At 72.7% G+C, this 57,038-nt stretch carries 54 protein-coding genes and 1 rRNA gene (1 of these 55 running past the window's edge); 13 read left to right on the forward strand and 42 right to left on the reverse strand.

The window, feature by feature from the left end; translation table 11 throughout:
- The 15 genes from E1285_RS05580 to E1285_RS05650 all read right to left on the reverse strand — a co-directional run.
- Positions 1-125, reverse strand: a 16S ribosomal RNA gene (locus E1285_RS05580); the annotation flags it as partial.
- A 630-nt stretch (positions 126-755) separates the two neighbouring features.
- A complete protein-coding gene (gene tyrS / locus E1285_RS05585; protein WP_132148749.1) occupies positions 756-2,033 on the reverse strand; it encodes a tyrosine--tRNA ligase in 1,278 nt (425 codons plus the stop codon).
- Positions 2,034-2,108: 75 nt separating this feature from the next.
- Positions 2,109-2,576, reverse strand: coding sequence for a hypothetical protein (locus E1285_RS05590; RefSeq protein WP_132148751.1), 468 nt, complete (start codon positions 2,574-2,576; stop codon positions 2,109-2,111).
- Entirely contained in the window at positions 2,569-3,204 is a 636-nt protein-coding gene (locus E1285_RS05595; RefSeq protein WP_132148753.1) for a DNA-3-methyladenine glycosylase, read from the reverse strand. The genes E1285_RS05590 and E1285_RS05595 overlap by 8 nt, the downstream gene beginning before the upstream one ends.
- Positions 3,205-3,273: 69 nt before the next feature.
- Positions 3,274-4,692: an argininosuccinate lyase gene (gene argH / locus E1285_RS05600; RefSeq protein WP_132148755.1), complete on the reverse strand. Its 1,419-nt coding sequence runs from the start codon at positions 4,690-4,692 to the stop codon at positions 3,274-3,276.
- Between the two features lie 150 nt (positions 4,693-4,842).
- Positions 4,843-6,039, reverse strand: coding sequence for an argininosuccinate synthase (locus tag E1285_RS05605; protein ID WP_132148757.1), 1,197 nt, complete (start codon positions 6,037-6,039; stop codon positions 4,843-4,845).
- Positions 6,040-6,114: 75 nt separating this feature from the next.
- The gene (locus E1285_RS05610) at positions 6,115-6,618 is read right to left on the reverse strand and encodes an arginine repressor (RefSeq protein WP_132148845.1); all 504 of its coding nucleotides are present in this window, start codon (positions 6,616-6,618) and stop codon (positions 6,115-6,117) included.
- 8 nt (positions 6,619-6,626) lie between these two features.
- Positions 6,627-7,544 (reverse strand): ornithine carbamoyltransferase, encoded by a 918-nt coding sequence (gene argF / locus E1285_RS05615; protein WP_132148847.1) that lies wholly within the window; start codon positions 7,542-7,544, stop codon positions 6,627-6,629.
- 26 nt (positions 7,545-7,570) lie between these two features.
- Positions 7,571-8,770: an acetylornithine transaminase gene (locus E1285_RS05620; RefSeq protein ID WP_132148759.1), complete on the reverse strand. Its 1,200-nt coding sequence runs from the start codon at positions 8,768-8,770 to the stop codon at positions 7,571-7,573.
- Positions 8,767-9,669 carry an acetylglutamate kinase gene (gene argB / locus E1285_RS05625; RefSeq protein ID WP_132148849.1) on the reverse strand — a complete coding sequence of 301 codons (903 nt, stop codon included), beginning with the start codon at positions 9,667-9,669 and terminating at the stop codon, positions 8,767-8,769. The genes E1285_RS05620 and argB overlap by 4 nt, the downstream gene beginning before the upstream one ends.
- Positions 9,670-9,692: 23 nt before the next feature.
- On the reverse strand, positions 9,693-10,850 hold the full coding sequence (gene argJ / locus E1285_RS05630; protein ID WP_132148761.1) for a bifunctional glutamate N-acetyltransferase/amino-acid acetyltransferase ArgJ: 1,158 nt from the start codon (positions 10,848-10,850) through the stop codon (positions 9,693-9,695).
- Entirely contained in the window at positions 10,847-11,875 is a 1,029-nt protein-coding gene (argC, locus tag E1285_RS05635; RefSeq protein WP_132148763.1) for an N-acetyl-gamma-glutamyl-phosphate reductase, read from the reverse strand. Before argC ends, argJ begins: the two co-directional genes overlap by 4 nt.
- A gap of 130 nt (positions 11,876-12,005) precedes the next feature.
- A complete protein-coding gene (locus E1285_RS48085) occupies positions 12,006-12,920 on the reverse strand; it encodes a lytic transglycosylase domain-containing protein (RefSeq protein WP_165966473.1) in 915 nt (304 codons plus the stop codon).
- 481 nt (positions 12,921-13,401) lie between these two features.
- Positions 13,402-14,145, reverse strand: a complete 744-nt coding sequence (locus tag E1285_RS05645) for a hypothetical protein (protein WP_132148767.1) — start codon at positions 14,143-14,145, stop codon at positions 13,402-13,404.
- Between the two features lie 59 nt (positions 14,146-14,204).
- Positions 14,205-15,821, reverse strand: a complete 1,617-nt coding sequence (locus E1285_RS05650) for an ABC-F family ATP-binding cassette domain-containing protein (protein ID WP_132148770.1) — start codon at positions 15,819-15,821, stop codon at positions 14,205-14,207.
- A 293-nt stretch (positions 15,822-16,114) separates the two neighbouring features.
- Here E1285_RS05650 and E1285_RS48090 point away from each other — a divergent pair, with 293 nt between their 5' ends.
- Positions 16,115-18,853, forward strand: a complete 2,739-nt coding sequence (locus E1285_RS48090) for an AAA family ATPase (RefSeq protein ID WP_132148772.1) — start codon at positions 16,115-16,117, stop codon at positions 18,851-18,853.
- 52 nt (positions 18,854-18,905) lie between these two features.
- On the opposite strand, the gene pheT is transcribed toward E1285_RS48090, so the two are convergent.
- The 8 genes from pheT to infC form a co-directional block, all read right to left on the reverse strand.
- On the reverse strand, positions 18,906-21,383 hold the full coding sequence (gene pheT / locus E1285_RS05660) for a phenylalanine--tRNA ligase subunit beta (RefSeq protein WP_132148774.1): 2,478 nt from the start codon (positions 21,381-21,383) through the stop codon (positions 18,906-18,908).
- On the reverse strand, positions 21,383-22,492 hold the full coding sequence (gene pheS / locus E1285_RS05665; RefSeq protein WP_132148776.1) for a phenylalanine--tRNA ligase subunit alpha: 1,110 nt from the start codon (positions 22,490-22,492) through the stop codon (positions 21,383-21,385). The genes pheT and pheS overlap by 1 nt, the downstream gene beginning before the upstream one ends.
- 158 nt (positions 22,493-22,650) lie before the next feature.
- Complete coding sequence (locus E1285_RS05670; protein ID WP_279509673.1) at positions 22,651-23,739, reverse strand: ATP-binding protein; 1,089 nt, start codon at positions 23,737-23,739, stop codon at positions 22,651-22,653.
- 191 nt (positions 23,740-23,930) lie between these two features.
- Positions 23,931-24,452 carry an STAS domain-containing protein gene (locus E1285_RS05675; RefSeq protein WP_243722579.1) on the reverse strand — a complete coding sequence of 174 codons (522 nt, stop codon included), beginning with the start codon at positions 24,450-24,452 and terminating at the stop codon, positions 23,931-23,933.
- A gap of 276 nt (positions 24,453-24,728) precedes the next feature.
- Positions 24,729-25,544, reverse strand: a complete 816-nt coding sequence (locus E1285_RS05680; protein WP_132148779.1) for an RNA methyltransferase — start codon at positions 25,542-25,544, stop codon at positions 24,729-24,731.
- Between the two features lie 33 nt (positions 25,545-25,577).
- Entirely contained in the window at positions 25,578-25,955 is a 378-nt protein-coding gene (gene rplT, locus E1285_RS05685) for a 50S ribosomal protein L20 (RefSeq protein WP_131875788.1), read from the reverse strand.
- 70 nt (positions 25,956-26,025) lie between these two features.
- Positions 26,026-26,220, reverse strand: coding sequence for a 50S ribosomal protein L35 (gene rpmI / locus E1285_RS05690; protein WP_132148781.1), 195 nt, complete (start codon positions 26,218-26,220; stop codon positions 26,026-26,028).
- A 201-nt stretch (positions 26,221-26,421) separates the two neighbouring features.
- Positions 26,422-26,970 (reverse strand): translation initiation factor IF-3, encoded by a 549-nt coding sequence (gene infC, locus E1285_RS05695; protein ID WP_207946427.1) that lies wholly within the window; start codon positions 26,968-26,970, stop codon positions 26,422-26,424.
- A 635-nt stretch (positions 26,971-27,605) separates the two neighbouring features.
- Here infC and E1285_RS05700 point away from each other — a divergent pair.
- On the forward strand, positions 27,606-28,115 hold the full coding sequence (locus E1285_RS05700; protein ID WP_132148783.1) for an NUDIX domain-containing protein: 510 nt from the start codon (positions 27,606-27,608) through the stop codon (positions 28,113-28,115).
- 11 nt (positions 28,116-28,126) lie between these two features.
- Positions 28,127-29,065, forward strand: a complete 939-nt coding sequence (locus E1285_RS05705) for a carbohydrate kinase family protein (protein WP_165966474.1) — start codon at positions 28,127-28,129, stop codon at positions 29,063-29,065.
- Here E1285_RS05705 and E1285_RS05710 read toward each other — a convergent pair.
- Positions 29,041-29,829, reverse strand: coding sequence for a hypothetical protein (locus E1285_RS05710; protein ID WP_132148787.1), 789 nt, complete (start codon positions 29,827-29,829; stop codon positions 29,041-29,043). The two genes, E1285_RS05705 and E1285_RS05710, sit on opposite strands and share 25 nt — an antisense overlap.
- A gap of 145 nt (positions 29,830-29,974) precedes the next feature.
- On the opposite strand from E1285_RS05710, the gene E1285_RS05715 reads away from it, so the two are divergent.
- Positions 29,975-31,351: a prenyltransferase/squalene oxidase repeat-containing protein gene (locus tag E1285_RS05715; RefSeq protein WP_132148789.1), complete on the forward strand. Its 1,377-nt coding sequence runs from the start codon at positions 29,975-29,977 to the stop codon at positions 31,349-31,351.
- Positions 31,352-31,361: 10 nt separating this feature from the next.
- On the opposite strand, the gene E1285_RS05720 is transcribed toward E1285_RS05715, so the two are convergent.
- The 7 genes from E1285_RS05720 to E1285_RS05750 form a co-directional block, all read right to left on the reverse strand.
- A complete protein-coding gene (locus E1285_RS05720; RefSeq protein WP_132148791.1) occupies positions 31,362-32,252 on the reverse strand; it encodes a shikimate dehydrogenase in 891 nt (296 codons plus the stop codon).
- Between the two features lie 44 nt (positions 32,253-32,296).
- The gene (mltG, locus tag E1285_RS05725; RefSeq protein ID WP_132148793.1) at positions 32,297-33,472 is read right to left on the reverse strand and encodes an endolytic transglycosylase MltG; all 1,176 of its coding nucleotides are present in this window, start codon (positions 33,470-33,472) and stop codon (positions 32,297-32,299) included.
- Entirely contained in the window at positions 33,469-33,927 is a 459-nt protein-coding gene (gene ruvX / locus E1285_RS05730) for a Holliday junction resolvase RuvX (protein WP_132148855.1), read from the reverse strand. The genes mltG and ruvX overlap by 4 nt, the downstream gene beginning before the upstream one ends.
- Positions 33,928-33,970: 43 nt before the next feature.
- On the reverse strand, positions 33,971-36,640 hold the full coding sequence (alaS, locus tag E1285_RS05735; RefSeq protein WP_132148795.1) for an alanine--tRNA ligase: 2,670 nt from the start codon (positions 36,638-36,640) through the stop codon (positions 33,971-33,973).
- Position 36,641: 1 nt separating this feature from the next.
- Positions 36,642-37,022 (reverse strand): hypothetical protein, encoded by a 381-nt coding sequence (locus E1285_RS05740; RefSeq protein WP_132148797.1) that lies wholly within the window; start codon positions 37,020-37,022, stop codon positions 36,642-36,644.
- Complete coding sequence (locus E1285_RS05745; RefSeq protein ID WP_132148799.1) at positions 37,019-37,435, reverse strand: DUF948 domain-containing protein; 417 nt, start codon at positions 37,433-37,435, stop codon at positions 37,019-37,021. The genes E1285_RS05740 and E1285_RS05745 overlap by 4 nt, the downstream gene beginning before the upstream one ends.
- Before the next feature lie 108 nt (positions 37,436-37,543).
- A complete protein-coding gene (locus E1285_RS05750) occupies positions 37,544-38,806 on the reverse strand; it encodes a replication-associated recombination protein A (RefSeq protein ID WP_243722585.1) in 1,263 nt (420 codons plus the stop codon).
- 269 nt (positions 38,807-39,075) lie between these two features.
- Between E1285_RS05750 and E1285_RS05755 the strand changes: the two genes are divergently transcribed.
- From E1285_RS05755 to E1285_RS05770, 4 genes are all read left to right on the forward strand, one after another.
- Positions 39,076-39,639 carry a hypothetical protein gene (locus tag E1285_RS05755; protein WP_132148803.1) on the forward strand — a complete coding sequence of 188 codons (564 nt, stop codon included), beginning with the start codon at positions 39,076-39,078 and terminating at the stop codon, positions 39,637-39,639.
- Between the two features lie 118 nt (positions 39,640-39,757).
- A complete protein-coding gene (locus E1285_RS05760; RefSeq protein WP_132148805.1) occupies positions 39,758-40,390 on the forward strand; it encodes a DUF3105 domain-containing protein in 633 nt (210 codons plus the stop codon).
- Positions 40,387-41,019, forward strand: a complete 633-nt coding sequence (locus tag E1285_RS05765; RefSeq protein WP_243722582.1) for a DUF305 domain-containing protein — start codon at positions 40,387-40,389, stop codon at positions 41,017-41,019. Before E1285_RS05760 ends, E1285_RS05765 begins: the two co-directional genes overlap by 4 nt.
- A gap of 91 nt (positions 41,020-41,110) precedes the next feature.
- Positions 41,111-41,677: a TIGR03086 family metal-binding protein gene (locus E1285_RS05770; protein ID WP_132148807.1), complete on the forward strand. Its 567-nt coding sequence runs from the start codon at positions 41,111-41,113 to the stop codon at positions 41,675-41,677.
- 16 nt (positions 41,678-41,693) lie between these two features.
- Here E1285_RS05770 and E1285_RS05775 read toward each other — a convergent pair whose 3' ends face one another.
- Complete coding sequence (locus E1285_RS05775) at positions 41,694-42,965, reverse strand: DUF349 domain-containing protein (RefSeq protein ID WP_132148809.1); 1,272 nt, start codon at positions 42,963-42,965, stop codon at positions 41,694-41,696.
- Positions 42,966-43,002: 37 nt separating this feature from the next.
- The gene (locus E1285_RS05780; RefSeq protein WP_132148811.1) at positions 43,003-43,785 is read right to left on the reverse strand and encodes a peptidylprolyl isomerase; all 783 of its coding nucleotides are present in this window, start codon (positions 43,783-43,785) and stop codon (positions 43,003-43,005) included.
- A gap of 208 nt (positions 43,786-43,993) precedes the next feature.
- On the opposite strand from E1285_RS05780, the gene E1285_RS05785 reads away from it, so the two are divergent.
- Genes E1285_RS05785 through aspS form a run of 3 tightly spaced genes read left to right on the forward strand, consistent with a single transcriptional unit; the run spans position 43,994 to position 47,745 of the window.
- Positions 43,994-44,689, forward strand: a complete 696-nt coding sequence (locus tag E1285_RS05785; protein WP_132148813.1) for an MBL fold metallo-hydrolase — start codon at positions 43,994-43,996, stop codon at positions 44,687-44,689.
- Positions 44,690-44,701: 12 nt separating this feature from the next.
- The gene (gene hisS, locus E1285_RS05790) at positions 44,702-45,982 is read left to right on the forward strand and encodes a histidine--tRNA ligase (protein ID WP_132148815.1); all 1,281 of its coding nucleotides are present in this window, start codon (positions 44,702-44,704) and stop codon (positions 45,980-45,982) included.
- Positions 45,979-47,745, forward strand: coding sequence for an aspartate--tRNA ligase (aspS, locus tag E1285_RS05795; protein WP_132148817.1), 1,767 nt, complete (start codon positions 45,979-45,981; stop codon positions 47,743-47,745). Before hisS ends, aspS begins: the two co-directional genes overlap by 4 nt.
- 24 nt (positions 47,746-47,769) lie before the next feature.
- Here the strand turns inward: aspS and E1285_RS05800 are convergent, their stop codons facing one another.
- From E1285_RS05800 to ruvC, 6 genes are all read right to left on the reverse strand, one after another.
- Entirely contained in the window at positions 47,770-49,944 is a 2,175-nt protein-coding gene (locus E1285_RS05800) for a bifunctional (p)ppGpp synthetase/guanosine-3',5'-bis(diphosphate) 3'-pyrophosphohydrolase (protein WP_207946428.1), read from the reverse strand.
- Positions 49,945-50,478: 534 nt separating this feature from the next.
- Positions 50,479-51,003: an adenine phosphoribosyltransferase gene (locus tag E1285_RS05805; protein WP_132148821.1), complete on the reverse strand. Its 525-nt coding sequence runs from the start codon at positions 51,001-51,003 to the stop codon at positions 50,479-50,481.
- 184 nt (positions 51,004-51,187) lie between these two features.
- The gene (gene yajC, locus E1285_RS05810) at positions 51,188-51,676 is read right to left on the reverse strand and encodes a preprotein translocase subunit YajC (protein WP_132148823.1); all 489 of its coding nucleotides are present in this window, start codon (positions 51,674-51,676) and stop codon (positions 51,188-51,190) included.
- 188 nt (positions 51,677-51,864) lie between these two features.
- Positions 51,865-52,929 (reverse strand): Holliday junction branch migration DNA helicase RuvB, encoded by a 1,065-nt coding sequence (gene ruvB, locus E1285_RS05815; protein ID WP_132148825.1) that lies wholly within the window; start codon positions 52,927-52,929, stop codon positions 51,865-51,867.
- Positions 52,926-53,531 carry a Holliday junction branch migration protein RuvA gene (ruvA, locus tag E1285_RS05820; protein WP_132148861.1) on the reverse strand — a complete coding sequence of 202 codons (606 nt, stop codon included), beginning with the start codon at positions 53,529-53,531 and terminating at the stop codon, positions 52,926-52,928. Before ruvA ends, ruvB begins: the two co-directional genes overlap by 4 nt.
- Positions 53,528-54,103 carry a crossover junction endodeoxyribonuclease RuvC gene (ruvC, locus tag E1285_RS05825; RefSeq protein ID WP_132148859.1) on the reverse strand — a complete coding sequence of 192 codons (576 nt, stop codon included), beginning with the start codon at positions 54,101-54,103 and terminating at the stop codon, positions 53,528-53,530. Before ruvC ends, ruvA begins: the two co-directional genes overlap by 4 nt.
- Positions 54,104-54,408: 305 nt before the next feature.
- Here ruvC and E1285_RS45345 point away from each other — a divergent pair, with 305 nt between their 5' ends.
- Positions 54,409-54,747 carry a hypothetical protein gene (locus E1285_RS45345; RefSeq protein WP_165966471.1) on the forward strand — a complete coding sequence of 113 codons (339 nt, stop codon included), beginning with the start codon at positions 54,409-54,411 and terminating at the stop codon, positions 54,745-54,747.
- A 107-nt stretch (positions 54,748-54,854) separates the two neighbouring features.
- Complete coding sequence (locus tag E1285_RS47165) at positions 54,855-55,253, forward strand: hypothetical protein (protein WP_243722583.1); 399 nt, start codon at positions 54,855-54,857, stop codon at positions 55,251-55,253.
- A 161-nt stretch (positions 55,254-55,414) separates the two neighbouring features.
- On the opposite strand, the gene E1285_RS05835 is transcribed toward E1285_RS47165, so the two are convergent.
- The 3 genes from E1285_RS05835 to E1285_RS05845 all read right to left on the reverse strand — a co-directional run.
- The gene (locus E1285_RS05835; protein WP_131882123.1) at positions 55,415-56,167 is read right to left on the reverse strand and encodes a YebC/PmpR family DNA-binding transcriptional regulator; all 753 of its coding nucleotides are present in this window, start codon (positions 56,165-56,167) and stop codon (positions 55,415-55,417) included.
- Between the two features lie 4 nt (positions 56,168-56,171).
- Positions 56,172-56,789 carry a pyridoxal 5'-phosphate synthase glutaminase subunit PdxT gene (gene pdxT, locus E1285_RS05840; protein ID WP_132148827.1) on the reverse strand — a complete coding sequence of 206 codons (618 nt, stop codon included), beginning with the start codon at positions 56,787-56,789 and terminating at the stop codon, positions 56,172-56,174.
- 86 nt (positions 56,790-56,875) lie between these two features.
- Positions 56,876-57,038: the 3' portion of a hypothetical protein gene (locus tag E1285_RS05845; protein WP_132148829.1), read on the reverse strand. Its footprint extends 452 nt past the window's final position; only the last 163 of its 615 coding nucleotides appear in the window; the start codon falls outside the window, past its right edge; its stop codon occupies positions 56,876-56,878.

The raw sequence follows: 57,038 nt of genomic DNA on the forward strand, positions 1-57,038 counted from the left end.
GGTTGCTCACGTGTTACTCACCCGTTCGCCGCTCGAGTACCCCCGAAGGGGCCTTTCCGCTCGACTTGCATGTGTTAAGCACGCCGCCAGCGTTCGTCCTGAGCCAGGATCAAACTCTCCATTAAGGCCAAACGACCAGCCCGAGGGGCGAACCCCGAACCGGCCAAACCTCGGAAAACAATCCCAGCAACAAACCCCCCAAACAAAGGGGGTCCTTGCCTCAAAGAAATCCCCACCACCCCCGAACAAACAATCAAGGGGCGGCCACGGGGCGACCCGACCAGAAAACACTGGCCGAGCCGATAAAGGCACTGGCTTTTAACACGCTGTTGAGTTCTCAAGAAACGGACACCCACCGCGCCGAACCCCGCTCCCGCAGGCCCCGGCTCCGGGGCAACCTCTCTATCCTAACCGATCCGCCCCGTTTGTCCAACTTGGAGGTGGTTCGGCCCCCTGCGTCCCTTTCGGGTGAGACAGGTCTCTACCCGGCGGTTCGCAGAGGGATCCCCCCGGGGCCGGCCGCCTTTCGGCGTCCCGCTCCCCCGTGGGGCATGTAGAACAGTAGATCCGGCCGTCAGGTGCGTCAAATCGACGCTACCGGGCACGAAAGCCCAGGTCAGCCGATGTTTTCAAGGCTGGAATCGTGCCCCGGAACGCATCCTCGTAACCGCACTGTGACGTGTATTTGCCGAAGCTTGCCCACGTCATGGTGACCGTCCACCCGGATCACCCCGGGCGGACGGTCACGCAACCGTTCAGGACGCGGTCACCTCGACGCCGCCCACGTTGCGCTTGCCGCGTCGCAGGACGAGGAAGCGGCCGTGGAGGAGGTCGGTGGCGGCCGGTGCGGCGTCCTCCGACTCGACCTTGGCGTTGTTGAGGTAGGCGCCGCCCTGGGCGACCGCCCGGCGCGCCTCGGACTTGCTCTTGCACAGGCCGGACGCCACCAGGAGATCCACCACGGTCGGCAGGTCCCCCGAGGGGAGCTCCGTGCGGGGCACCTCGGCCAGCGCGGCCCGCAACGTCCGTTCGTCCAGTTCTTCCAGCGCGCCCTGCCCGAACAGGGCGCGGGAGGCGGCCACGACCCGGCCGGTCTCATCCGCGCCGTGCACGAGCGTGGTCATCTCCTCGGCGAGCGCCCGCTGCGGAGCTCGGGCGGAGGGCCGGTCGGCGCCCTGCTTGACCAGGTCCTCGATCTCCTCGCGGGAGCGGAAGCTGAAGACCTTGAGGAAGTTCTCCACGTCCCGGTCGTCGGCGTTGATCCAGAACTGGTAGAACGCGTACGGCGAGGTCAGCTCGGCGTCGAGCCAGTAGGTCTCGCCGCCCGCGGTCTTGCCGAACTTGGATCCGTCCGCTTTGGTGAGCAGCGGCGTGGTCAGGGCGTGCGCGCTCCCGCCCTCGACGCGGCGGACCAGGTCGACCCCCGCCGTGAGGTTGCCCCACTGGTCGCTGCCGCCCGTCTGCAGCCGGCACCCGTACCGCCGGTACAGCTCCAGGAAGTCCATCGACTGGAGCAGGACGTAGCTGAACTCGGTGTAGCTCATGCCGGTGCTGTCGAGACGGGCCTTGACCGTCTCGCGGGCGAGCATCCGGTTGACCGGGAAGTGCTTGCCGATGTCGCGCAGGAACTCGATGGCGGTCATGGGGCCGGTCCAGTCGAGGTTGCTGACCATCGTCGCGCCCGTCGGTCCCTCGTCGAAGTCGAGGAACCTCGACACCTGGCCGCGGATCCGCTCGACCCAGCCGGCGACGGTCTCCTCGGAGTTCAGGACGCGTTCGGCGCTCTTGCCGCTCGGGTCCCCGATCAGGCCGGTGGCGCCGCCGACGAGGCCGAGGGGCCGGTGCCCTGCCCTCTGGAAGCGCCGCAGCATGAGGATCTGGATCAGATTCCCGAGGTGCAGCGAGGGCGCCGTCGGGTCGAACCCGCAATAGAGCGTGACCGGTCCCGCGGCGAGCAGCGCCCGCAGTTCGTCCAGGTCGGTGGACTGCGCGATCAGGCCGCGCCACGCGAGATCGTCCAGGATGTCGGTCACGGTCTCCCTCGTCTCCGGCTTGCTTTCCGTTCGCCCACCAGCCTGCCCCGCGGGCGGGCGTCACGCCAACGATATTCAACGCCCGCCGAGGTAGTGGTGCGCGGGGACGAAGACCTCGTGCCCCGAGGTGAAGATCACCCGGACGCCCCGCCGGTCCCAGTGCGCGGTCCGGATGACGGGCCGCGCCTCCGGATCCCCGAAACCGAGACGCACGAAGTACCCGTACCCGAGGCCCGGGTCCCGGCCCGTGTACAACTCGTAAGCCCGGTGCCGCCCGAAGAGGCGGCTGCGCTTGTGGACCACGCCGGCGTAGTGGACGCCGCCGTCCTCGTACTTCACCGTGGCCGGTTGCCGCTCCACCTTGCCGATCTCGTCGATCCGGTGCAGGGAACCGTCGATGATCCCGGCGGCCAGGAGGACCAGGAGCGCGAAGTAGCCCGTGGTGCACAGCACGGCCTTGCGTCGCCGTTTCCGCGGGCGCGGTGGGGACGGGACGGGCGGCCCGCTCTCACCGGCTGCTTCCGGTGGGGCGGGCTCAGTCAACGGCGGTGACCTTCTTGCGCTGCCTCGGGACGTGGGGGCGGTACGGGGAGACGGTGGGGTCGCCGTCGATCCAGAAGCGCCACGGCACCTCCTTGGCTCCGTTCACGCCCGTGCGCGGCCCCGTCCTGATGCGGTCCCGGTCGGCGGGCTCGCCGGCGTGGACGGTCAGCGGGCCGCCGGGAGAGCAGGCGTCCAGGCCGTTCTGCTCGCGGGCGACACCGAGTGCCCGGCACAGCCGGGCGGGCCCACGGGCCAGGTCCCGGACGGTGGAACGCGGGCGCCGCGCCCGTGCCGTCTCCTCCCCCGCGACGATCTCGCCGCCGCGGAGCAGGACCGCCATGGAAGTCCCGTCCGGCCCGCACACGAGGTTCATGCAGAAGTGCATGCCGTAGGTGAAGTAGACGTAGGCGTGGCCGGGCGGCCCGAACATCACGGCGTTGCGCGCCGTCCGTCCCCGGAAGGCGTGGGAGGCGGGGTCGTGCGGCCCCGCGTACGCCTCGACCTCGGTAAGCCTGACCGCGACCTCGCCCTCGGGGGTGGCGTGCCTGAGCACCTGCCCGAGCAGTGCGGGCGCCACCTCATCGACGGCGCGGTCGAAGAAGTCCCGTGGCAGCAGCTCTCCGCTCATCGCCTCACCCTAGGGCTGCACCATGGGCAGCTCTCGACCGGTTCGTGGACCACCCGGGACGCCCGGCCGTCAGGCGTCGGAGCCGGTGGCCCAGGCGGCGTGCTCGTCGACCAGGGTGCGCAGCGCGCCGATCTGCTCGCGGACGCGGTCGGGGGCGGTGCCTCCGTACGCCTTCCGGGACGCCAGGGCGCCCTGCACGTTGAGGACTTCGCGCACGTCCGGGGTCAGGTGCGGGGACACCTTGCCGAGTTCCTCGTCGGTCAGGTCGCCGAAGTCCTTGTCGTGGACCTGGCACCAGACGACGAGGTGGCCGACGACCTCGTGGGCGTCGCGGAACGCCACGCCGCGGCGGACCAGCAGCTCGGCGAGGTCGGTGGCGAGGGCGAAACCGTCCGGCGCGAGGGCCTCCAGGCGCTCGGTGTTGACGCGCATCGTCGCGATCAGGCCGGACATGGCGGGCAGGACGAGCAGCAGCGTCTCGACGGCGTCGAACGCGCCCTCCTTGTCCTCCTGCAGATCGCGGTTGTAGGTGAGCGGCAGGCCCTTGAGAGTGGTGAGGAGCCCGACGAGGTGGCCGATGAGGCGGCCGGCCTTGCCGCGCGCCAGCTCGGCGACGTCGGGGTTCTTCTTCTGCGGCATGATCGACGACCCGGTGGCGTAGGTGTCGTCCATCTCGATCCAGCGGAACTCCTGCGACGCCCAGAGGCAGATCTCCTCGCCGAGGCGCGACAGGTGGACGCCGATCAGCGCGGCGGCGAAGAGGAACTCGGCGACGAAGTCGCGGTCGGCGACGGCGTCCATGGAGTTGGGCGCGGCGGCGTCGAAGCCGAGTTCGGCGGCGGTGGCCTGCGGGTCCAGCGGCAGGGACGAGCCGGCGAGGGCGCCGGAGCCGAGCGGGGAGATCGCGGCGCGCTTGTCCCAGTCGCGGAGGCGCTCGATGTCGCGGGTGAGCGGCTGGACGTGCGCGAGGAGCTGATGGGAGAACAGCACGGGCTGGGCGTGCTGGAGGTGGGTCATGCCGGGCGCGGCGACGCCGAGGTTGTGCTCGGCCTGCGCGATCAGCGCGGTCTCCAGCTCGACCAGCCGGGAGACGATCTGGCGGGCGTGGTCGCGCAGGTAGAGGCGCAGGTCGGTGGCGACCTGGTCGTTGCGGCTGCGGCCGGCGCGCAGCTTGCCGCCGAGGGCGCCGAGCCGCTCCAGCAGGCCGCGTTCCAGGGCGGTGTGGACGTCCTCGTCGGCGACGGCGGGCCGGAACTCCCCGGACCGGCAGGCCTCCTCGAGGTCGTCCAGGGCGCCGATCATGCGGTCCAGCTCGTCATCGGTGAGCAGCCCCGCCCGGTTGAGGACGCGGGCGTGCGCCCGCGAGCCCATCAGGTCGTAGGGGGCGAGCCGCCAGTCGAACTGGACGCTCACCGAGAGCCGCGCGAGCGCGTCCGACGGGCCGCCTTCGAACCGGCCGCCCCACAGCCGCGTCGGTGCCTTCGTCACGAAAATCCTCTTCTTCCCACCGTTGAACGTCGTCTCCTTCCCCACGCCGTCACCGCGCGGGGACGCCGCGTGCACGGCGTCCCCAGGTGGTGACACGGCGTCCGCCACAGGGTACGGCGAAACCGCCTCCTCCCGTGGTGGCGAGGCCCGTCAGGCGTCGCGGTCCCGCTTGGCGGCGATCTTGCTGGGCAGGCTCCACAGCTCGACGAAGCCCTTGGCGAGGCTCTGGTCGAAGGTGTCACCCGTGTCGTAGGTGGCCAGGTCGTAGCTGTACAGGGACGCGTCGCTGCGCCGGCCGGTGACGACGGCGCGGCCGCCGTGCAGGGTCAGCCGGACGTCGCCGGACACGTGCTTCTGCGCGTCGGCGATGAACGCGTCGAGGGAGTCCTTCAAGGGCGAGAACCACAGGCCGTCGTAGGCGAGTTCCCCCCACCGCTGGTCGACGGACCGCTTGAAGCGGGCGAGGTCGCGTTCGACCGTGACGTTCTCCAGCTCCATGTGCGCGGTGATGAGCGCGATCGCGGCGGGCGCCTCGTAGACCTCCCGGCTCTTGATGCCCACGAGCCGGTCCTCGACCATGTCGATGCGCCCGACGCCGTGGGCGCCGGCGCGCCGGTTCAGCTCGGCGATGATCTGGTACGGGGTGAGCGGGCGGCCGTCGAGCGCGACGGGCACGCCGGAGGCGAACGTGATGACGACCTCGTCGGCCTCGCGCGGCTCGGCGGGGTCGGCGGTGTAGTCGTAGACGTCCTCGACGGGCCCGTTCCAGATGTCCTCCAGGAACCCGGTCTCGACGGCCCGGCCCCACAGGTTCTGGTCGATGGAGTACGGGGACTTGGCGGACACGTCGATCGGCAGGCCCTTGTCCTCGGCGAACGCGATCGCCTTGTCCCGCGTCCAGGCGAAGTCGCGGGCGGGAGCGATGACCTTCAGGTCGGGGTTGAGGGCGGACAGGCCGGCCTCGAAGCGGACCTGGTCGTTGCCCTTGCCGGTGCAGCCGTGCGAGACGGTGGTGCCGCCGAACTCGCGGGCGGCCGACACCAGGTGCTTGACGATCAGCGGCCGGGACAGCGCCGACACCAGCGGGTAGCGGTCCATGTAGAGGGCGTTGGCCTGCATGGCGGGGACGCAGAAGTCCGCGGCGAACTCCTCCTTGGCGTCCACGACGACGGCCTCGGCCGCACCGCAGGCGAGGGCCCGCTTGCGGATGGTGTCGAGGTCCTCGCCGCCCTGGCCGACGTCCAAGGCCACCGCGATGACCTCCCCGCCGGTCTGCTCGGCGAGGTACGGGATGGCGACGGAGGTGTCCAGACCTCCGGAGTATGCGAGTACGACGCGCTCGCTCATGGTCGTTGTCTCCTGTGCGAAGTGTGTGTGGCGTGAAGTTTCGGTGTGTGCTGGCTGGGACCGGGCCGGGCGGCCCTAGCTTCGTCGTTCGCGTCCGTTGGTCAGCCGCAGGAGCGCCTGCGCGACGTCGTCCCCGCCGTGCGGGTCGCGGGCGATGACGAGGATGGAGTCGTCGCCCGCGACGGTGCCGAGGATGGTCGGCCATTCGGCGTGGTCGATCGCCGAGGCCAGGTACTGCGCGGCCCCCGGCGGGGTCCGCACCATGACCAGGTTGGCCGACGCCTCGGCCGAGACGAGCAGCTCCGCGGCGAGCCGGGAGAGCCGTCCGGTGAAGGTCTCGGCGGTGCCGGTTCGGGCCCGCCGGATCCGCTCGCCGCCCTCTCCGGGGACGGCGTAGATCAGGCTGCCGTCCTCGGCGCGGAGCCGTACAGCGCCGATCTCGACCAGGTCGCGCGACAGCGTGGCCTGGGTGACGTCGACGCCCTCGTCCGCCAGGAGCTTGGCGAGCTCCCCCTGCGAGTGGACGGGGTGCCGGGTCAGCAGCTCGATCACCCGGGCGTGCCGGGCGGCCTTGGTCATGGGGGTCGTCACCGGGAGCGCTCCAGAAGCCAGGCGAGCAGCGCCTTCTGGGCGTGCAGCCGGTTCTCAGCCTCGTCCCACACGCGGCTCTGCGGCCCGTCGAGGACGGACGCGGCGATCTCCTTGCCCCGGTAGGCGGGGAGGCAGTGCAGGACGATCGCGTCCCGGTCGGCGAGGCCGAGCAGTTCCTCGGTGACGGCGTACGGCTCGTACAGGGAGGTGTCCTTGCCGTCCTGGCCCATCGACACCCACGTGTCGGTGGCGAGGACGTCGGCGCCGGCGGCGGCCTTGCCCGCGTCGTCGGTCACGGTCACGGATCCGCCGGTCGAGGCGGCGATCTCGGTGGCGCGGCCGACGACGGCCGGGTCCGGGGGCAGGGACGTGGGGGCGCCGACCCGGACGTGCATCCCTGCGGTGGCTCCGCCGAGCAGGTAGGAGTGGGCCATGTTGTTGGCGCCGTCGCCGAAGTAGGCGAGGGTGGCGCCCGCGAGACCGCCCTTCGCCTCCCGGACGGTCTGCAGGTCGGCGAGGATCTGGCAGGGGTGGAACTCGTCGGTGAGTGCGTTGACGACGGGCACCGTGGTTCCGGCGGCCATCTCGTCGATGCGCTCCTGCCCGGTGGTCCGCCACACGATGGCGCTGACCTGGCGTTCCAGGACGCGTGCGGTGTCGGCGATGGATTCGCCGCGGCCGAGCTGGCTGGTGCCCGCGTCCATCACGAGGGGGTTGCCGCCCAGTTCGGCGATGCCGACGGTGAACGAGATCCGGGTCCGGGTGGACGGCTTGTCGAACAGGACCGCGACGGACCGCGGGCCCTCCAGCGGACGATGCCCGAACCGGTCCCGCTTCACCTGGGCCGCCAAGTCGAGGACCTCGGCCTGCTCGGCGGGGGTGAGGTCGTCGTCGCGGAGGAAGTGCCTGGTCATGGTCGGGTCCGTCATGGTCGGCTCTGTCATGGTCGGCTCTCCTTCCCTGTGGCGGCGGCGTCGAGGATCGAGGGGAACGCGGCGGTGAACGACCGCGCCTGCTCGGCGGTGAGGGTGAGCGGCGGGGCGATCCGCAGCGCGTCCGGCTGGAGCGCGTTGATCAGGAAGCCCGCGTCGCGGGCGGCGGCCTCCACCGCGGGCGCGTGCGGCCCGGTGAGGACGGCGGCGCGCCAGAGCCCGCGGCCCCGCACGCCCGCGAGCAGCGGATGGTCGATGGCGTCGAGCCCGGCGGCCAGGGCCTCCCCCACCGAGGCGGCGGCGTCGAGCAGGCCGTCCTGCTCGATCGTGGTGAGGACGGCGAGAGCGGCGGCGGCGGCGACCGGGTTCCCGCCGAACGTGCTGCCGTGGTCGCCCTTCGCGAACAGTCCGCCGTGCGGGCCGAACGCAACGCACGCCCCGATCGGCAGCCCTCCGCCCAGGCCCTTGGCGAGCGTGATCACGTCCGGCTTCGCGTTCTCGTGTTCGAAGGCGAACCAGGTGCCGGTCCGCCCGATCGCGGACTGGATCTCGTCGGCGACGAACAGGGCGCCGGTGGCGTCGCAGATGTCGCGGACCGTGGCGAAGTACCCGTCCGGCGGCGGGACGACCCCGGCCTCGCCCTGCGCGGGCTCCAGGAATACCGCCGCGCAGTCCCCGTCCACCGCGGCCTTCATCGCGCCGGCGTCACCGTAGGGGACGAACCGGACGTCCATTCCGAAGGGGCCGAACGGCTCCCGGATCGAAGCCTTCCCGGTCAGGGACAGCGCCCCCAGGGTCCGGCCGTGGAACCCGTTCTCCGCCGCGACGACGTACGACCGGCCGTTCGCCTTGCCGTACTTGATGGCGAGCTTCAGCGCGCACTCGTTGGCCTCGGTGCCGCTGTTGGCCAGGAACACCTTGCCGTCGCCGCCGAGCAGTTCCAGCAGCCGCTCGGCGAGCAGTACCTCCGGCTCGTGAAGGAACAGGTTGGACGAGTGCGCCAGCGTCGCGACCTGCGACGACACCGCCTCGACCAGGGCGGGGTGGGCGTGCCCGAGCGAGCTGACCGCGATTCCCGCGATCAGGTCGAGGTACTCGCGCCCGTCGGTGTCCCACACCCGGCAGCCCTCGCCGCGCGCCAGCGCGACCGGCGGGACGCCGTAGTTCGGCATGAACGCGGCCTCGAACCGCTTCCTGAGGTCGCTCATGCCCGCTCCGCCCCGGGAACGCCGGGCAGCACCATCGTTCCGATCCCTTCGTCGGTGAAGATCTCCAGCAGCAGCGCGTGCGGGACGCGCCCGTCCAGCACGTGGGCGCGGGGTACGCCGCCGCGCACCGCGGTCAGGCACGCCTCCATCTTCGGGACCATGCCCGCCGACAGGTCCGGCAAAAGGACGGCCAGCTCGTCGGTGGTGAGGCTGTCGATCACGTCGTCGCTGTCGGGCCAGTCGGCGTACAGTCCCTCGACGTCGGTCAGCACGACCAGCTTCGCCGCGTCCAGCGTGACGGCCAGCGCCGCGGCGGCCGTGTCGGCGTTGACGTTGTAGACCTCGCCGTCGTCGCCGCGCGCGATGCTGGAGATCACCGGGATCCGGCCGTCGTCCAGCAGCGCCCGGACGGCGCTCGCCTGCACCTCGACGATCTCGCCGACCTGGCCGATGTCGACGGCCTCGCCGTCCACCATCGCCCGCTTGCGCTCGGCGGTGAGCAGGTTCGCGTCCTCGCCGGACATGCCGAGCGCGAACGGCCCGTGCCGGTTGATCAGCCCGACGACGTCGCGCTGCACCTGGCCGGTCAGCACCATGCGGACGACCTCCATGGCCTCCGGCGTGGTCACCCGCAGCCCGGCGGTGAACGTCGAGTCGATGCCGTTGCGGGCGAGCGCCGCGTTGATCTGCGGGCCGCCGCCGTGCACGATCACCGGCTTCAGTCCGGCGTAGCGCAGGAACACGATGTCCTCGGCGAACGAGTGCCGCAGAGCCTCGTCGGTCATCGCGTGCCCGCCGTACTTGATCACGACCGTCTTGCCGTGGAACCGCTCCAGCCACGGCAGCGCCTTGATCAGCGTCTCCGCCTTGGACAGGACACCGGCCCTGCTCTTGCGCATGTCCGCGCCCGTCGTGACCGCGCTCATGTCGAGTACGCCGAGTTCTCGTGGACGTAGTCGGCCGTGAGGTCGGTCGTCCAGACGGTCGCGCTGTGCGGGCCCGCCGACAGGTCGACGGTGATCGTCACGTCGCGGGGGCGCAGGTCGACCTTGTCGCGGTCGTCGCCGGGCGCGCCGTTGCGGCACACCCACACGCCGTTGATCGCGACGTTGAGGTGGTCCGGCTCGAACACCGCGTCGGTGGTGCCGACCGCCGACAGGACCCGGCCCCAGTTGGGGTCCTCGCCGTGGATGGCGCACTTGAGCAGGTTGTTGCGGGCGATGGAGCGTCCGACGGTGACCGCGTCGTCGTCGCTCGCGGCGCCGACGACCTCGATCGCGATGGCCTTGGACGCGCCCTCGGCGTCCACGAGGAGCTGCCGGGTGAGGTCGGCGCACACGTCGGTGAGCAGCGCCGTGAACTCCTCCTCGTCCGGAGTGGTCGCGGCGGCGCCGGAGGCCAGCAGCAGGACGGTGTCGTTGGTGGACAGGCAGCCGTCGGAGTCGAGCCGGTCGAGGGTGACGGCGGTGGCCGCCCGGAGCGCCCGGTCGAGCGTCTCCGCGGGCAGGTCGGCGTCGGTGGTGATGACGCAGAGCATGGTGGCCAGGGACGGCGCGAGCATGCCCGCGCCCTTCGCCATCGCGCCGATCATGTAGCCGCCGGCGCCCTGCCGGAAGGAGATCTTGGCGACGGTGTCGGTGGTGCGGATCGCGTCGGCGGCGGCGAGGCCGCCGTCCCCGCGCGACAGCTCGGCGGCGGCCTTGTCCACGCCGGGCAGCAGCAGGTCCATCGGGAGCCGCTCACCGATCAGGCCGGTGGAGCAGACCGCGACCTCGCCGGCCGAGTCCTCCAGCAGGCCGGCGGCCTTCTCGGCGGTGGCGTGGGTGTCCTGGAAGCCGGGGGCTCCGGTGCAGGCGTTGGCGCCGCCCGCGTTCAGCACGACGGCGTGGACGCGTCCGCCTTTGAGGACCTGCTCCGACCACAGCACCGGCGCGGCCTTCACGCGGTTGCGGGTGAAGACGCCGGCCGCGGCGCGGGACGGTCCGTCGTTGACGACGAGGGCCAGGTCGCGGTTCCCGCTGTCCTTGAGTCCGGCGACGACGCCGGCGGCGCGGAAGCCCCGGGGGGCGGTGACGCTCAAGGGGACACTCCGATCGTGGTGAGCCCGAGTTCCTCGGGAAGGCCGAGGGCGATGTTGGCGCTCTGCACCGCGCCGCCGGCGGTGCCCTTGGTGAGGTTGTCGACGGCGGCGACCACGACGAGGCGTCCCGCGGCCTCGTCGAGGGCGACCTGGACGAGCACGGTGTTCGCGCCGAGGGTCATGGACGTGGCCGGCCACCGGCCCTCGGGGAGCAGCCCGGCGAACGGCTCGCCCGCGTACGCCGTGTCGTAGGCGGCGCGGAGCGTCGCGGCGGTCACGCCGGGGCGGGCCTTGGCCGTGCAGGTGGCGAGGATGCCGCGGCTCATCGGCGCGAGCGTCGGGGTGAACGACACCGTGACGGGCTCCCCCGCGACCGCGCTCAAGTTCTGGATCATCTCGGGTGTATGCCTATGCGTGCCGGCGGGAGAGTAGGCGGAGACCGAGCCCATGACCTCGCTGCCCAGCAGGTGCGGCTTGAGGGCCCGTCCGGCGCCCGAGGTGCCGGACGCGGCGACCACGACGACGTCGGGTTCGGCGAGCCCGGCGGCGAACGCCGGGAACAGCGCGAGGGAGACCGCCGTCGGGTAGCAGCCGGGGACGGCGATGCGCCTGGCGGAGCGCAGCGCGTCCCGCTGCCCGGGCAGTTCGGGGAGGCCGTAGGGCCAGGTGCCCGCGTGCGGCGTCCCGTAGAAGCTCTCCCACTGGTCCGGATCGGTGAGCCGGTGGTCGGCGCCGCAGTCGATGACCAGCACGTCCTCGCCGAGCTGCGCGGCGATCTCCGCGGACCGCCCGTGCGGCAGCGCCAGGAACACGGCGTCGTGTCCGGCGAGCTCGCCGGGGGTGGTCTCGGCCAGGACGCGCCCGGCCAGGGATCGCAGGTGGGGCTGGTGCGCGCCCAGTTCGGTGCCCGCGTTGGAGCCCGCCGTCAGCGCGCCGATCTCGAATTCTGGATGTCCCGCGAGGATGCGCAGCAGCTCGCCGCCCGCGTAACCGCTGGCGCCGGCGACCGCCGTCCGGATTCCCATGTCCCACTCTGCCCTTCGAAAGCAACAGGCAAGAGTATGCATGATGATGGATGTATATTCAAAACGCGTCTCGCCTGCCGAGACGGCGGGCATCCCGCCTCCCCGCCCCGCCGCGGCCCGCGGTGCGGGCTCAGCGGCGGGCGCCGGGGCCGGTGATGCGGACGTCGCCGCGGGTGGTCACCACGAAGACCTGCCAGTTGTAGTAGGCGTAGAAGGCGCGCGGGTCCTTCCTCATCCGGCGCGCGTGCCGCTGCACCGCCTCGACGTAGAGCGGGGTCGGGTTGTAGGCGTGCAGGGCGCGCCGGTAGTCGTCCGGCGCTCCGGAGGACTCCAGGTAGTTGGCGGCGCCCATCACCGCGTCGCGGGGATCGTGGATGTCGCCGCCCATCCCGAACTGGCGCCAGGTCGCGGGCAGGAACTGCATGGGCCCCTGCGCCCCGGCCCAGCTCGGCGACTTCACCCGGCCGTACTTCGTCTCCACCAGCATGATCGCGGCCAGCACCCGCCAGTCGATGCCGAACCGCTTCCCGGCGTCCTTGAAGTGCTTCAGCAGCACGCCCGCCCGCGGAGGCTCCCGGGTGCGGAACTTGCCGAGGTCGTCCTCCGGCTTGGCGAGTTCCCGCAGCTTGGCGACCGCCGTCACGTTGTCGCGCGTCTGGCCGGCGACCGCTCCCGAAAGCCGCGCGATCGTGCGCCGTTCGAGGCCGGAGTCACCGGCGAGCACCCGGTAGAGCCGCTGCTGCCGCAGGGCCAGGTGGACGACGGCGTCGGGCGGCCCGGTCCGGCCCGGGTCGCTGCGCACCCACGCGTCCACCGCGGGGCCGAGCGCCCGGTGCGTCCGCTCCAGGTCCGCGGCCAGCCCCTCCGGGTCCTTCGCCAGCTTGCCGTTGGGCTCCGGCAAGGGCGCCGCCGGCGGTGACGGCGCCGGGGTCGTCGCCGCGGGTGACGGCGGCGTCCCACCGCTCTCATCGTCTCCACCGCCGCCACATCCGGCCACCAGCAGGACCGCTGCGGCGGTCAGGGCGAAGTATCGCCGTTTCGACATCCGATTCACGCAGGCGACGATGCCCATCCCGGGGGACCGCGGTCAACCGCGGTGGCCGGCGAGGAGCGGGGCCCGGGGGTTTTGCCGCCCCCCGGGCCCCTGTGGTTACCGCCCAATTGGCACGCCGGCACATGGATGGACGCGGATCAGTATGAGACCGTCGCGCGTTACCGTTATGCGATCGCCGCACGAGCGCGGCGAGCCGGACTCGAACCGGCATCTCGACGGTGGCGTCCACGTCCGCGCGATCCGGCGATCGGCGGTGAATGCTGAGTCTGGAGCGAGAATCTGAGGTTGATCGGGTGGCCGCCTCTACCGTTGGGCCACCCCGGCGCGGATGCCGGGGGCGGGACTCGAACCCGCATGTGACACTCACCCTTGTCAGCTTCGGCTTCAGCTTCAGCTTGCGCTCCTCGCGCACCCCCCGCGCCACGGCGGGGGGGATCCTATTGAGTTGTCGGAACCGTCCCGTGCGGCGGGATCACCCGAAGAGGTAGCCGAAGACCGCCTCACCGACACGCTGGTCGGTGACCTCGAGCCCGTTGGCCTCCTCGCGGGCGAACTTCACCGCGTCCTGCAGTTTCTCCACGCGGCCGAGCAGCTCGTTGACCCGCCTGGCCGGAAGCGCCCCGGAGAACTTCACCGTCGTCCACGTGCCGACGGGGATGTCCTCGTAGTACACCTCGACCTGGGCGGGGTGCTTCTCGGTCGCCTCCGCCTTGACGTGGTTGCGCGGGACCTTCTTGGTCTTCACGGTGCGGACCGCCTCGGTCCGCCACACGTCGGTGGACGCGTCGAAGGTCCACGTCTCGGCGGCGTCGAGCACCGGCAGCTTCTTGACGAAGGTGTGCAGGTCCTTGAGCTGCTTCTCCAGGAAGAGCAGGTAGGAGACCGGCACTTCGCGCAGTAGCGTCGTGCCGTCCACCGTCACGTCCGCGCGGGCGGTGCAGTTCGCCCAGTCCTTGGTGGCGGTGACGTCGAACAGCCGCGTCAGCGAGCCCGTCACGTCGCGCAGGACGTCGTCCACCTTGACCTGGACCCGGGTGGACTCGGCCGGCAGCTGCTCGCCCTCCTCGTCCTTCGGCTGGTAGGTCCGCGAGATGCCCGACAGCAGCGGCGCCTTCTGGACCGAATGGTGCGCGGCGGTCAGGTCCTGGAAGGACTTGCCCTTGACGCCCTTCTCGACCGCGATGATCTGGTTGAGCTTGGTCGGCCCCCCGTTCACTCCCCTCGATGTGAGGATGACGGTAACAGGCGACTGATCATGACATCACCGCATTTTCGCTACTGCGGCCCGGTCTCGGTCAGGCCCGCCGTCCGGTCCATGCGCAGCCGGCGGGTGAGGCCGAGCGTGCGCAGGAACGACTCGTCGTGGCTGACGACGATCAGGGCGCCCTCGTAGGCGGCGAGCGCCTGCGAGAGCTGCGCGGCGCTGGCCATGTCGAGGTTGTTCGTCGGCTCGTCCAGCATCAGCAGCCGCGGGGCGGGCTCGGCGAGCAGCAGGGACGCCAGCACGGCGCGGAAACGCTCGCCGCCCGACAGGGTCCCGGCCGGTCGCTCGGCCCGCGCGCCGCGGAACAGGAAGCGCGCCAGCCCGGCCCTGATCCTCGACGGCGGCACCGAAGGCGCGTGCGTCCGCACGTTGTCCAGGACGCTGAGGTCCTCGTCGAGGACGTCGAGCCGCTGCGGCAGGTACCGCACACCGTCCACTCCGATCTTGACCGACACCCCGTCCGGGACGCGGTCGCCGGTGAGCGCCCGCAGGAGGGTGGTCTTGCCCGAGCCGTTCGGGCCGGTCAGCGCGATCCGCTCCGGTCCCCGGACGATCAGCTCGGTGAGCGTGCCGGGCTCCGGTTCAGGTGCGGAGAGCCCGGTCACGGTCGCGACGGTCCGCCCGGCCGGCACCCGGGTCGCGGGCAGCTCGATCCGGATCCCGGCGTCCTCGCGGACCGCCTCCTCCGCTTCGGTGAGCCTGGTGCGGGCGCCGGCGAGCCGCTCCTCGTGCATGATGCGGTGCTTGCCGGCCGACACCTGCGCCTGCCGTTTGCGCTCCCCCATCACGACCTTCGGCTCGCGCTTGTTCTCGTACATCTTGTTGCCGTAGCGCTTGCGCCGGGCCAGTTTGACGTGCGCCTCCTCCAGTTCGCGTTTCTGGCGCCGCAGGTCGGTCCCGGCGGCACGGACCGTCCGCTCCGCCGCCTCCTTCTCCACGGCGAGCAGTTCCTCGTAGGCGGACAGGGTGCCGCCGAACGACCGGATGGCGCCGTCGCGCAGATCGGCGATCTGGTCCACCCGGTCGAGCAGTTCCCGGTCGTGGCTGACGACGACGAGCACGCCCGTCCAGGACTCGACCGCGTCGTACAGGCGATGCCGTGCGTCCAGGTCGAGGTTGTTGGTCGGCTCGTCCAGCAGCAGGACGCCGGGACGCGAGAGGAACTGCGCCGCGAGCCCGACCATCACGGCCTCGCCGCCCGACAGCGTCGGGATCGACCTGTCCAGGCCGACGTGGCCGAGGCCGAGCCGGTCAAGCTCGGCGCGGGCCCGCTCCTCGACGTCCCAGCCGTCGCCCAGCGCGGTGAAGTTCTCCTCGGTGGCCTCGCCGCGCTCGATGGCGTGCAGGGCCGCTCGGGTCTCGCCGATGCCGAGCAGGTCCGAGACCGTGGCCGCGCCGTCGAGGACGAGGTTCTGCGGCAGGTAGCCGACCTCGCCGTCGACGCCGACGGTCCCCGACCCGGGACGCAGCTCCCCGGCGATGATCCTCAGCAGGGTCGACTTGCCGGATCCGTTGGCCCCGATGAGCCCGGTCCGTCCGGCGCCGAACGCGGCGTCCAGGCCGTCCAGGACGACGGTGCCGTCCTCCCAGGCGAACGAGAGGTCCGCGCACAAGATGGCGGAAGACATAAGGGTGGCCTCCATGGTTGACGAGCAGGTGCGGGACACATGGAGACACCGCGGGAACGCGCGACGCGCCGGCGGGCATGAGAAAGCCCGGCGGGACGAGAGCCCACACTGAGGTCACGTGCGCGGGCCGGTGAACGGCCACTGCGCGGTGTCGGACCTCAGATCCTCAATGGACTCCCCTGCCGGGCGACGATGTGACGGCGTCGAGACTACCCCATGACTTATCGCAACACAAGTAGCGTTAACAGATTCTCCGGTGGATTCTCCGCCAGCCGCCCGGCATCCTCGTTCGCATGGAGACCGTCAGCCCCGTGTTCGCCGGGCGTGACGCCGAACTGGCCGCGTTACGCGCCGCCCACGCGCGGGTGCACGCGGGCGGGGCGGCGGCCGTGCTCGTCGCCGGTGAGGCGGGCGGCGGCAAGACGCGGCTCGTCACCGAGTCCACGCGGGACCTGCGCGCACTGACCGGCGCCTGCCTCGATCTCGGCGCCGCGAGCCTGCCCTACGCGCCGTTCAGCGCCATCGTGCGGCGCATCGGCCGGGACGCCGTCACCTCGCTGATGCCCGCCGGCGCCCTCCCGGAGCTGGCCCGGCTCATGCCCGGCCTGACCGCCGCCGCGCCGCCCGCCGACGACGGCACCGGCCAGCTGCGGCTGTTCGAGCACCTGCTGGCCCTGTTCGAGCGGCTCGGGGCCGCGGAACCGCTCACCCTGGTGGTGGAGGACGCGCACTGGGCCGACCTCTCCACCCGCGATCTGCTGTCCTTCCTGTTCCGCAACCCCCCACGCGCCGGGGTGCTGCTCGTCGTCACGTTCCGTCCCGAAGAGCCGGGCACCCGGCCGCTGTTCGCCGGCCTGGCCCGCCTCCCCCACGTGACCCGGCTGGACCTGCCGCCCCTCTCCCGGACCGAGGTCGCCGACCAGATCCGCGGCATCCTCGGGGCCGCCGACCCGTCCGTGGTGCAGGACGCGCACGCGCGCGGCGGCGGCAACCCGCTGTTCGTCGAGGCGCTCGTCGCGCACCCCGGCGAGGCGGTGCCCGGATCGATGCGCGACCTGCTGCTCGACCGCGTCCACCGGCTCCCCGGCGCCGCCCGCACGGCGGTCCGGGCGGTGAGCGGCGCCGGCGGCCGGGCCGGGCACGCCCTGCTGGCGGCGGTGACCGGGCTGCCGGGCCCCGAGCTGAGCGAGGCGCTGCGCCCGGCCGTCGACCACGGCCTGCTGGCCGCGGACGGCGACGGGTACGCGTTCCGGCACGCGCTCATCCGCGAGGCCGTCCACGAGGACCTGCTCCCCGGCGAGCGCTCCGCCCTCCACCGGCGCTACGCCGAGACCATCCAACGCTCCCCCGGACTCAGCGACACACCGGCCAGCGCCCTGGCCGTCCACTGGCAGGGATGCGGCGACCACGCCCAGGCCCTGGCGGCCGCGTGGCAGGCCGCCGGAGAGCGGCAGGCCGCCACCGCCTACGCCGAGCAGCTGGCGCTGATGCGACGCGTACTCGGTCTCTGGGAGCGGGTTCCGGACGCGGCGTCGCTGACCGGCCGCACCCGCCACGAGGTCCTGGAGGCCGCGGCGGAGGCCGCCGGCGCGGTCGGCGATCCGGGGCACGGGCTTCCGCTCGTCCAGCGGGCGCTGGACGAGACGGACCGCGGCCGCGACCCGGGCAGGACCGCACGGCTGCTGGCCCTCCGGGCGCAGCTGCGCGCCTATCAGGGCGGCGAGGACGAACTGGACGACCTGCGGGAGGCCGAACGGCTCGCCGCCGGACCGTCCCCGGTCCGCGTCGAGGTCCTCGCGCGGCTCGGCTCCAGGCTGCTCGTCTACGGAGAGATGGAGGAGGGAGAAAGGCTGGGCCGGGAAGGTCTGGAGCTGGCCGCCGCCCTCGGCCTGGACGCGGCGGGCTCCGCGCTGGAGGCCACCGTCGCCGTCGCGGCCGCTCGGGACGGCGACGGCGACATGGCCCCGCTGGAACGGCTCCCCCTGCGCGACCTCGGCGTGCGCGAACGCGTCCGGGTGCTCAACACGCTGGCGCACTGCCGCCTGAACACCGGCGGCCTGGCCGGCGCCCTGGCGGCGGCGGACGAGGCGCTCGCCATCGCCGAACACGCCGGGCTGGTGCACAGCGTGGGGCTGGCGCCCGCCGTCAACCGGATCGAGGCGCTGTACGGGCTCGGCCGCTGGGACGAGGCCGCGGGCGCCCTCCAATGGCGGCTGGACCACCACCACGGACCGGCCTTCCGCGTCCAGCTGATGATCTGGCGGATCGCCCTGCTGGCCGCCCGGGGCGACGGCCCGCCGCCCGACCCGGAGGCCCTCGCCGTCCCGCTCGGCACCGGGTTGCCGCAGACCGCGCTGCCGCTCGCCCAGGCGATCATCGAGTGGCGGCTGGCGGGGGACGACCTACCGGCGGCCCGCGCCACGGTGGACGCCGTCCTGCGCCACCCGCGGCTGACCGTCCAGCCGTGCCATCTGTGGCCGCTGCTGGAGGCCGCCGCGCGCGCCGGCGGCCCGCGCCTCCCCGAGATCGCCGGACTCGCCGCCGGGGCGCCCGCCGCGAACCCGGTGGCCGCGGCGTTCAAGGCGTCCGTGACCGCGCTGGCCGGCGGCCCCGCCGCGTGGGACCTCGTGATCGGCGCGTGGGAGGACCTCGATCGGCCGTACCCGCTCGCGCGGGCGCTGTTCGACGCCGCCCGCGCCGACCTGGCGGCCGGGAACCGGTCCGCCGCCGCCGGACGCCTCGACCGCGCCGCCGGGATCGCCGCCCGCCTCGGCGCCGCCCCGCTGGCCCGCCGGATCTCCGAGCGCGCCCGCCGCGCGGGCCTGACCGGGCCGCAAGGCGGGCCGCTCACCGCACGCGAGTCGGAGGTGCTGCGGCTGCTGGCGCGCGGCCGGTCCAACCGGGAGATCGCCGGGGAGCTGTTCATCTCCCCGAAGACCGCCAGCGTCCACGTCTCGCACATCCTCGCCAAGCTCGGCGCGGCCTCCCGCGGAGAGGCCGTCGCCGCCGCCCGCGACCGCGGCCTGGCGTAGCGGCCAGGCCGCGGCCCCGTGGCTCAGGACGGCTTCACGGCTTCGGCGCCGGTCAGGCGCCGCGGAGGGTGGCGCCGGTGCGGTCGGACGCGGCCGTGACCGCGGCGGCGCGGGCCTCGGAGGCCTCCTCGGCGGTGAGGGTGCGGTCCGGGGCGCGGAAGCGCAGCGAGTAGGCCAGGGACTTGCGGCCCTCGCCCGCCTGCTCGCCGGTGTAGACGTCGAACAGCCGGATCGCCTCCAGCAGGTCGCCGGCGCCGGCGCGCAGCGCCGACTCCACCTCGGCCGCCGGTACCGAGGAGTCGACGGTCAGCGCGACGTCCTGGGTGGCGACCGGGTACCTCGACACGTGCGGCGCGCGGACGGTCACGGGGTCGCCGAGGCGGCGCAGCTCCAGTTCCATCGCGCAGGACCGCGCGGGCAGCCCGTACGCCTTGGTGACGCGCGGGTGCAGCTCGCCCGCGTGCCCGACGAGCGTGTCGCCCGCGTAGAGCGCGGCGCAGCGGCCGGGGTGCCAGGGCGCGTGCTGGTCGGCCTTCGCCGTCAGCTCCACGCCGACCTCGCGGGCGACCGTGCGGGCGGCCTCGATCGCGTCCGCCCACAGCGCCGGGCGGCCCGTGCCCCACCAGCCGGACGGCTCGCGGTCGCCCGACAGGACGACGGCCACCCGGTGCGGCTGGTCGGGCAGCGCGGCCTCCAGGCGGGCCAGCTCGCCGGCCGTCGGGCCGCGGTCGACCGCCAGGCGCGGTGCGTGGCCGGGCGCGTCCGGGTCCGGCCGGAACACCACGCCCAGCTCGTACAGTGCGGTGTCGCCGAAGCCGCGTCCCACGTTGAGCGCCAGCGCCTTGAGCAGGCCCGCCAGGAGGGTGGTGCGCAGCAGCGGCTCCTGCTCCGACATCGGGTTCGCGAGCCGCAGCGTCCGGCGGCGGGCGTCGCCGGCGGGGAGCTGGAGGCCGTCCAGGTCCTTCTCGGCGACGAACGGGAAGGTCAGCGCCTCGACGTAACCGGCGCCCGCGAGCGCGCGGCCGACCCTGCGGCGCAGCCGCTGCTGGACGGTCAGCCCCTTCCCGGCGATCGGACGCGGCGCCTTCGCCGGGATGTCCTCGTACCCCTCCAGCCGGATGACCTCCTCGGCGAGGTCGTTGGGGTCGGTGAGGTCGGGGCGCCAGGACGGCGGCGTGACCGTCAGCGTCCCGTCCCCCTCGACGGTGCAGCCGACCTGCTCCAGGCGGCGGACGACCGCGTCCCGCCCGTAGGTGACGCCCGCGACCTTGTCGGGGTGGCCCGCGGGCATCGTGACGGTGACCGGCTCGACCGGCGCCTCGGCGTGGGTGACGCCGGGCACGACCTCCGCGCCGCCCAGCTCTGCCAGCAGCCGCGCCGCGCGGTAGGAGGCGTACAGCGGCAGCTCGCGGTCGACACCGCGCTCGAACCGGTAGGACGCCTCGCTGTGCAGCCTGTGCCGGCGGCTCATCCGGGCGGTGCCGATGTCGTCGAAGTGCGCGGCCTCGATGACCATGTCGGACGACCGGTCGCCGATCTCGGTGGCCAGGCCGCCCATCGTGCCCGCCATCGAGATCGGGCCCGACGCGTCGGTGATGAGGATGTCCTCGGGGTCGAGGGTGCGGCTGACGTGGTCGAGCGTCTCCAGCTTCTCGCCCGGGGCGGCGCGCCGCACGACGATCGGGCCGGTGAGCCTGCCCCGGTCGAAGGCGTGCAGCGGCTGCCCGAGTTCGAGCATCAGGTAGTTGGTGATGTCGACGGCCAGCGACACCGGGCGCATCCCGGCGCGGTGCAGGCGGACCCGCATCCACATCGGGGTCGCGGCGTCCGGGTCGAGGCCGCGCACCTCGCGCAGGACGAACCGGTCGCAGGCGGTGGGATCCGCGATGCTCGCCGGATACGACTCACGGTCGTCAGCCGGGAGCTCCACACCGGCCGGGTCCTCGAAGGGGACGCCGTAGGCGGTCGCGGCCTCGCGGGCGATGCCGCGGATCGACAGCGCGTAGCCGCGGTCGGGGCTGACGGCGATGTCCAGGACGTCGTCGCGCAGGCCGAGCAGCTCGATCGCGTCCGCGCCGACGGGCGTGTCCGGCGGCAGGACGAGGATGCCGCTGTGGTCGTCGCCGATGCCCAGCTCGCTGACCGAGCAGATCATGCCCTCGGACACCTTGCCGTAGGTCTTGCGGGCGCCGACCTCGAAGCCGCCGGGCAGCACGCCGCCCGGCAGGACGACGGCCACGCGGTCGCCGGCCGCGAAGTTGGTCGCGCCGCACACGACGTTCTGCGGCTCGCCGGTGCCGTTGGCCTGGCCGACGTCGACCTGGCAGTAGCGGATCGGCTTCTTGAAGCCGGTCAGCTCCTCGATGGCCAGGACCTCGCCGACGACGAGCGGGCCGGTGAGGTCGGCGCCGGCCCGGTCGACGGTCTCGACCTCCAGGCCCGCCGCGATCAGCTCGGCGGCCAGCGCCCTGCCGTCCACGCCGGCCGGGAGTTCGACGTACTCGCGCAGCCAGGAAAGCGGGGCCCGCATCAGATCTCCATCCCGAACGGGAGGGTGAACCGGACGTCGCCCTCCACCATGTCGTACATGTCCTCCACGCCGTGCCGGAACATCAGCGTCCGCTCGACGCCCAGCCCGAACGCCCAGCCGCTGTAGCGGTCCGGGTCGATGCCGCAGGCCACCAGCACGCGCGGGTTCACCATGCCGCAGCCGCCCAGCTCGATCCAGCCCTCCGAGCTGCAGGGACGGCACGGGTCCGCGCCCGGCTCCGCGGACGCGCCCCGGCACACGAAGCACTGCATGTCGACCTCGGCCGACGGCTCGGTGAACGGGAAGTACGACGGCCGGAACCGCGTCTTCAGGCCCTCGCCGAACATGCCGGTCGCGTAGGCGTCGATGCCTCCGCGCAGGTCGGCCATGGTCAGCCCCTCGTCGACCGCGAGGCCCTCCAGCTGGTGGAAGACCGGGCTGTGCGTGGCGTCCAGCTCGTCGGTGCGGAACGTCCGTCCCGGCATCACCACGTACACCGGCAGCTCGCGCGACAGCAGCGCCCTGATCTGCACCGGCGAGGTGTGCGTGCGCATCACCAGGCCGGTGTCCTCGGACCCGACGAAGAAGGTGTCCTGCATCGTGCGGGCGGGGTGGTCGGGCTTGAAGTTGAGCGCGTCGAAGTTGAACCACTCCGCCTCGACCTCGGGCCCCTCGGCGACCTCGAAGCCCAGCGAGACGAAGACGTCGGCCATCCGCTCCTGCATGGTGGTCAGCGGGTGCCGGGCGCCGCGCGGGGCGCGGTCCCACGGCAGCGTGACATCGACGGTCTCCTCGACGAGGACGCGCTGGTCGCGTTCCTCCTCCAGCTCCGCCTGGCGCTCCTTCAGCGCCTTGGACACCGCGCCTCGGGCGGCGCCGATGCGCTTGCCGGCGTCGGCGCGGCCGGCGGGCGGCAGCGCGCCGATCTCGCGGTTGGCGAGGGCCAGCGGGGAACGGTCCCCGGCGTGCGCCAGGCGGACCTGCTTCAGTGCGTCGAGGTCGGCGGCCCCGGCGATGGCCGCGAGCGCCTCGTCGCGGGCGCGGTCCACCTCTTCGGGCTGCAGCGCGGACACCTCGACGGGGTCATAGGACTTGTTGGGTGCAGACATGGTGGTGTGATCGACTCCGGTCGGCGTGGGACGCCCGCAGTCTAGTGCGCGGGCGATGAGGATCCGGAAAGCGTGCGCTGGACGCGCTGGCCCTGTCGGGGTCCCGTGGCGGCGGCCACGCTGGTGGCGGCCTGTGCCGCGCGGTGCGTGCGCCGCGCTCAGGTGGCGTAGTCGGGGGCCCCTGCGGGCACGGTAAATCGGAACTCGGCGCCGCCGCCCGGCGCGCGCCGCACGGTGATCACGCCGCCGTGCGCCTCGACGAGGCCCTTGACGATGTAGAGCCCGAGGCCGGTGCCGCCGCGGCGGTTGCCGCCGGGGCCGCGCCAGAACTGCCGGAAGACGCGCTGGGCGGCATCGGGCGGAATGCCCTCGCCCTCGTCGCGCACCAGCACGGCCGCTCCCTCCTTATGCGCGTCCGGCTCCACCACGATGGTGACGACGCCCGCTCCGTGGCGCACCGCGTTCTCTATGAGGTTACCCAGGATCTGGTCCACCTTGTCGGGGTCGAGCCACATCTCGGGCAGCCCGCCGCGGGCTTCGAAGCGGAACCGGTCCTCCGGGTCACCGGCCGCGACCCGGCCCGCGATGACCTTGCGGACCTCTTCGGTCAGGTCGACGACCTGGCGGTGCATCTCCAGCCGGCCGGCCTCGATGCGGGACACGTCCAGCAGCTCGGTGATCAGCCTGGTGACGCGGTCGGCGTCGGAGTTGACGGTCTCCAGCATCACGCGCTTCTGGTCGTCGTTGAAGCGGTGCCACTTCGCCAGCAGCGTCGCGGTGAAGCCCTTGACGCTCGTCAGCGGGGAGCGCAGCTCGTGGGCCACGGTGGAGACCAGGTCGGCGCGATCGCGTTCCTGGCGGGCGCGGTGCAGGGCGTCGCGCAGGCACACCGTGAACCGTTCCACCCTGCCCTCGGCGTCGCGCCGGTACGCGGCCGTGACCAGCAGCTCCGTGCCGCCCGGCAGGAACAGGACGCGCTCGGGATGGCGGGTGCGGGTGCGGAGGCCGTCATAGGGCTCGAGGCACTTCCACCAGTCGCGGCCCGCCGCGTCGTACAGCTGCAGGACGTCGCGGAAGTCGCGGCCGAGGGCGGACGCGGCGGCGATCCCCGTCATCCGCGCGGCGGCGGCGTTGAACACCACCACCCGGGCGTCGCGGCCGGCGACCAGCATGCCGTCGGGCAGGTCGTCCGCCGAGACCCCGCCGGAGCCCGCCGCGACCCCTCCTGCGGGCACGCGCGCGGCCACGCGGGGGGGCTCCTCTCCGCCCAAAGCGGCCTCCAGAACACCGAAGAGAACGCGGCCTGTCGACAAGAGACTCTAGCCCCAGTCGGGCACCTTACGGGACCCGGAAACCGCCCGGCGGCAAGGCATGTGTAGCCCTCGGGCGGCGTCGCGGCGAGGTCCGGGACGGGGACCTCACCGGGAGGCCGGGGACCTCATCCGGAGGTGGTGGGCGAGTCCAGTGCGGCGAGCGCGCCGCCCACGTCCGCGTGGACCGCGAACAGGCGGTGCAGCCCGGTGATGCGCAGCAGCCGCAGCTGGGCGGGACGCACCCCGGCGAGGACGATCTCACCGCCGGACGCGGCGATCTGGTTGCGCGCGGCGACCAGCGCGCCGAGCCCGGCCGCGTCGCAGAACGGGACGCCGGCGAAGTCGGCCACCAGCCGGCGCGGCCCCGAGGCGTGCACCTCGACGAGCCGCGCGCGCAGGGCGTCGGCCGTGCGCAGGTCGAGCTCGCCGGTCACCGCGACGACGGCCGCGCCGCCCCGCACCCGGGTGACGCCGAGCCCCAGCTCCCCGCCGGCCCCGGAGTCCCGCGCGGCGGGGGCCTCGGCGGGCGCGGGAGATCCGGCGGCCGGGGCCGCCGTGCGGCACCTCACCTCCGGCGCGCGCCGGCGCGGCCTTCTGGCCGGCCTGATCTCCTCGGTCATCACGTTCGCCCCCACTCTGCGCGGCATCGTCGCCGCCCCTGGTCAACGCACTGATCAACACTGTAGGCGCGGTGCCGGACGGCGAGATCCCCCGCCGGACCCGTATCCCGTTCCTACCTGCGGACGAGCCCCGCGCGGCGGCAGGACCCCCGCCCATCCGTCCGCGCGCAGACAATCCTCCCAGCTCACCGCCCGGAGAACGGCACCGGGGGCGACCGCTTGCGGCCATTCGATCACGGACCGCATTGAACCACCGGGGCGGTCCTCACGTACGGCCGTCCCGAGCGCGGCCGCCCCGCCCGCTCACGCCCTGCGCTGCGCGCGGGCCGAGGCATACAGGCATACGGCCGCCGCCGTCGCCAGGTTCAGGCTCTCGGCGCGCCCGTGGATGGGCACCCGCACGACCTCGTCGACGTGCCCGAGGATCTCGTCCGGGAGCCCCCACGCCTCGTTCCCGAACACCCAGGCGGTGGGCCGTGCGAGCTGCCCCTCGTCGATCGCGTCGTCGAGGGTGCGCTCGCCCGCGCCGTCCGCGGCCAGCACGGTGAGGCCGGCCTCCTTCAGCTCGGCGATCAGCGGGCCGAAGCGCGGGCCGACCACGACCGGCAGGTGGAACAGGCTGCCCGCCGAGGCCCGGACGCACTTGCCGTTGTAGGGGTCGACGGACGCGTCGGTGAACACGACCGTCTCCGAACCGGCCGCGTCGGCGGTGCGCAGGACGGTCCCCGCGTTGCCGGGGTCGCGGACGTGCGCGAGGACGGTCACCAGCCGGGGCCCGGCCTCCAGCGCCCGCCCCAGCGGCACGTCGACGAACTCGCAGACCGCCAGCAGCCCTTGCGGGGTGACGGTCTGGGCGAGCTCGGCCATGATCTCGCCGCTCACGCGCAGCACCGGAGCGCCCGCGCGCTCGGCGGCGAGCACCAGTTCGGGGTGGCGGGCCTCAGCCTCGGCCGTGGTGAACAGCTCGGCCAGGCCGCCGGGGATCTCCAGCGCCTCCCGCACCGCCTGCGGCCCCTCGGCGAGGAACCGGTTCTCGCGGCGCCGGAAGGCGCGTTTGGCGAGCCGTCGAGCGGCCTTCACCCGCGGTGATCGGAGGGAGGTCAGCTCGCGGCCCGCCATATCGCTGTGATCGCCTGTCGTCCGGTACCCGGGTCAGGCCGCCTCCGAGCCCTCGGCGGGGAGGGCGTCCTTGGCGACCTTGACCAGGGCGGCGAACGCGGGCGCGTCGTTGACGGCAAGCTCGGCGAGCATGCGGCGGTCGACCTCGATCTCCGCGGCCTTCAGGCCCTGGATGAACCGGTTGTAGGTGATGCCGTTGGCGCGGGCCGCGGCGTTGATCCGCTGGATCCACAGCCGGCGGAACTGGCCCTTGCGGTCCTTGCGGTCCCGGAACGCGTAGGTCATCGAGTGGAGCTGCTGCTCCTTGGCCTTGCGGTACAGGCGCGAGCGCTGCCCGCGGTAGCCGCTCGACCGCTCCAGGACGACCCGACGCTTCTTGGCGGCGTTGACCGCCCGCTTCACGCGTGCCACGTGCTGAACTCCTTCGTGGGGGCCGGGGCCATGCCGACCTCGGCCGGTCGCTGATGTTGCAGGTCGAGTGCTACTTGCGCAGCAGCTTCTTGATGTTCTTCGCGTCGGCGTCGGCCACCACGGCCGGGCCGTCGAGCCGCCGGGTCCGCTTGGACGACTTGTGCTCGAGCAGGTGGTTCTTGTTGGCGCGGCGGCGCATCACCTTGCCGGAGCCGGTCAGCTTGAAGCGCTTCTTGGCACCGCTGTGGGTCTTGGTCTTCGGCATGGTCGCCGTCGTCTCCCTCGTTCCCGTACCCCCGGCGGACGCGCGGGGGCGCGCCTGATCGGCGCATCCCACGGTTTCTCACGGTGTCGCGCGGAGTATCCGTGGACGCGCCAGGTCAGGCTTCAATGTACGTGCGCCGCGACCCCGCTCTGCGCGAGGTCGCGGAGTCGGGACCGCCGCGTGGCCGGCCCCGGACGGCCGTCAGGCGGTGGTCTCGGCCTCCTGCCCGCGGGCCGTCTTCTTCTTGTGCGGGCCGATCACCATGATCATGTTCCGGCCGTCCTGCTTGGGCCGCGACTCGACGAAGCCGAGGTCCTCGACGTCGTCGGCGAGCCGCTGCAGCAGCCGGTAACCGAGCTCGGGGCGGGACTGCTCGCGACCACGGAACATGATCGTGACCTTCACCTTGTCCCCGGCCTTCAGGAACCGCACCACGTGACCCTTCTTGGTCTCGTAGTCGTGCGGGTCGATCTTCGGGCGGAGCTTGATCTCCTTGATGACCGTGTGCGCCTGGTTCTTCCGCGCCTCGCGCGCCTTCATCGCGGACTCGTACTTGAACTTGCCGTAGTCCATGAGCCTGGCGACGGGCGGACGCGCGGTGGGCGCCACCTCGACCAGATCGAGGTCCGACTCACGCGCGATTTCAAGGGCCTTGGCGATGGGCACTATGCCCACCTGTTCGCCGTTCGGGCCGACGAGCCGGACCTCGGGCACGCGAATGCGGTCGTTGATACGCGGTTCGGCGCTGATGGGACCTCCTTGGGGCCGTTCTCAGGTTCGTGGGACCGGTCGTACCCCGAGGCTTCCACAAGAAAAGCCCCGCACGACTCACGCACGGGGCCACCTTCGGTCTCCCTGAACGGCAAGGCCGCCCGGGGACGACGGCGGGACGAGCGCCGAGCGCCCGTTCGCCGGACCGAGGACCCACCGGCCTCGGGGTCTGGGGTGTCCCCAGATAAACACCGCGGGCTCCGGCGAAGCCGCCCTGGTGGGCGGCGAGCAGGATCCGCGGCCTCGGCCGGTCAGGTGGGAGGTGGCCTCCGCTTGTGCGCCCTTTGCGCACGACCGCGGACGGTCGCGTGCACAGGGCCGGTCAGCCACCAAGAGTACCACCTGGGGAAGGTCTGGCGCGCCACCCGGAACGCCCGGCGTCCCGGGTGATCGAAAGTGGCTCTCGTGAGGTACGCCACCCTCGTCAACAGGCCGGGACACACTCGCATTCCCGGATCCGGTGAGCCGCGCGGGACGCTGCCGTGGCGCCCGCGGCCTGGCCGGGAGGGTGAGGGTCTTCTGGCCCGGCCGGCCGCTCGGCATGGCGGTCCCGGCTTGTTACGGTGGAGCGAGGACGGCCCGGTGGGGCCGGCGCCAGGGAGGTAGTTCCCGCGATGCCCTCGGTCGAGGCCGGCGCGACCGGCCCCCTCACCGCCTTGTCACCGATCAGGCTGGCGTTCGCCCAGAAGGCGTTCATCGTCTCCGGCGGACGGCTCCTGCTGGTCCGCAAGTCCGCGTCCGACCCGTTCCATCCGGGCCGCTGGGAGGTGCCCGGCGGGCGGCTGGAGGAGGACGACCTGGACCTGGACGACCACATCCGCCGGGAGGTCTGGGAGGAGGTCGGCCTCAAGATCGATCCAGGGCCGGCGTTCCATCTCTGGCAGTGGTTCATGCCGGACCGGCCGCCCGCCTCCGCCGGGGCGCCCGCCAAGGGCGGGCGGACACGCGTCGTGGCGGCCGCGCGCCGCTGCCGGCCGGTGACCCTGGACGCCAGCCTGGCGAACCAGGACACGGGCGACCATCTCGACGGATGCGCCTGGGCTCCGCTCGACGGGATCCACGCCTACGACCTCATCCCGAGCCTGCGTCCGGTGATGCGGGCGTTCCTCACTCCGCCCCGCTGAGCGGCCGCGACATGGCCGCACCCCGATCGCCCGCCGAGTGGCCGGGCCTGGAGGGCGCGCACGAGCGCCGCTTCGGCCTCTTCGTCATCGGGGACGTCGGCATCGAGATCCGCGCATCGCTGCCGGACGTCCGGTTCACGGAGCTGGACGCCGACCGCCTCTCCTACGCCCCGGCACGGGCCATGGTCGCGGGGACGGCCGTCAACCTGGCCCGGCCCGCGACGTGCTACTTCCGCCGGGTCGGCGTGCTGGGCAAGGTCGGGGACGACGACTTCACGCCGGTGATCCGCCGGGAACTGCGGCGGATCGGCGTGGACGACCACCTGCGCGTCGAAGCCGGCACGCCCAACGGCGTCGCGGTGATGCTGCGCGACCGGCCGTGCGGCGGCGGGCGGGGGGCCCGGCTCCTGGTCGTCCAGGACGACCCGCCGGGCCGCCGCCTCGCCGAGCCGGAGGTCCGCGCGGCCGCGGCCGGGATCGGGGACGCGGACGTGCTGGCCATCGACGGGTACTCGCTGCTGTCCCCGGTGTCCCGGAGGGCGCTGAGCGCGGCGGCCCGGCTGGCCCGGGACGCGGGGACGCGGGTCGCGTTCGACCTCGTCCCGCACGACATCGACGCGCGGCTGCCCGCCCGCGCCGTGCTGCCGGTGCTCGCGCTGGCCGACGCGGTCATCTCCGAGGCGCCCACGCTGGCGCGGCTGCTCGGCCGCCCGGCGCCGGCCGAGGGGTTCGAGGTGCGGGGGCTCCTGCCGGAGCTCGACCGCGCGGTGCCGGGCCGTCCGCTGTGGCTGCTGCGTTTCGGCGCCACGTCGCTGGAGCGGGTGATCGCGTACCGGCGGGAACGCCTGCTGATGGAGTACCCGACCGGATACGGGGACGGCGTCGAGCGCGCCGGTTTCGGCGACCGGCTCGCGGCGTCCGAGCTCTACTGGTGGCTGTCGGGGCCGTGACCGTCCTCCGGGACCGCGTCCTCCTCGGCTCTCATCGCCGCGCGCAGGGCCCGGAGGGTGCCCAGGAACCGGCGTCTGCTGCCGGGCAGCCCGAACGTCTCCTGCCAGCGCCAGATCTCGTCGCGTGCGGGGGTCTCATCGCGTGCGGGGGTCCCATCGCGTGCGGGGGTCCCATCGCGTGCTCCGGTCCCATCGCGTGCTCCGGCGGTGACGGCCCAGCGCAGGAACTGGCTCCGGACGCCGTCGCCGGGGTGGACCGTCGCCACGCCGTCCTCCTCTATCAGGAGGTAGGAGCGGCCGGTGCGGAAGTACGCCCGCAGCGTGGCGTGGTCGGCGGGCGCCCCGGGAAGGCCCTGCTCCTCCACCACCGCCCGCACACCGTGCGTTCCCGGCAGCAGGTGCCAGTGCGCGTGGTCGATGCACGCGCCTCCGCCCTGGGCACTCGCCGGCCCGTGCTCGAAAAGCAGCAGCTCGCCGTCCCCGTACGCCTCCCGGTAGAGGCGGGCCACACGGTCGCGCCATGACAGTGCGCGTTCCCACATGCCCAGGCCGAATGCCCCGGCGCACTGATGGTGTTCGCGTGTCACCAGCAGGACGTGCCCTTCCGCGAGCGGCGCCACGTCCGGCATCAGGAGGAAGCCGGCGTCGCGGGCGATGACGCCGGCCTCCCCGGGAAGGCCGGCCATGACGTTGAAGCGGAACCGGAGAGGCGGGCACAGCACGCACTCATGACCGGGCTCGTTCCACACCGTCGGCTCGGCCAAGCCTCCTCCAGCACCACGGACCGCGGGACCGCTCTCGTTCCAACGTGCCCGGCGCCGGCGATCTGTACATCAATGGATACAGACATAGAACCCATGAGGTACAAAGCATGGCCTCGCGGGAACAAAAGGAACAGAAGGCGACATCGTGAATCAGACACCTCCTCTCCCCGCACCGGCCCCCCGCGCCGAACGTCCCGCCGCCACGTCCGGGCCCCCCGACGTCCCCGCGATCGACATGGCGGTCCTGGAGACCCGGCTGACCGAATCGCTGGACGTGCTGCGCGACACCTACGCGCCCGCGCTCGGCTCCGGCGGCGGCTGGTACCACGAGCTGACCCGCCCCGAGCCGGGTACCACCGCGACGGCCCTCGGGCTCCTGGCGTTCGCCGAGGCGGGCCGCCCGTTCGAGTACTTCGACGAGGGCCTGGCCCTCCTCGCCGCCCGGCAGACCAGCTCCGGCGACGCGCTGCGCGACGGCGGCTGGGCCACCAAGACCAGCCTCGGCATGCCGGTCGTGGAGGCGACCGGCTGGATCGCGCGCTTCCTGGCCCGCGCCCGCTGCGGCCTGCGCGACGACGCGCCCGACCTCAGGCGCGCCTACCTGTGGCTGGTCCACAACCAGAACGCCGACGGCGGCTGGGGCTCGCTGCACGGCTGCCAGTCGCGGGTATGGCTGACGTGCCTGGCGCTCCGCGCGCTCAGCCAGCTCAACCCCTACGCCCCGGCCGTCGACCGGGGCGTGGAGTGGCTGACCGCGGACCGGACCGCGCACCGGCCCGGCTGGGGACCGACGCAGGCGTCCCGGCCCACCGTCACCCACACCGCGTTCGCGCTGGTGACGCTCGCCGAGGCGCGGCCGGACCTGAAGACCGAGCGGCTGCTGGACGCCTACGACTGGCTGCTGGAACACCTCGACCCGGACGACGACCACACCTGGATCGAGACCTACGACGTCTCCCCGCACGGCGCCGGATCCCAGCCGGTGTGGCGGCTCGCCCTGTGGCACTACGGCCTGCCGGTCGCGCTCACCGCGCTGCTGCGGGACCCGCGCGGGCCGCACGGACCCGCCGTCGCCCGCGCGTTCCGCACCCTGGTGCGCGGCGAGGTGGCCGACCCGCGCTGGAACGGCTACCCGGGCAGCGGCCGCACGTCGCTGTGGACGCTGTGGTGGCGGCTCGAGACGCTGATCGCGCTCACCCGGACGCCGCTCGCCGGGAACGCCGGCGTGCTGCACTGGCTGCCGGACGCGACGGTCGTGCAGCTCGCCCACGCGCGGGAACTCCCCCTGGACGCGCTGCTGCCGCACCGCCGGCTCATCGATCCGGTGGCGCTCGCCCGGCGGCACTGGGCCGCGCTCCTGCTGGCCCTGGTGTGCGCCGGAAGCACGCTCGGCGTCGCCCTCGGCGCGTGGGGCTGGAAGGACTTCTGGCTCAGCGTGATCCTGCCGGTCATCCTCACCAGCATCGACGAGTCGGTGAAACGGCGCCGTGCCCCGCGCGGCCCCCCTCCGGCGGGCCCCTGAACCGGGCGGGTCAGGCGCGGCGGGCCAGTTCCGCCTCCCCGGCGGCGCGCATCGCCTCCACCGGCACGTCCTCGCGGCCGGTCATCAGCGCCACCTGCCGGACGGCCTGGTGCAGCAGCATCTCGAACCCGCCGACGACCGTCCCGCCGGCCCGCCCGACCGCCGCCGCGAGCGCCGTGGGCCACGGCGCGTACACCACGTCGAACAGCACCATGCCGGACGGCACCGTGCCGGACGGCACCGTGCCGGACAGGGCGGCGCAGGAGGCGGCGACCGGGTCTGCGAAGGCGTCCGCCGCCCGTCCCGGCAGCGTCGACACCACCAGCCCGGCGGGCAGGTGCGCGGCCACCCGGTCGAGCGCCACGACGCGGACCGCGAGCCCGAATCGCGCCCCCACCTCCGCCGCCTCGGACGCGCGTTCCGGCCTCCGTACGGCGAGCACCGCCTCGTCCATGCCGAGCGCGCCGAGCGCGGCCAGGGCGGACGCCGCCGTCGCGCCGCCGCCCAGCACGAGCGCGCACGCTCCGCCGTGCGGCGGGACGGGCTTCACGCCCGCCTCGGTCAGCGCCGTCACGATGCCGTGCACGTCGGTGTTGTCGCCGTGCCGCCGCCCGTCCCGCAGGACGACCGTGTTGACGCCGCCGACCTTCACCGCCAGGTCCGACACCGCGTCCATCATGTCCAGCGCGGCGCGCTTGAGCGGCATGGTCAGCGACAGCCCCGCCCACTCGGGGCCGAGACCGTCGAGGAGACCGGCCAGGTCCTCCTCGCCGCACTCGACCGCCTCGTAGGACCAGCCGTCCAGCCCCATCGCCTCGTACGCCGCCCGGTGCAGCACCGGCGACAGCGAATGCGCGATCGGCGACCCCAGCACCGCCGCGCGGCGGCCCGTCTCCCCCACTGCCACGTCCTCGTTCGGTCGCCCGGAACCCGGTCGCCCGGAGCTCAGTTGCCCGGGTTCGCCTTCTGCCAGGCCCGGAACTTCTTCTCCAGCTTCAGCTGCTGATCATAGGTCGTGGCGAACTCGGTGATCTTGCGGTCCGGGTCGGTGGTGACGAAGAACAGCCACGTCCCCTTCTTCGGTTCCAGCGCCGCCTCGATCGCCGCGTGCCCCGGGTTGCCGATCGGGCCCGGCGGCAGGCCCCGGTACTTGTAGGTGTTGTACCGCGAGTCGAACTTGAGATCCTCGTTGGTGACCGTGAGCGTCCGCTTGCCGAGCGCGTACACCACCGTGCTGTCGAACTGGAGGGGCATGTTCTCCTCCACCCGGTTGTAGATCACCCGGGAGACCTTCGGCAGGTCGCTGGGCCTGGCTCCCTCCGCCTGGATCAGGCTGGCCAGCGTGATGACGGTGCCCGGCTTCATGCCCGCTTCGCGCGCCTTGCCGACGAGGCCGTAGCTCTCGGCCTCGTCGTTGAAGCGGGACACCATCTGCTTGAGGATCTGCGACGCCGACCCGTTCGGGTCGAGGTCGTAGCGGCCCGGGTAGAGGTAGCCCTCCACCTTGCCCTTCGCGTACGGCGGCAGCCCCAGCTCCGCCGGTTTCCCGGCGGCCGCCTCGAACTCCTTCGCCGTGATCCCGGTCTTCTTCTCCAGCAGCTCGAAGACCTCGATGGCCCGCCGCCCCTCCGGGACGGTGATCTGGTTGCCGGCGCGCGACTTGGGGTCCAGCAGCAGCGCCATCGCCGCCGCGGACGACATCTTCAGCCGCATCTGGTAGAAGCCCGGCTGGATGCTGGGGGCGCGCGTCTCCTTGTTGTAGACCTTGACGAACGCGCGGTGGCTCTTGACCACCTCGTGCTCCTCCAGCGCCTTGCCGATCCCCGCGCCGGTGGCGCCGTCCTTGATCTGGACCGTGACATTCCCGGTGCCCGCGCCGGCGTAGTCCGGCGGGTTCCACTTGTCGTCCAGCCACGCGTACCCCAGCACGCCGCCGGTCCCGAACACCGCGACCAGGAACGCCATCGCGAACAGGGACGCGGCCCGGCCGTTGCGCCTGCGCCGCTTCTGCCGCTTGCGGGCGCGCCGCTGGTCCTTCCGGCCGAGCCGCTGTTCCGGCGGCGGCCGCCCGTCGCCGTACGGGTCGCCGTACGGATCTGAGAAAAGGTCCAAATCGTTCATGAGCTCCCCCGGACGATCTCTCCTGGGGGGCTGCCGGTCAACCTTTCCGCGTCGAGGGCCGCCTGCAGCAGGACCGCCGCGGCGGCCTGGTCGACCACCTTCCGCCGGGCCTTGCCGTGCACTCCTCCGGCCCGCAGCCCGCTTTCGGCCGTGACGGTCGTGAGCCGCTCGTCGTGCAGCCGTACCGTCCCCGGGGGGAGACGGTCCGCGACCCTGGCCGCGAACCTGCGCGCCGCCTCCGCCGCCGGGCCCTCCCGGCCCGACAGCGACGTCGGCAGTCCCACGACCACCTCGATCGCCTCGTGCTCCGCCGCGAGGGCCACGAGCCGGTCGACGTCTCCTTTGCCGGTCTTCACCGTCTCCAGAGGAGACGCGAGAATCCCGCCGGGATCGCACCGCGCGACCCCGATCCGCACACTCCCCACATCAATTCCCAATCGGACGCCCTGCCTCATGCTCATGGCCTCGCCCCCGATCGCCTACCCCGATGTGCGGGGCTCACGCGGCCCCTACTGCTCGTTCGACCGCGTCCAGCGCCTCGCCGACGGCGGACGGGTCGGCGCCGCCGCCCTGGGCGAGGTCGTCCTTGCCGCCGCCTCCTCCGCCGAGGGCCTTGGCCGCCAGGCCGACGAGGCCGCCCGCCTTGAGGCCGCGCCCGCGCGCGCCCTCGGTGACGGCGACGACCACGACGGGACGGTCCTTCGGCACGCCGGTGACCATGACGACGGCCGGCCGGGCGACGAGCCGGCCCCGGATGTCGACGGCCAGCTTGCGCAGGTCGTCGGCGCCGGTGCCGTCGGGGGCGCGGTGGCCCACGAACGCGATGCCGCCCACGTCCTTGGCGGCGTCGGCGAGCGCCCCGGCGGCGGCGAGGATCTGCTGGGAACGGAGCTTGTCCAGTTCCTTCTCGGCGTCGCGGAGCCGGGTGACGACGCCGGACACGCGCTCGGGCAGCTCCTCCTTGCGCGCCTTCATCTGCTCGGCGAGCTGCGCGACCAGGACGCTCTCGCGCGCCAGGAACCGGAACGCGTCGATGCCGACGAGGGCCTCGACGCGGCGGACGCCGGCGCCGATCGACGCCTCGCCCAGCACCTTGATCAGCCCGAGCTGCCCGGAGCGGGCGACGTGGGTGCCGCCGCACAGCTCGCGGGAGTAGTCGCCGACCTCGACGACGCGGACCTCGTCCCCGTACTTCTCGCCGAACAGGGCGAGCGCGCCCATCGCGCGGGCCTCGTCGATCGAGGTGTGGAACGCGCGCACGTCCAGGTCGCCGACCAGCACCTCGTTGACCTCGTCCTCGACGTCGCGCAGCACGCTCATGGGGACGGCCCCGGACGCGGTGAAGTCGAACCGGAACCGGCCGGGCGAGTTCTCCGACCCGGCCTGCGCCGCGGACTCGCCGAGCGCGCGGCGGAACCCGGCGTGCACCATGTGGGTCGCGGTGTGCGAGCGGGAGATCGCGCGGCGCCGCTCCGTGTCGACCTCGGCGTGCGCGGAGTCGCCGGCCTGCGCCTCGCCGCTGCGGACGCGCCCGCGGTGGACGATGAGGCCGGGCAGGGGAGCCTGCACGTCGGTCACCTCGACGACGGCGCCGTTGCCGAGCCTGATCCGGCCGTGGTCGGCGAGCTGGCCGCCGCCCTCGGCGTAGAAGGGGGTGCGGTCGAGGACGACCTCGACCTCGGTGCCCTCCCCCGCCGCCGGCGCGTTGGCGCCGCCGACCAGCAGGCCGATGAGCCGGGCGTCGCCGTGCAGGTGCCCGTAGCCGATGAAGTCGACCTGGCCGCCCGCGCCGGTGAGCAGCTCGTCGAGGACGGAGACGTCCAGATTGCCGGTGCGCTTGTCGCGGGCGTCCTTCTTGGCGCGCTCGCGCTGCTCGCGCATGAGCCGCCGGAAGCCCTCCTCGTCCACCTGGAGGCCCTGCTCGGACGCCATCTCCAGCGTGAGGTCGATCGGGAAGCCGTAGGTGTCGTGGAGCTTGAACGCCTGGTCGCCGGCCAGCGCCCGGCCGCCGGACCGCCTGGCCTCCTCGACGGCGGTGTCGAAGATGGCGGTGCCGGTGCGCAGCGTCTGGAGGAACGAGTCCTCCTCGGCGTCGATGACCGTGTGGATGTTCGCCGCGGTGCGCACGAGCTCGGGGTACTGCTCGCCCATCGCCTTGATCGCGACGGCGGTCAGCTCGTGCATGAGGCCCGCGTCCTGGCCGCCGAGGAGCCGCAGGTTGCGGATGGAGCGGCGCAGGATGCGGCGCAGCACGTACCCGCGGCCCTCGTTGGCGGGGCGGATGCCGTCGGCGACCATCATCGTCCCGCTGCGGACGTGGTCGGCGACGACGCGCAGCGACACGTCGGAGCGGTCGTCGCGGCCGTACCCGGCGCCGGTCAGCTCGGCGGCCCGGTCCAGGACCCGCCGCAGGGTGTCGGTCTCGTAGATGTTGTCGACGCCCTGCAGGATCGCCGCCATGCGCTCCAGGCCCATGCCGGTGTCGATGTTCTTGGAGGGCAGGTCGCCCTCGATGTCGAAGTCCACCTTGGTGCGGACCTCGCGGAGCTGCGACTGCATGAAGACCAGGTTCCAGACCTCCAGATACCGGTCCTCGTCGGCGACCGGCCCGCCCTCGCGCCCGTAGGCGGGCCCGCGGTCGTAGTAGATCTCCGAGCACGGGCCGCCCGGTCCGGGGACGCCCATGTGCCAGTAGTTGTCGGCGAGGCCGCGGCGCTGGATGCGGTCGCGGGGGACGCCGACCTTGTCGTGCCACAGCCGGGCGGCCTCGTCGTCGTCGTCGAAGACGGTGACCCAGAGCCTGTCCTCGGGGAAGCCGAATCCGCCCTCGCCCCGGGACCGGGTCAGCAGGTCCCAGGCGAACGGGATCGCCTGCTCCTTGAAGTAGTCGCCGATGGAGAAGTTCCCCAGCATCTGGAAGAACGTGGCGTGCCGGGTGGTCTTGCCGACCTCCTCGATGTCCGGCGTCCGCACGCATTTCTGCGCACTGGTCATTCGCTGGGACGGCGGTGTGCGCTGGCCGAGGAAGTACGGCTTGAACGGGACCATGCCGGCGTTGACCAGCAGCAGGGTCGGGTCCTCGGCGACCAGGCTTGCCGAGGGCACCACCAGGTGCCCGCGCTCCTCGAAGAACGTGAGGAAGCGGCGTGCGACCTCTGCCGACTCCATATCAGTGGCCATCCTTGTCGTTATCGATGCTGTCGTTCTGGCTGCTGTGGTCGTTGATGCCGTCGTTGTCGATGATCGTGTAACGCGCCTTGAGCACCCGGCGGGGCCCGTGGCCCCGGTGTCCGGGCAGCTCGGCGTCCGGCGGAGAACGGTCCATGCGGACGGCCTCGCGCAGTTCCTCTTCACGCGCACGCATCTCAATACGCACGTCCGAGGCGAAATGCCTCAACCGGTCGCTCGCGCCCTGCCCGGTCGACACGGCCCGCGCCGCGACCCCCTCGGGCGACCAGGCGCGCGCGATCCGCTCGACGCGGCGCTTGACGCGGTGCGAGGCGTAGACGCCGGCGCCCGCGCCGACTGAGATCCAGAACAGCCGCCTCATCTGCGCCCCCTACCCGTGGAGCGGGCCTGCAGCTGCGGCCGCCCCGGGTCGGTGCCCCCGTCGCCGTCGCGGCTGCCGAGGGCCTTGCGGACCCCGTAGGAGAACGCGGCGGCCTTCACCAGCGGGCCGCCCACCACCGAGGTCATGACGGTGGTGACGGCCGAGACGTTCTGGGTGACGCCGGCGACCTGCTTGGTGATGACGTCGGTGCGGCCGAGCTGCTCGTTGGCGCGGTTCACCGTCCGGGTCATGTCGTCCATCAGCGGGCCCGCCTGGTCGCCGATGTCCTGGACGACCTTGGTCGCCTCGCCGAGGAGGCGGGAGAGCTTCAGCAGGGTGAGCGCGATGAACGAGACGAGCACCGCCCAGAACACCGCCACGATGAGACCTGCCAACTGTCCACCAGTGAGCATCAGGGCTTTCCGTTCGCGTGAGTTCGGCCTCGGGGCCGGGCATGGCGTGACAGACCTTACCGGTCAACCGGACCGCATGCCGGGAGCACCGGCCCGATGGAAACCGGGTCAGCGGCGGTCCGCGGTACCGCGCAGAACCGAGCGGATCCGCGCGAGGACTTCGGTGAACCGCGACTCGGCGCCGTGCCTGGTCGGGCGATAGTACTCCCGCCCGTCCACCGGGTCGGGGGCGTACTGCTGCCTGACCACCCCGCCGGGATGGTTGTGCGCGTACTTGTAGCCCTCCCCGTGCCCGATCTTCGCCGCGCCCTTGTAGTGCGCGTCGCGCAGGTGCCCAGGGACGGCCCCGGCGAGCCCCTTGCGCACGTCGCCGAGCGCCCCGTCCACCGCCGTGATCACCGCGTTGGACTTGGGTGCCAGGGACAGGTGGATCACCGCCTGGGCGAGGTTGATGCGCGCCTCGGGCAGGCCGACGAACTCCACCGCCTGCGCCGCGGCGACCGCCGTCTGCAGGGCGGTCGGGTCGGCCATGCCGACGTCCTCGCTGGCGTGGACGATCAGCCGCCGCGCGATGAACCGCGCGTCCTCCCCGGCCTCGATCATGCGGGCCAGGTAGTGCAGCGCGGCGTCGACGTCGCTGCCGCGGATGCTCTTGATGAACGCGCTGATGACGTCGTAGTGCTGGTCGCCCTCGCGGTCGTAGCGGACGGCGGCCCGGTCGACGGCCCTCTCCAGGACGTCGGCGTCGATCGCGCCGCCGTCCTCGACGACCAGGGCGGCGGCCTCCAGGTAGGTGAGGGCGCGCCGGGCGTCGCCGCCGGCCAGCCGGATGAGATGGTCCTCGGCGGCGGCGTCGAGGCTCACCGCGCCGTCCAGGCCGCGCTCCTCGGTGAGCGCCCGGCGGACCACCTCGCGCAGGTCGTCGTCGCCGAGCGGCTCCAGGGTGAGCAGCAGCGAGCGCGACAGCAGCGGGCTGATGACGGAGAAGAACGGATTCTCGGTGGTGGCGCCGATGAAGGAGACCCAGCGGTTCTCCACGGCGGGCAGGAGCGCGTCCTGCTGCGCCTTGTTGAACCGGTGGACCTCGTCGACGAACAGGACGGTCTGCCGCCCCGTCATGCCCAGCTCGCGCCGGGCGAGGTCGATCTCGGCGCGGACGCGCTTGACGCCGTCGCTGACCGCGGAGACCTCCACGAACCGCCTGGACGTGACGAGGCTGACGACCGTGGCGAGGGTCGTCTTGCCGGTGCCCGGCGGCCCCCACAGGACGAGCGACATCGGCACGTCCCGGTCGACGAGCTGGCGGATCGGGGTGCCGGCGCCGAGCAGGTGGCCCTGCCCGACGACCTCGTCCAGCGAGCGGGGGCGCATCCGCACCGCGAGGGGCTGCTCGGTGCCTCTCGCGCCGGGCGCGGCCGGGGGCCCCGGGGACGGGGCCGCCGCGGAGCCGCCGGGGGCCGCTCCCGCCGATGCCGGTGCCGGTGCGTCGAAAAGGCCCTCCGGCTCGCCCGATTCCGCCCTGCTGGTCACGCTCCGACACTATCTTCCGCCACGGACACCCGGCCGTCCGGAGTTGCGGGAACCTCAGGAGCGGCATTCGCGTTGAAACAGCCCGATAGGCACTAATCAGGAGTGTGACGGTGTCCGGTACGACTCCCCGCCGGCGGCACGGGCTGGCAGGGCTGCTCGCGATCCTCTTCGTGGTGGGCGGGCTGATCTTCAGCTACGGGCTGGGGCACGCGCCCGTGCCGCGGATGTGCACCGAGCACGCCGTGAGCGCGCCGCTCAGCGCCGCGTCGCCCTCCGGCGGCCACCAGACGCCGGAGACCGCGGTTTCGCCGCACCAGGGGCTCCACGGCTTCACCGGCACGGCATTGAAGGCCGGCGCGGCTCTGAAGGCCGGCACGGCGCCGGCGGCCAGCACTGCACTGAAGGCCGGCACGGCGCCGGCGGCCAGCGCGGCGCTGGAGGCCGGCGCTGCACTGAAGGCCGGCACTGCACTGGAGCAGGCGCCGCCGCAGGGCCCGGCGTACGCGTGCCTTTGCCTGGCCGTGCTGTTCACCCTCGTGCTGCTCGGGCTGGCCGCCGGTCCCGGGCGCCCGGCCTTCCGCCTTCCCGCCCGCGCCGGCTGGGCCCTGGCCCCGCCCTCCGCCGCCGCGCACGCCCCCGTGCTCCGGCCCTTCCACCAGGTGCTCCGGCTGTAGGAGACCGGCCGCGAGGCCGCATGCGACGCCATGACGCGCCGGCGGCAGTCACCGCGCGGCATGGCGCCGCCCTCCCGTCCGCACAGCCAGCCACAGCACCCGAGAGGATCCGCTCTCCATGTCCAAGAGCGCCCGCAACAAGAACGCCCGCAGCAACACGCGCAACGGCAACGCACGCCCCAAGAACGCCCTCACCCAGTCGCAGGTGCCGTGGGGCACCATCGCCTTCTTCACCGTGATCGGCCTGGTGGCGTTCGTCGCCGTCGGCTACGCGTTCATGCAGTCCAGGTCGTCGTCCGCGGACGAATCGTCCATCGCCGGCCTGGTGACGAAGGACGACCTGAGCCGCGACCACGTCACCGGCAGCGTCGAGTACGAGACCGACCCGCCGATGGGCGGCGAGCACGACGGCGCCTGGCAGAACTGCAACGGCCGCGTCTACGACGCGCCGCTCCGCAACGAGAACGCCGTGCACTCCCTGGAGCACGGCGCCGTCTGGATCACCTACCGGCCCGGCCTCGACGCCGGCCAGGTCGAGGCGCTGAAGACCAAGGTCACCGGTGCCGACTACACGTTCATGAGCCCGTACCCGTCCCTGGACTCCCCGATCGTGCTCAGCGCATGGGGCAAGCAGGTCAAGCTCCAGGACGCGTCCGACCCGCGCGTGGACGAGTTCCTGCGCGCCTTCGTCAAGGGCCCGCAGACGCCGGAGCCCGGCGCGGCCTGTGACGGCGCGAAGGACGCCCCGTGAGCGACGAGACGCCCCGGGGACGGCGGATCACCGTCGTCCTCGCGGCCCTCGTCCTCCTCACCGGCGTCGTGCTGGTGGCGCTGACCATGTCCGGCTCGGACCGGCCGGGCGCGAACGACCCCGAACCCGGGTTCGCCCGCGACATGAGCACCCACCATGCCCAGGCGGTGCGGATGTCGTTCATCGTCAGGGACCGGACCGACGACCGCGACGTCCGGCTGCTGGCCTACGACATCATCAACACCCAGTCCGCCCAGATCGGCATGATGACCGCCTGGCTGGACGAATGGGGCCTGCCCAAGACCGATCCGGCCGGCCCCATGCGCTGGATGTCCGGGCACGCGGGGCACGGCGGCCAGGACGGCCGGGGGGCGGCCGCGATGCCCGGCATGGCCACCCGCGAGCAGCTCGCCGAGCTGGAGAAGGCGTCCGGCCGCGCCGCCGAGGTGATGTACCTGCGCCTGATGACCGCTCACCACCGCGGGGGCGTCGACATGGCGGAGGCGGTGATCGCCCTCACCGGCCACGACCGGGTGCGCCGGCTCGCCCGGACGATGGTGGACGGCCAGCAGTCGGAGATCACCCAGATGAACGCGATGCTCCGCGAGCGGGGCGCGCCCTCCGCCTGACGGTCCGCCTGACACTCCGGGCCCGGCGGGCGGGGGGCGACCTTCGCGATAGCGCTTGACACGGCGGCCGGATCGCGCGTCACTGACCACCATGGCTCAGAACCTCAGCGGCTACCACCGGGCCCTGGACCTCTTCGAGGGCCTGGTGGCCGGCGCTCCCCGGGACGGCTGGGACGCGCCGTCGCCCTGCGAGGGGTGGACCGCCAGGGACGTCGCCGGTCACGTGACCGGCGGGCAGTACCTGATCCTGGCGCTGGCGGGCGGGGAGCCCGAGCCCGACGTCGCCCGCGACCCGGCGCGCTTCGTCCCGGACGACGTCCTGATGGGCTGGCGGACGGCCCGCAAGGAGTGCGCCGCCGCACTCACCCCGGACACGCTGAGCCGCCCCATCCCGTTCGGCGGGCTGGGCGAGCTGCCGCTGGGCGACTACCTGGAGGGCTACATCCTGGAGCCGCTGGTGCACGCCTGGGACCTGGCGCGGGCGACGGGGCAGCCGTCCCGCCTCGACCCGGACCTCGTCCATCACGCGTTCGCGACCGCCCAGGTCGTCGCCGCGCCGCTGCGCGCCGCGGGCCATCTGGCCCCGCCCCTCCCGGCCCCGCGGGGGGCCGACGAGCAGACCCGGATGCTCGCCTTCCTCGGCAGGAACGTCCGCTAGGAGGACTCCGCGAGCGTCAGGAGAACTCCGCGAGGGTCCTCTCGGCCTCTTCGAGCCAGGCCCGGCGGGCGGTCAGGGCTTCCTCGGCTTCCTTGACGTCCTTCTCGCGGCCGGCGTCGCGGGCCTTGGCGAGGCGCTTCTCCAGCTGCTCGATGGAGGTGCGCAGCTGGGTGACGGTCGCCTCGGCGCGGGCGCGGGCCTCGGGGTTGGTGCGCCGCCACTCGTTCTCCTCGGCGGCGCGCACGGTCTCCTCGATCTTGCGGAGCCGGCCTTCGAGGCGGTCGCGCTGGTCGCGGGGGACCATGCCGGCGGCCTCCCAGCGCTCCTGGATGCCGCGCAGCGCCTGCCTGGCCTGCCGGGCGTCCCGGACGGGCAGCAGCCGCTCCGCCTCGGCGAGGATCTTCTCCTTCTCCTCGGCGTGCACGCGGAACTCCGCGTCGCGTTCGGCGAAAGCGGCGCTGCGGGCCTGGAAGAACGTGTCCTGGGCGCCCTTGAAGCGGGCCCAGAGGTCTTCCTCCGCGTCCCGGGCGGCGCGGCCGGCCATCTTCCAGCGGCGCATCAGGTCGCGGTAGGCGGCGGCCGTATCGCCCCAGTCGGTCGAACCGGACATCGACTCGGCCTCGGCGACCAGTCGCTCCTTCTCCTTGCGGGACTCCTCGCGCTGGTCGTCCAGGGTGGCGAAGTAGACCTTGCGGCGCTTGGTGAAGGCGTTGCGGGCGGCCGACAGCCGCTTCCACAGGGCGGTCTCGGTGGGCCGGTCGATGCGGTCGGCGGCCTTCCACTCCTCGACGAGCTGGCGCAGCCGCTCGCCGCCGTTCTTCCAGTGGGTCTCCTCGACCGCGATCCGCTCAGCCTCGGCGACGATCCGCTCCTTGATCTCGCGGGCCTCGTGGCGGTGCTGCTCGCGCTGGGCCTTGACCTCCTCGCGGCGCCGCCCGACCTGATCGGTCAGCTTGTCCAGGCGCCGCCCGAGGGCGTCGAGGTCGCCGACGGCGTGGGCCTCGGCGACGGCCTCGCGGAGCCGGTCGATGCTCTGCTGCGCCTGCGCCGGCTGCAGGTCGGTGGTGCGGACCCGCTGTTCGAGCAGGCCGATCTCGGTGACGAGCGCGTCGTACTTGCGCTTGAAGTAGGCCAGGGCCTCTTCGGGTGCGCCGGCCTGCCAGGATCCGACGACGCGCTCGCCCTCGGACGTCGTGACATACACGGTGCCGTCCTCGTCCACCCGGCCCCAGGGATCGGTCGCGCTGGACACCCTTGCCTCCTGAATCGCGGATCCGGATCTGCTCATGGCCACCGGACCCTCCACACCTTAGTATCCCGTTCGCCTATTTCCCGGCGATCGATACGTCCTGGATCGTGACCTTCTTCTTGGGTTTGCCGTCCTGCTTGGGCTCCGAGCCCGCCTTGGCGATCTCCTTCACCACGTCCAGTCCCTTGGTGATCTTCCCGAACACGGTGTAGTCGGGGGGCAGGTCCGAGTCCTCGTACACCAGGAAGAACTGGCTGCCGTTGGAGTCCGGGAGCTGGCTGTGCGCCATGGCGAGCGTGCCCGCGGTGTACTTCGCGCCCTCGGTGTTCTCGTTGGCGAACTGGTAGCCGGGCCCGCCGGCGCCCTCACCGGTGGGGTCGCCGCACTGCAGGACGTTGAGCCCGCCGCTGGTCAGCCGGTGGCAGTCGATCTTGTCGTAGAAGTTCTTCTCGGCCAGGAACGCGAACGAGTTGACGGTGCAGGGCGCCTTCTTGCCGTCCAGCTGCATGACGACGTCACCCCGGTTGGTCTCGACGGTCGCCTTCACCGTGCCCTTGTGGACCGGCTTGACGGGCGGGGTGCCGAGGTCCTCGGGGGCCCCCGGCGCCGACGCCTCCTTGTAGGCGCACTCCCCCGGCTTGGGCTGGGGGGCAGCGGACGCCTTCGCCGCGGCGTCGGACTCGTCGTCCTTGCCGGTGAACGCGACGATCGCGGCGCCGCCGACGACGATGGCCCCGACCGCGGCGGCCGAGCCTATGATCTTGAGCCGGCGCGCCTTCGCCGCCGCCTGAGCCCGCCGCTGCTCCTGGCGCTCGTAGCGCTGCCGCGCGAGCTGCTTCTTGCGGTCCTTCGCCGCCACGTGGCTGCTCCTCCGGTGTGATCAGGTGAACGTGCAGCGCATAGTAGCGGTACCCGGGAGTACACGCGTATCCGCTTTCAGGGAGCGCTCAGGGAGCCTCCGGCGCCCGGCCGGGCGACACGGCGACCGCCATCTCGTTCGCGGTGGCCGCGGCCGCGCCGGTACCCTCGGACAGGCCCACCCGAGATGGTTCTAAGGAAGGACGACCGTGCTCGTCGCCGGGTTCCCCGCTGGATCGTTCGCCGCGAACTGCTACGTCGTGGCGCCCGCCGCGGGCGAGGAATGCGTCATCATCGACCCCGGCCAGGACGCCGAGGGCGGGATCGAGGAGATCCTGCGCGAGCACCGGCTGAAGCCGGTCGCGGTGCTGCTGACGCACGGCCATCTCGATCACGTCTGGTCGGTGGCGCCGGTCTGCGGCGCCAAGGACGTCCCCGCCTACATCCACCCGGACGACCGTGACCTGCTCACCGACCCGGCGAAGGGACTGTCGCTGGGCGCCGGGCAGCAGATGTTCGGCGGCCTGGAGCTGTCCGAGCCGGACGAGGTGAAGGAACTGGCCGACGGGGCGGCGCTGGAGCTGGCCGGGCTGAGCTTCACCGTCGACCACGCGCCGGGCCATACGCCCGGGTCGGTGACGTTCCGGACGCCGGAGACGCGGGAACTCCCGGACGTGATGTTCACCGGGGACCTGCTGTTCGCCGGGTCGATCGGACGCACCGACCTGCCGGGCGGATCGTACGAGGAGATCCTCGCGAGCCTGTCCCGGGTGTGCCTCGGCATGCCCGACGAGACGGCCGTCCTGCCCGGCCACGGGACACAGACCACAATCGGCCGCGAGCGCGCCACGAATCCGTTCCTCTCGGAACTGACGCCGCCGGACGGCCCCAGCAAGGGATTCTGAGCCAAAAAGATCATGAGTTCGAGCTTCCGGGCCCCCAAGGGGGTCAGTGAATACGTCCCGCCGCGCGCGGACCTCTTCTATGCCATCCGGGAGGCGTTCGCCGAGCAGGCGCGGCTGGCCGGCTACGGCTACCTGGAGCTGGCCGTCTTCGAGGACACCAACCTGTTCAGGCGGGGCGTCGGCGAGTCCACCGACGTGGTGTCCAAGGAGATGTACACGTTCGAGGACCGCGGCGGCCGGTCGCTGACGCTGCGTCCCGAGTTCACCGCCTCGGTCCTGCGGTCGGTGCTGGAGAACAACCTCCACAAGGGCGCGCTGCCGGTGAAGGTGTGGACGACCGGGCCCGCGTTCCGCGCCGAACGTCCCCAGCAGGGCCGCTACCGGCAGTTCTACCAGCTCGACCTGGAGGCGATCGGCAGCGAGGACCCGCAGGTCGACGCGGAGACGATCGCGATCGCGTGGAACTGGTACCGCTCGCTCGGGCTGACCCGGGTGCGGCTGCTGCTGAACTCGCTCGGCTGCAAGGAGTGCCGTCCCGCCTACCGGGCCCTGCTGCAGGACTTCCTGCGCGGCCTGGACCTGGACGACGACACCCGCGCCCGCGTCGAGATCAACCCGCTGCGGGTCCTGGACGACAAGCGCCCGCAGGTCAGGGACCAGGTCGCGGGCGCGCCGCTGATGGCCGACCACCTGTGCCCGGCCTGCAAGGCCCACCACGACCGGGTCCGCGAGCTGCTCGCCGGCCTCGGCATCGGCTGGGAGGACACCCCCGCCCTCGTCCGCGGCCTGGACTACTACACCCGGACGACCTACGAGTTCGACCACCCGCTGCTCGGCGCCCAGTCCGGCATCGGCGGCGGTGGCCGCTACGACGGGCTGTCGGAGGACATCGGCGGCCCGCCGCTGCCCGGCATCGGGTTCGGGCTCGGCCTGGACCGCACCATCCTGGCGCTCGAAGCGGAGTCGCAGCAGGAGCAGGGCGCCGCGTTCGCCGTCCGGCCGCGCTGCGAGGCCTTCGGTGTCGCGCTCGGCGACGCCGCCGGGCGCCGCATGTTCACGCTCGTCGACGAGCTGCGCCGCGCCGGGATCGCCGCCGACATGGCGTTCGGCGGCAAGAAGCTGAAGGGCGCCATGAAGGACGCGGACCGCTCCGGTGCCCGCTACGCCGTGATCCTCGGGGAGCGAGATATCGCGGACGGCGTCGCCCAGGTCAAGGACCTGGCCGAGGGCGAGCAGGCGGCCGTCCCCCTCGCCGACATCATCACGACGTTGAAGGAAAGGCTCTCCAAATGATCCGCACGCACGAGGCGGGGACGCTCCGCAAGGAGCACGCCGGGCAGCAGGTCACGCTGGCCGGCTGGGTCGGCCGCCGCCGCGACCACGGCGGCGTCACGTTCATCGACCTGCGCGACGCGTCCGGGACCGCGCAGGTCGTGTTCCGGGAAGAGGACACCGCGCATGACCTGCGCGCGGAGTTCTGCGTGAAGGTCGTCGGGGAAGTCCGCGTCCGGCCGGAGGGCAACGAGAACCCCGAGCTGCCGACCGGGGACATCGAGGTCGCCGCCACCGACATCGAGGTGCTGTCGGACGCGGCGCCGCTGCCGTTCCCGATCGAGGGCGACGTCAACGTCAACGAGGAGATCCGGCTCAAGTACCGGTACCTGGACCTGCGCCGCGACGCCGTCGCGCGGGCCATGAAGGTCCGGTCCGAGGCGTCGTTCCTGACGCACGAGGTGATGCGCGAGCACGGCTTCGTCAACGTCGAGACCCCGACGCTGACCCGGTCGACGCCCGAGGGCGCGCGCGACTTCCTGGTCCCCGTCCGGCTCCAGCCGGGGCACTGGTACGCGCTGCCGCAGTCGCCGCAGCTGTTCAAGCAGCTGCTCATGGTCGGCGGGCTGGAGCGCTACTACCAGATCGCCCGCTGCTACCGGGACGAGGACTTCCGCGCCGACCGGCAGCCGGAGTTCACCCAGATCGACATCGAGATGTCGTTCGCCGACCAGGACGACGTCCTGGCGGTGTCCGAGGACCTCGTCTCCCGCCTCTGGAAGGAGATCGACGGGTACGAGATCCCCCTGCCGATCCCCCACATCACCTACGCCGACGCGATGGCCCGCTACGGCTCAGACAAACCCGACCTGCGGTTCGGCCTGGAACTGACCGAGATGACCGAGTACTTCGCCGGCACGTCGTTCCGCGTGTTCCAGGCCCCGTACGTCGGCGCGGTCGTCATGCCCGGCGGCGCGGCCCAGACCCGCAAGGAGCTGGACGGCTGGCAGGACTGGGCCAAGGCCCGCGGCGCCCGCGGCCTCGCGTACGTGCTCGTCCAGGAGGACGGGACGCTCGGCGGCCCCGTCGCCAAGAACCTGTCCGACCCCGAGAAGGAGGGGCTGGCCGCCGCGACCGGCGCCGGCATCGGCGACGCGATCTTCTTCGGCGCGGGCAAGCGGCACGCCACGCAGGAACTGCTCGGCGCCGCCCGGCTGGAGATCGGCCGCCGCCGCGAGCTGATCGACGAGAAGGCGTGGAAGTTCGTGTGGGTCGTCGACGCGCCGGTCTTCGAGCCGGTCGAGGACGCCAAGGGCGAGCACATCGGCTGGACGGCCGTGCACCACCCGTTCACCGCGCCGAAGCCGGAGTTCGCCGCGACCTTCCAGGACGACCCGGGCGGCGCCCTCGCCAACGCCTACGACCTCGTCCTGAACGGCACCGAGATCGGCGGCGGGTCCCTCCGTATCCACCGCGCGGAGATGCAGCAGCGGGTGTTCGACGTGCTCGGCATGTCGAAGGAGGACGCCGAGTCGAAGTTCGGTTTCCTGCTGGAGGCGTTCAAGTTCGGGCCGCCCCCGCACGGCGGCATCGCGTTCGGCTGGGACCGTATGGTGATGCTCCTGGCCGGGCAGGACTCGATCCGCGACGTGATCGCCTTCCCGAAGGCCGCGTCCGGCTACGACCCGCTGACGGCCGCACCGACGCCGATCACGCCGCAGCAGCGCGCGGAGGCAGGCGTCGACGTGGACCCCGGCGCCGAGGAAGAGCCCGCCGCGAGCTGAACCGGGACGGGTGGCGCCGCGCTCTTACCGCGCGGCGCCGCTGGTCGTGCGGTACACGTCGTACACGCCGTCGATGGAGCGGACGGCCTTCAGCACGTGGCCGAGGTGCTTCGGGTCGCCCATCTCGAACGTGAAGCGGCTGACGGCGACGCGGTCGCGGGTCGTGGTGACCGACGCCGACAGGATGTTGACGTGCTGGTCGGACAGCACGCGGGTCACGTCCGACAGCAGCCGGGGACGGTCGAGGGCCTCGACCTGGATGGCGACCAGGAAGACCGAGTCCTCGCCCGGGGACCATTTGACGTCGATCAGCCGGTCGGGCTGCGCCTTCAGGCTCTCGATGTTGGAGCAGTCGGCGCGGTGGACCGACACGCCGTGGCCGCGCGTCACGAACCCGACGATGTCGTCGCCCGGGACGGGGGTACAGCAGCGCGACAGCCGCACCCACACGTCGGGGTCGTCCGCGACGACGACGCCGGGGTCGCCCGCGGGACGGCTCCGCTTGCGGCGGGTCGGCAGCGCGATCTCGGCGAGGTCCTCTTCGGCGCTCTCCACCCCGCCGAGGGCGTCCACGAGACGCTGGACGACGTGCTGCGCGGACACCTGGCTCTCGCCGACGGCGGCGTACAGGGACGAGACGTCCGGGTAGCGCATGTCGCGGGCCAGGGCGAGCAGCGCCTCACCGGACATCATCCGCTGCAGCGGCATGTTCTGCTTGCGCATCGCGCGGGCGATGGCGTCCTTGCCGGACTCGATCGCCGTGTCGCGGCGTTCCTTGGAGAACCAGTGCTTGATCTTGTTGCGGGCGCGGGCGCTCTTGACGAAGCCGAGCCAGTCGCGGCTCGGGCCGGCGTCCTGCGACTTGGAGGTGAAGACCTCGACGGTGTCGCCGTTGTCGAGGGTCGATTCGAGCGGGACGAGTCGCCCGTTGACACGGGCGCCGATACATCGGTGCCCGACCTCGGTGTGGATCGCGTACGCGAAGTCGACGGGCGTCGCGCCCTGCGGCAGCGCGATCACGTCGCCCTTCGGGGTGAACACGAACACCTCGGAGACCGACAGGTCGAACCGCAGCGACTCCAGGAACTCCGCCGGGTCGGCGGTCTCCTTCTGCCAGTCGAGGAGCTGGCGGAGCCACTGCATGTCACCGGCCTTGCGGCCGCCGACCGTCTCCTCCTTGTACTTCCAGTGCGCGGCGACGCCGTACTCGGCGCGGCGGTGCATCCCCCAGGTGCGGATCTGCAGCTCGACGGGCTTGCCCTCGGAGCCGATCACCGTCGTGTGCAGCGACTGGTACATGTTGAACTTCGGCATCGCGATGTAGTCCTTGAACCGGCCGGGGACCGGGTTCCACCGCGCGTGGATCGACCCGAGGGCGGCGTAGCAGTCGCGGACGCTGTCGACGAGGACCCGGATGCCGACCAGGTCGTAGATGTCGTCGAAGCTGACGTCCCGCGCGATCATCTTCTGGTAGATCGAGTAGTAGTGCTTCGGCCGGCCGGTGACGGTGGCCTTGATCCGCGCCTCGCGCAGGTCGGTGGAGACGTGCTCGATCACGTCCTGCAGATGGACGTCGCGGCGCGGGGCGCGCTCGGACACCAGCCGGGCGATCTCGTCGAACCGCTTGGGGTACATCGTGGCGAACGCGAGGTCCTCCAGCTCCCACTTCAGCGTGTTCATCCCGAGGCGGTGCGCGAGCGGCGCGAACACCTCCAGGGTCTCGCGCGCCTTCTTCTCCTGCTTGTGCCGCGGCATGTAGCGCAGCGTGCGCATGTTGTGCAGCCGGTCGCCGAGCTTGATCACCAGGACGCGGATGTCGCGGGACATGGCCACGACCATCTTGCGGACCGTCTCGGCCTCGGCCGCCTCCCCGTACTTGACCTTGTCGAGCTTGGTGACGCCGTCGACCAGGGCGGCGATCTCGTCGCCGAAGTCGTCCCGGAGCTGGTCGAGCGTGTACGAGGTGTCCTCGACGGTGTCGTGCAGCAGCGCCGCGCAGAGCGTCTCGGTGTTCATGCCGAGCTCGGCGAGGATGGTGGCGACGGCGAGGGGATGCGTGATGTACGGGTCGCCGCTCTTGCGCTTCTGGTCGCGGTGATGGTGAGCGGCGACGTCGTAGGCGCGCTCGACGAGCCGGAGGTCCGCCTTGGGGTGGGTGTTGCGGACGGTCTTGATCAGTGGTTCTAGTACGGGGTTCATAGCGGAGCCGCGCTGGGCGCCCAGCCTGGCGAGCCTACGGCGCACCCGGGCGGCAGACGGTGGAATCGCGGCCGGCGTGGGCCTGGGCGGAACGTCGGGCTGGGACGGATCGACGGGCTCTCCGGCGGGCTGGGCCGGAGCCGCGGGATCCGCCGGAACGGCGGAATCGGACTCGCCGGCGCCCTCGATGGGCTGCTCGGGCGGCTGCTCGGAAGGCTGTTCAGGGGCCTGGTCGGCGGGCGCTTCGGGGGCCTGCCCGGTGGCGGCCCGGCCGGGGGGCGGCGGCCCGCCCCGTGCGGCGCGGCCCGGCGGCTCGGCGGACGCTCCGGCCGTCCGGACGGCCCGCTCCCCCGCGGTGTCCCGCGCCGGGCGGGTCTCGGCGGCCGTGGCGGCGTCGTTCACCGCGCCGGTCGATACCACCTCACCGGGCACCCAGCCTCCTTAGTCCATCGGGCGCACGTTCGCCGCGCCCTGCGGGTGCGCCCGTCCCCACCGGACCCTGATGTCGCCAGTGTATCCGGCGGCCATCCGGTCCTAGACGGTGACCAGCGAATGGACGTCCAGATTCCCCAGCTTGCCGCGTCCGTGCAGGAACGACAGTTCGAGGAGCACCGACAGGCCGACGACCTCCGCTCCGCTGCGGCGGACGAGTTCTGAGGCCGCCCTGGCCGTCCCGCCGGTGGCGAGGACGTCGTCGACGATCAGCACACGGTCACCGGGCTCGAGCGCGTCGCGGTGGATCTCGATCGTCTCGGTCCCGTACTCGAGATCATAGGTCTCCTCGTGCGTCCGCGACGGCAGCTTCCCCTTTTTGCGCACGGGGACGAACCCCGCGCCGAAGTGGTAGGCGACCGGCGCGGCGACGATGAACCCGCGGGCCTCGATGCCGACGATCTTGTCGATGGTGCCGCGGCCGTGGTGGTTGACGATCGCGTCCACCACGCCGGCGAACGCGACGTGGTCGGCCAGCAGGGGGGTGATGTCCTTGAAGACCACCCCGGGCTTGGGGTAGTCGTCCACGTCGCGGATCCGCTCCTGGATCAGCTTGCCGAGGTCCACGATGTGCTCTCCTGCCTGCCGCCGCGTCGGCCGACGCGGATGGGGGCCGATGGGAGGGCGGCAGACGAAGACGGCGACCGGCTCGTGCCGTCGCCGTTCTCGTCTCCCCCGCCCTCACCGCCGGGCCGGTGTTCTGGGCCGGTGTTCTGGCCCGGGACCGGAGCTGAAGGGGCCCTGAAAGGGGTCAGCTGTCGGACTTGTCCGCAGCCTTGACCTTCGTCCTCTTCGGCTTGGACTTGGGCTCCTCGGCCTCGGCGGTCTCCTCCGCCTCGGCGTCCTCGTCCTCGTCCGCGGCCTCGTCGTCGCCGGCGTCGTCCTTGGAGAGGTCGACGCGGTCGCCGTCCTCGTCGTCGTCCTCGTCGTCCTCGTCGTCGAGGTCCTCGGGCTCGTCGTCCTTGAGGACCTGCATGACGGCCTGCTTGACGAAGTGGACCTCGATGCCGTCCGCGATCTCCAGGAGAAGGCCGTCGTCGTCGACCTCCACCACGGTCGCCTTCATACCGCTGGTCGTCAGCACGCGCGCACCGGGCTCGATGGCGCTCTGCATCTGCATCTGCTCCTTGCGGCGCTTGCTCTGCGGCCGGATGAGCAGGAAGTAGAAGACCAGGGGAATGGCGAGAAGGAGAAGCAGGTTGAAGGCCCCGCTACCGCCGGACTCCGCCGCAATGATCATGTCGCCACCCATTACTGGGGCATCCTTCCGATGTGGTTAAGCCCAGCCTGGTGACCGGACCGGTGAAATGCAACGGGACCGCCGGCTGGAGCGGTGAATCAAGTCCCGGAGTCTAGAGAGTACGCCAGACCCCGGCAACGACGTGACGACCGGCGGCGCCCGGAAGTTCCCAACCCGTTATGGGACGATCACGATTCGGACGCCGCGTCCCCTCCTACGTCGAACAGCGTCCCCGCCATCGGCGCCGTCGGCGGCTGGGCGAGGCCCAGATGCGCCCACGCGGCGGCCGTGGCGATCCGCCCCCTCGGCGTCCTCGCCAGCAGGCCCTGCCGGACGAGGAACGGCTCCGCGACGACCTCCACGGTCTCGGGTTCCTCCCCCACCGACACGGCCAGCGTCGACAGCCCCACGGGGCCGCCGCCGAACTTGCGCATCAGCGACTCCAGTACGGCACGGTCGAGCCGGTCAAGGCCCCGTTCGTCCACCTCGTACAACGCGAGGGCGGCCCGCGCTGATTCCTGGGTGATGATCCCGTCGGCGCGCACCTCGGCGTAGTCGCGGACGCGGCGCAGCAGCCGGTTGGCGATACGGGGCGTGCCCCGGGAGCGGCCGGCGACCTCGGCGGCCGCCTCGTCGCCGATCTCCACGTCCAGGAGCGCCGCCGACCGCCGGACGATGATCTCCAGTTCGGCCGGCTCGTAGAAGTCCATGTGCGCGACGAACCCGAACCTGTCGCGCAGCGGGCCCGGCAGCATCCCCGCCCGGGTGGTGGCGCCGACCAGGGTGAAGGGCGCGACGTCCAGGGGGATCGCGGTCGCTCCCGGGCCCTTTCCGACGACGACGTCGACCCGGAAGTCCTCCATGGCCATGTAGAGCATCTCCTCGGCCGGGCGCGCCAGCCGGTGGATCTCGTCGAGGAACAGCACCTCGCCCTCGGCGAGCGTCGACAGCACGGCCGCGAGGTCGCCGGCCCGTTCGATGGCCGGACCGGAGGAGATCCGCAGCGGCTGCCCGAGCTCCGCCGCGATGATCATGGCGAGGGTGGTCTTGCCGAGGCCCGGCCCGCCCGACAGCAGCACGTGATCGGGTGTCCGGCCGCGCCGCAGCGCGCTCTGCAGCACCAGCGACAGCTGCTCGCGCACCCGTTCCTGCCCGACGAAGTCGTCCAGCTTCCTGGGCCGCAGCGCGGCCTCGATCCGCTGCTCCTCGGCCCCGTCCGCGTCCGGCGACACGAGCCGTTCGGGTTCGCTCATTTGCTCAGCTTCTTGAGCGCCGACTTCAGCAGGGCCGCCACCGGCGGCGTCTCGGCGCCGTCCAGGTCGGCGGCGACGGCGTCCACGGCCGCGTCGGCGTCCTTGGCGGACCAGCCCAGGTTGATCAGCCCCATCTGGACCTGCTCGCGCCACGGCTCGGCGCGGGCGGGCGCGCGGGAGCCGCCGGCCCCGTCCCCGACCGGGCCGCCGAGGCGGTCCCTGAGCTCCAGGACGATGCGCTGGGCGCCCTTCTTGCCGATGCCCGGGACCTTGGTGAGGGCCGTCAGGTCCTCCCCGGCCACCGCGTGGCGCAGCGCGTTGGGCGTGTGGACGGCGAGCATCGCCAGCGCCAGGCGGGGCCCGACGCCGCTCGCCGTCTGCAGCAGCTCGAAGACCGTGCGCTCGTCGTCGTCGGCGAACCCGAACAGGGTGAGGGAGTCCTCGCGGACGACGAGGGAGGTCGGCACCTTCGCCTCGTCGCCGACCCGGAGCCCGGCCAGGGTGGCGGGGCTGCACTGCACCGCGAAACCCACACCGTGCACGTCTATCACCGCGCCGTCGGGCCCGGCGGCGGCCACCCGGCCGCTGACGAAGGCGATCACTGGACGCTTCCTCCTCTGGTCCGGGCGGCGAGCCGCTCGCGTTCGGCCCTGGCCGCCTCCTCGATCCGCGACCGCTGGGCGTGAGCGAGCCGCTGCTGCGCTCCCCCGCGCCAGACGTGGCAGATGGCCAGCGCGAGCGCGTCGGCGGCGTCCGCGGGCCTGGGGGCCTCCTCCAGGGAAAGCAGCCGGGTCACCATCCTGCTCACCTGGGCCTTGTCGGCGCGCCCGTTCCCGGTGACGGCGGCCTTGGCCTCGCTCGGGGTGTGCAGCGCCACCGGGAGGCCCCGGCGGGCGGCCGCCAGCATCGCGACCCCGGCGGCCTGCGCGGTGCCCATCACGGTGCGGACGTTGTGCTGGGAGAACACGCGCTCGACGGCGACGGCGTCGGGACGGAACTCCTCCATCAGCGACTCGATCCCCGACTCGATGCCCAGCAGGCGCAGGGCGGCGTCCTCGTCGGGGGCGGTGCGCACGACGGACACGTGCACCAGGTGGAGCCGTTTGCCCGGGGAGCCCTCGACGACCCCCACCCCGCACCGGGTGAGCCCGGGGTCCACCCCCATCACCCGCAAGGCCACTCCTTCGATCACCTGTTCGGCCGCCAACGCTATCAATCCGGCGTCGTCTTCGTGGAGGGGTGCGGCGGGCGTGTTCCGAGGAGAATCCCGGCTGGGGAAGAAGCCCGGCTAGAAGAAGTCGAGGGAGAACGGCGCGGCCGCGAACGCGGACGACAGCGCCTCCGCGCCCGCCCTCGATCAGGCCGGCGCGGCGCAGGGTGGAGACCGGGACGCCCGCGTACAGGGCCGCCAGGCCGCGCGGCCCGAGCCGCACGGCGCCGGGGGTCTCCGGCGAGCGTTCCAGCCGTCCCTCACCGTCCTTGACCTCCAGCCGCCAGTGGCCCGAGTTCACCGGGCACTCCGGGTCGTCGATCAGCAGCGGAACCTCGGCGGCCGCGCCGGACGGGTACCCGCGGGCGCCCATCGCCGCGGACGCGTCGACCACCCGCAGCATCCACTGGGTCCGGTGGACGGTCTCGTACAGGCCGCGCTCGCGCGGTAGCCAGAACACCGGGTCCATCGGGGAGACGCACGCGCGGACGGTCTCGGCGGTCGACGAGCCCGACCCGACGACGGCCCACAGAGCCCGGAGCGTCCGCTCGGACGACGCGACGAGCCGCGTGACCTCCAGCCGGGTGTTGCCTCGCGCCCAGTGGTAGGAGAGGAACCCGTCCTCGGCGAGGTAGTCGTACACGTCGCGGCGCCCGAGCATGCCGCGCCACCTCGCCTCGGGCCATCCGACGGGACCGCTGTCGCGTGCCCGCGCGTGCACGCGGCCGATGACGGCGGCGACCTCCGCGGCGTCCTGCCGCCCGGCGCGGCGGACGGGCACCCGCTCGGCGGCGACCGTGCGCAGCGCCTCGGCCGGCATCTCGACGTGGTGCTGGGCGCCCGCGTGCTCCCAGCCGAGCGACCGGTAGAGCCGCGTCGTGGCGGGATACAGCATCGCGAGCGGGTGCCCGAACCCGGCGCACCGCCGCAGCAGGTCGGTCATCAGCCGGCGGCCGAGCCCCCGGCCGCGCTCCTCGGGCGCGACCGTGATCGCGCTGACGCCGGCCATCGAGACCGGCCGCCCGTGCCACCACTGCGTCATGTCGTGCAGGGCGCCCGTCGCGACGACCCGGTCGCCGTCGAAGCCGGCGAACCACCGCCCGGCCTCCCATGACGGACGGGAGGCCTCCGCGCGCCGCTCCCATTCCTCGTCGGGAACCGGCCCGAAGGCGCGTGCCCCGTTGTCGCGGACGGCGTACCTCTCGTCCCAGCCGAGCGCCCGGATCTCCATGATCCAGACCGTACGCCATGCGAGAACGCCGTAGCGCCGACGCCTCAGTCCAGGGCGGCCAGGACCTCGTCGGGGACGTCGAAGTTCGCGTAGACGTCCTGGACGTCGTCGGAGTCTTCCAGGGCGTCCAGGAGACGGAAGACCTTCTTGGCGTTGTCCTCTTCCAGGGGGACGGTGACGCTCGGGAGGAACTTGCTCTCGGCCGACTCGTAGTCGATCCCGGCGTCCACCAGGGCGGTGCGGACCGCGACCAGGTCGCCCGCCTCGCTGACCACCTCGAAGTTCTCCTCGTCGAGGTCGTTGACCTCCTCGGCCCCGGCCTCCAGGACGGCGAGCATCACGTCGTCCTCGCTGGTGCCCGCCTTGGGGACGATCACGACGCCTTTGCGGTTGAACATGTAGGAGACCGAGCCCGGGTCGGCCAGGGAGCCGCCGTTGCGGGTGAGCGCGACGCGGACCTCGGAGGCTGCGCGGTTGCGGTTGTCGGTCAGGCACTCGATGAGGACGGCGACACCGCCCGGGGCGTAGCCCTCGTAGGTGATGTTCTGCCAGTCGGCGCCCCCGGCCTCCTCACCGGCGCCGCGCTTGCGCGCGCGCTCGATGTTGTCGTTGGGGACGGAGTTCTTCTTCGCCTTGTAGATGGCGTCGTAGAGGGTCGGGTTGGCCTCCGGGTCACCGCCGCCGGTACGGGCCGCGACCTCGATGTTCTTGATCAGCTTGGCGAAGAGCTTGCCCCGCTTGGCGTCGAGGGCCGCCTTCTTGTGCTTGGTCGTCGCCCACTTGGAATGGCCGGACATCTGTTCAATCCTCCTCTGTCGTCCGGCGCACCAGATCGGCGAAGTAGTGGTGCACGCGGAAATCGCCTGTCAACTCCGGATGGAACGCGGTCGCCATGAGGCGTCCCTGACGGACGGCGACGATCCTACCGACGTTCGGGCCGCTCTCGGCGCGTCCGAGGATCTCGACGGCGTCGCCGACGGACTCCACCCAGGGCGCGCGGATGAAGACGGCGTGGTACGGCGTGTCCCCCATGCCGGTCAGGGGGACGTCGGACTCGAACGAGTCGACCTGCCGGCCGAAGGCGTTGCGCCGCACGGTCATGTCGATCCCGCCGACCGTCTCCTGGCCCGCCGCGCCGTCCCGGATCCGGTCCGCGAGCATGATCATGCCGGCGCAGGAGCCGTAGGCGGGCAGTCCGGCCTCGATCCGCTTGCGCAGCGGCTCCAGCAGCTCGAACGAGCGCGCCAGCCGCCACATGGCGGTGGACTCGCCGCCCGGCAGGACGAGGCCGTCCACCCGCTCCAGCTCCTCGGGACGGCGCACGTCCAGGGTGCGCGCCCCGGCCGCCTCCAGGGCGCGGGCATGCTCGCGCACGTCGCCCTGCAGGGCGAGGACGCCGATCGTCGGCACAGCGGTCACGTCGAAACCTTCCGGGTGCGGGGGGTGTTTCAAGCCTAGACGCCGACTACAACGCCCCTCGGCCGCGCGGGCTTCCGGAACGCGCGTCAGACGTGCTTGAAGCGGCGGAGCGGCAGTTCCAGCGGAAGGAAGCCGTCCTTGCCGCGGTCGGCGATGCCGCGGCCGAACATGTGCGCCTCGGCGAGCGCGAGCCCGAACTCCTCCGGGTCGAACGGCAGCGGGACGTCGTGGGCGCCGGCGTCGATGCCC

This window comes from Actinomadura sp. 7K507, from assembly GCF_004348425.1.
GTDB lineage: Bacteria > Actinomycetota > Actinomycetes > Streptosporangiales > Streptosporangiaceae > Spirillospora.

Coding starts and splice junctions, on each gene's coding strand:
- E1285_RS05595 (WP_132148753.1), bottom strand. CDS start 3,204: ATGAGCGGAGAGCTGCTGCCACGGGACTTCTTCGACCGCGCCGTCGAT.
- E1285_RS05605 (WP_132148757.1), bottom strand. CDS start 6,039: ATGAGCGAGCGCGTCGTACTCGCATACTCCGGAGGTCTGGACACCTCC.
- E1285_RS05610 (WP_132148845.1), bottom strand. CDS start 6,618: ATGACCAAGGCCGCCCGGCACGCCCGGGTGATCGAGCTGCTGACCCGG.
- argF (WP_132148847.1), bottom strand. CDS start 7,544: ATGACCAGGCACTTCCTCCGCGACGACGACCTCACCCCCGCCGAGCAG.
- E1285_RS05620 (WP_132148759.1), bottom strand. CDS start 8,770: ATGAGCGACCTCAGGAAGCGGTTCGAGGCCGCGTTCATGCCGAACTAC.
- argB (WP_132148849.1), bottom strand. CDS start 9,669: ATGCGCAAGAGCAGGGCCGGTGTCCTGTCCAAGGCGGAGACGCTGATC.
- argC (WP_132148763.1), bottom strand. CDS start 11,875: ATGGGAATCCGGACGGCGGTCGCCGGCGCCAGCGGTTACGCGGGCGGC.
- E1285_RS48085 (WP_165966473.1), bottom strand. CDS start 12,920: ATGTCGAAACGGCGATACTTCGCCCTGACCGCCGCAGCGGTCCTGCTG.
- E1285_RS05650 (WP_132148770.1), bottom strand. CDS start 15,821: ATGTCTTCCGCCATCTTGTGCGCGGACCTCTCGTTCGCCTGGGAGGAC.
- E1285_RS48090 (WP_132148772.1), top strand. CDS start 16,115: ATGGAGACCGTCAGCCCCGTGTTCGCCGGGCGTGACGCCGAACTGGCC.
- pheT (WP_132148774.1), bottom strand. CDS start 21,383: ATGCGGGCCCCGCTTTCCTGGCTGCGCGAGTACGTCGAACTCCCGGCC.
- pheS (WP_132148776.1), bottom strand. CDS start 22,492: ATGTCTGCACCCAACAAGTCCTATGACCCCGTCGAGGTGTCCGCGCTG.
- E1285_RS05675 (WP_243722579.1), bottom strand. CDS start 24,452: ATGCCGCGCAGAGTGGGGGCGAACGTGATGACCGAGGAGATCAGGCCG.
- E1285_RS05680 (WP_132148779.1), bottom strand. CDS start 25,544: ATGGCGGGCCGCGAGCTGACCTCCCTCCGATCACCGCGGGTGAAGGCC.
- rpmI (WP_132148781.1), bottom strand. CDS start 26,220: ATGCCGAAGACCAAGACCCACAGCGGTGCCAAGAAGCGCTTCAAGCTG.
- E1285_RS05700 (WP_132148783.1), top strand. CDS start 27,606: ATGCCCTCGGTCGAGGCCGGCGCGACCGGCCCCCTCACCGCCTTGTCA.
- E1285_RS05705 (WP_165966474.1), top strand. CDS start 28,127: ATGGCCGCACCCCGATCGCCCGCCGAGTGGCCGGGCCTGGAGGGCGCG.
- mltG (WP_132148793.1), bottom strand. CDS start 33,472: ATGAACGATTTGGACCTTTTCTCAGATCCGTACGGCGACCCGTACGGC.
- ruvX (WP_132148855.1), bottom strand. CDS start 33,927: ATGAGGCAGGGCGTCCGATTGGGAATTGATGTGGGGAGTGTGCGGATC.
- alaS (WP_132148795.1), bottom strand. CDS start 36,640: ATGGAGTCGGCAGAGGTCGCACGCCGCTTCCTCACGTTCTTCGAGGAG.
- E1285_RS05740 (WP_132148797.1), bottom strand. CDS start 37,022: ATGAGGCGGCTGTTCTGGATCTCAGTCGGCGCGGGCGCCGGCGTCTAC.
- E1285_RS05745 (WP_132148799.1), bottom strand. CDS start 37,435: ATGCTCACTGGTGGACAGTTGGCAGGTCTCATCGTGGCGGTGTTCTGG.
- E1285_RS05750 (WP_243722585.1), bottom strand. CDS start 38,806: ATGCGCCCCCGCTCGCTGGACGAGGTCGTCGGGCAGGGCCACCTGCTC.
- E1285_RS05760 (WP_132148805.1), top strand. CDS start 39,758: ATGTCCAAGAGCGCCCGCAACAAGAACGCCCGCAGCAACACGCGCAAC.
- E1285_RS05770 (WP_132148807.1), top strand. CDS start 41,111: ATGGCTCAGAACCTCAGCGGCTACCACCGGGCCCTGGACCTCTTCGAG.
- E1285_RS05775 (WP_132148809.1), bottom strand. CDS start 42,965: ATGAGCAGATCCGGATCCGCGATTCAGGAGGCAAGGGTGTCCAGCGCG.
- hisS (WP_132148815.1), top strand. CDS start 44,702: ATGAGTTCGAGCTTCCGGGCCCCCAAGGGGGTCAGTGAATACGTCCCG.
- aspS (WP_132148817.1), top strand. CDS start 45,979: ATGATCCGCACGCACGAGGCGGGGACGCTCCGCAAGGAGCACGCCGGG.
- E1285_RS05800 (WP_207946428.1), bottom strand. CDS start 49,944: ATGAACCCCGTACTAGAACCACTGATCAAGACCGTCCGCAACACCCAC.
- yajC (WP_132148823.1), bottom strand. CDS start 51,676: ATGATCATTGCGGCGGAGTCCGGCGGTAGCGGGGCCTTCAACCTGCTT.
- ruvB (WP_132148825.1), bottom strand. CDS start 52,929: ATGAGCGAACCCGAACGGCTCGTGTCGCCGGACGCGGACGGGGCCGAG.
- E1285_RS05835 (WP_131882123.1), bottom strand. CDS start 56,167: ATGTCCGGCCATTCCAAGTGGGCGACGACCAAGCACAAGAAGGCGGCC.